Source organism: Bilophila wadsworthia ATCC 49260, from assembly GCF_000701705.1.
Classification (GTDB): Bacteria; Desulfobacterota; Desulfovibrionia; order Desulfovibrionales; family Desulfovibrionaceae; genus Bilophila; species Bilophila wadsworthia.
On the sequence record NZ_JNJP01000021.1, the window covers coordinates 1 to 54,306 of the forward strand.

Here is a 54,306-nt window from a genome sequence, read left to right on the forward strand (position 1 = left end):
GGGAAGGGGGTTCGGGGGAAGGGAGAAGGGGCCTTTCTCCAGAAAGGCCCCTTCTCCCTTCCCCCGATTCCTCCCGCTCCTCTCTTCTACAATCCATACTTGAAATACGCGGAACAGCTCCCTTCGGTGGACACCATGCAGGGCCCGACGGGATTGGCGGGCGTACAGACCTTGCCGAACAGGGGGCACTCGTTGGGCGGCATCTTGCCCTTGAGCACTTCACCGCAGCGACAGCCGGGCAAGGGCTTGGTTTCAGGCAGGGAGAGGCCGAGACGGGCGAGGGCGTCGAAACGCTGGTAGGCCGGAGCCAGCGCGAGGCCGCTGCCGGGGATGACGCCGAGGCCGCGCCAGAGGGCGTCGGCGGTGCGGAACACCTGCGACAGGATGGCCCGTGCCTTGGGGTTGCCGTCGTCGTTGACGGCGCGGGGGTAGGCGTTCTCGACCTTGAATTCGCCCTCGCGGTACTGGCGGGCCATGCGGCAGAGCGCGTCGAGGATGTCGGCGGGCTCGAACCCGGCGACGATGGCGGGGCGCTTCCAGTCTTCGGCCACGAAGCGGAACGGCGAAAGGCCGAGGACCGTGGACACATGCCCCGGCAACAGGAAAGCGTCGATGCCGTTGTCGGGATCGCCGAGCAGGGCGGCAAGCGCCGGAGGCACGAGCTTGTGGCAGGAGAAGACGGCGAAGTTGTCCCGCTTGCGCTGTTCGGCGGCGAGGACGGTCGCCGCGACCGCCGGGGCGGTGGTCTCGAAGCCGACGCCGAGGAAAACGACCGTGGCGTCGGGATTGTCGGCGGCGAGGGTCAGGGCGTCGAGCGGGGAGTAAATGACGGATACGCGGGCTCCGTCGGCCTGCGCGTGCTTGAGGGAACGCCCGTCCGGGCCGGGAACGCGCATCAGGTCGCCGAAGGTGGCGATGATGACGTTCGGCTGTTCGGCGAGCTTGAGGAAGGCGGCGACTTCGCGGTCGTGGGTCACGCAGACCGGGCAGCCCGGCCCCGTGAGGTGGGTGACCTGCTCGGGAAGGAGCGTGCGCAGGCCGCCTCTGAAGATGGATACGGTATGGGTTCCGCAGACTTCCATAAACCGCATGGGGCGGTCGAGGAGGTCTTCGAGGCGGCGGAGCAGGGCTTGGCAGAGTTCGGGATCATGCAGCGTTGGCGTGGGCATGGGTTTCTCCGGGGCAAAGCGGTTGGGGCCGGACGGGGCATCCGGGGGCGCCGGTGCGGGCATCACGATCGGCGTCCCGCCTGTTGTAGCCTGTTTCCGGTGTTCGATAAAGGCTTGATTTCCGCCTGAGTGAGGCAAAATCGAGTGCGCTTGATCTTGTTTGTGCCCTTGGCTATGGTCAAGTGAACCTACCAGAGCCCTATCATGTCCTATTCCATTGTCCGTCGCCGTCGCCGCCCCAACGCCTCCCTGCTTGCCGAAGCGGTCAGAACCATCGGCAAGCGCCGCTTCGAAATCCGCCAGCAGGTATCCTGCCCGCTGGAGGACAGGAAGCTGCACTACCTCGTGGAAACGTGGTTTTTCTTTCCGCAGAGCCTCCAGATCAACCGCTGGAGCTATACGGCGACCGATTATCAGCAAAGCCTCAAAAACTATATCCGGCTCGGCGTGCCCATCAGGCCGCTGGAGTCGCTGCTTGGCGGCGAACTGCCTCCGCCTCTGCGGAAACTGGAGGCCGAGGAGGGCGGCGGTGAGGAGATCATCGAGCTGACGCTGCCGGAACAGTTTCCGGATATTCTCGAGGACTGTTCCAGGCGGCTTGATGATCTGTTGTGGCAAAATACGCCGGAAACCCGCGAACGTTACGAGGACAGCCTCAAACTGTTTTGCATTGCGTTCCGGGTTTCCCTGCTGGCGCGGAAAAACGCGGTGCTGGCCATTGAGGACGGCAGCGAGCGGACCCGGGCCGCCTATGATCTGACCCGCCTGGCTGTGGCGTGCCTGAAGCGGTACCGCAAACTGCTCGGCAAGCGGGCAAAGGCGGCGCGCAACCTTTTGCGGGCCCCGGCGTTCCTGTATTGCGACGAGTACCTGTCCATCATCACGACGAGGACGCTTGGCGAGATCGTGCGCCGCCTCTCGCCCGTGCACAAGTGTTCCACGTATATCCTTGCTTGTTTCGGAGCGCAGCGCGCCTACCGTCGGTCCTGCTATCCCGAAAGTATGCCCTCGAAGACCGGGGACAACGAGCTGCCCGTGTTCCGCTGGAGCGTGCTCAAGAAGTACGTGGACATGCCGCTGTTCCTGAACGTGCAGCGCCATTCCGGAAACTCGCTGCTGGAGCACGTGCTGTACAGCCTCATCGCGGCGGTGGCCATGAGCCTCGCGCTGACCGTGACGCTCCTGTGGGAAGGGGCCGGGTCCCTCAGCGCGCCGATCTTTGTGATCGCCGTTTTCGCCTATATCTGCCGCGAGCGCATCAAGGATGTGCTCAAGCATAAACTGTTCAAGGTATTCGGCAAATGGATCCCCGATCGGGTGCTGCGCGTCTGCGACGGCTACGGCAGGCGTCTGGGGCATTGCGCCGAGCAGTTCCGGTTCGCGGATTGGGACAAGCTCCCCAAGGAAGTGCGCGTCCTGCGGAACAGGACGCATTTCGTGGACATCCTGAACGCGTTCCACAATGAAGATATTTTGTATTATTCAAAGAGGATCGACATCAAGGAGCTGCCAGATCCCTTCCATGAGGGCAAGAATCTGCTGCTGGACATTTCGCGCTTTGACATTTCGGACTTTCTGCGGCATGCCGATGAAGTTCTTGACGAACCTCAGGGCGGTATGGACGATGTGGTGGGGGGCGACAAGGTCTACCATGTGGACATGGTGCGCAAGATCACCCATCGCTGCGGCTCCGATCTGGAGCGGTTCCGTATCGTGCTGACCCACGCGGGCATCCGGCGCATCGACGAGATCAAGCCGCTGTTCATCACCACCGGCGACAACTATCATTAAGGACGACCATGAGCACAGCTTTTACCGACACCGAGCGCGCCATCCTGCGCATTGTCCAGTTCCAGCTCCCCGACACCCTGACCCCGTATGCGGACATCGCCCGCGAAGTGGGGACCGATGAGGAGACGGTGCTGAACCTTCTGCACCGCATGAAGGAAGACGGCTCCATCCGCCGTTTCGGAGCCAGCATCAAACACCAGAAGACCGGCTGGACGCACAACGCGATGGTCGCGTGGATCGTCGACGAGGCCGACAGCGACGCCATAGGCGAGGTGGCGGCCAAGAACCAGCGCATTTCCCACGTGTATTTCCGCCCGACTTCGGCCCCTGACTGGCCTTATACGCTGTATACGATGGTCCACGGGCGCAGCGAGGACGAATGCCTTCAGGTCATTGAGGAATTGCGGCGCGAGACGGCGCTTGACGAGTATGCCGTGCTTGACAGCCTTGAAGAATTGAAGAAAACGTCCATGACGTATTTTTAAGCCGGTTGGCCCGGCAAGGGCGGCGGCCTCTTTTTTGACGTGAAGACAGCGGCGCTTGCCGTTCAACCCAACGCTCTGAGGAGATTATGAAGACGACTCGTTCGGAAAAATTGTTTAAGGAAGCCTGTGAACTGATCCCCGGCGGCGTCAACAGCCCTGTGCGCGCCTGCCTCGGCGTGGGGGCCGATCCGCTGTTCATCGCTTCCGCCAAGGGGAGCCACGTGACCACCGTGGACGGCCAGGAGATGATCGATTTCGTGGAATCGTGGGGGCCGATGCTGCTCGGGCATTCCCATCCCGAGGTGACCAAGGCGGTCGTCGAAGCCGCCGGAAAGGGCACCAGCTACGGCGCTCCCTGTCCCGCCGAGGTCGAGCTTGCCCGCATGGTCGTGGACGCGTTCCCCGGCATGGATATGGTGCGCATGGTGAACTCGGGCACGGAGGCGACCATGTCCGCCCTGCGTCTGGCCCGTGGCGTGACCGGACGCACCAAGGTGTTGAAGTTCATCGGCTGTTATCATGGCCATGCCGATCCCTTCCTTGCCAGCGCGGGTTCCGGCGTGGCGACCCTTTCCATCCCCGGCACGCCGGGCGTGCCGGAAAGCACGGTCCGTGACACCCTGCTTGCCCCCTACAATGACGTGCGGGCCGTCGAGGACATTTTCCACCTGTACGGCAAGGACATCGCGGCGATCATCGTGGAGCCCATTGCCGGAAACATGGGCCTCGTGCTGCCGGAGGAAGGCTTCCTCAAGGCGCTGCGGGCCCTGTGCGACACGCACGGCGCGCTGCTCATCATGGATGAGGTGATCACCGGCTTCCGCGCCGAGTACGGCGGGGCGCAGACCCGTTTCGGCATCACGCCCGATCTGACCACCCTCGGCAAGATCATCGGCGGCGGCCTGCCCGTTGGGGCGTTCGGCGGCAAACGCGAGTACATGAGCCGTGTGGCTCCCGCCGGGGACGTGTATCAGGCCGGGACGCTTTCCGGGAATCCGCTCGCCATGGCCGCGGGCATCGCCACGCTCTCCGTGCTCAAGGCCAGCGATTACGCCGCGCTTGAGGCCCGCGTGGAAGCCTTCGCCGCCGAGCTGGAATCCATCCTGCGCGGCAAGGGCGTGCCCGTGACGGTCAACCGCCTTGCCTCCATGTATACGGTGTTCTTCTCCGACGGGCCGCTCCGCAACTTTGAGGATGTGAAGAATTCGGATACGGAGATGTACTCCCGTTTCTTCCGCGCCATGCGCGAGCGGAACATCTTCGTGGCTCCGTCCGCCTTTGAAGTGGCGATGGTTTCCTTCGCCCATACCGAAGAGGACTTTGCCAAGACGCTTGACGCCGTGCGCGGCATCAAGCTGTAGAAGGGCGTTCGCGGCGGCTGGCGAATCTCCGCGTGCGCTGCTCGTTCCGCGCTCACGGTTTCGCCGCCCTTTGGGCCGTATTCTCTCTTAATCCGCTCAAAACGAAACGGTTCCGTATCCGGTTTTTGCCGGACACGGAACCGTTTCGTTTTTGTGTCATCAGGTTTGCCCCGTTGCGCGGCTGTGGAGACGCCGAGGCCGGGGATCAGGGCGACGGGGGTGCCTGTTTGTCCCGTTGGGGCGCACCGTCCGTGCCCTGCGTCCATTCGGGAGGTGGTGCGGCGAGCAGCTTCAGCAGTTCCGCGGACGCGCCGGAACGCCGGGCGGCCTCTTCCGGGAACATACCGTTTTCGTCCGGGACGTCCGGCTTCGCCCCGGACGCCAGCATCATGCGGATCATGCGTTTTCCGGTTGCTTCGTCCACATGGCCGAGCATCGAGGCGACGCAGACGAGCGGTTCGCCCGCGTCCGGGCCCGCCTCGGTCCGTCGGGCCGCCCAGCAACGGATGGCGTCCGGTTTCCGCCAGAGGCCCTTGGGCACGATGCGGCCGCCTCCGCTCCAGGCTTGAATGATGAGTTTCATGTCCGTGGGGCTGTTCCAGTCGTCCACGGCCTTTTCGAGCAGTTTGTCCGTGGGCGTTTGTTCCTCCAGCCATGCCGCGGCGCACAGATGCCGCCCCGCCTTTCTCCAGCGCTCGCGGCCCAGCGCGGCCCGGATGTCGCACAGATCGGCCAGAGCGGGCGCGGCTTCCCTGACTTCCCGAGGCAAGGCGACGTCGTCCCGCAGGGCGGCGAGCAGCAGCCAGACGGAAAACATGGGCGTGCTGTTGCGGTGATACCACGGGTAGGAGGAAAGCCCCGAGGGGCTGAACCAGATGGTGGTGCCCGGCGGCCGTTTCCGCAGGTTTTCGTTGCCTTCCAGCAGTGCCGGGCCCAGAACGTCGCCCGGGATATCCCATGCCGACCATTCGGCGAGGAGTACCCCCGCAAGCTTGTCGGGATCGGCCCGGAAGCCCGGATCGGTCAGGACCCGCAGCATGAGCGGGGAAGCCTTCGGCCACAGGCATTTGAGCAGCGCGGCCCGGCGTCCCGACTCCGCGTCCCGGAACCCGCCGTTCCGCCAGTACCAGGGGGAAACGCGCCCGGAATCCCCGGGCAACGGGGAAAGGCCGATATGGTCCGGAATGTACGGCAGATCGGTATCGTTGTTTTGGATATTGTACCGCTCATCTTCGGGCAGGGAGGCCGCGGCGCCCTGAACGGCGGCGACATAGGCGAGCTCGCCCTCGTTCGTGGCAAGAGAGGCGTAGGAAAGGAACCCCTTCGCCTCCAGACGGTATTTCCTCCCCCGGATTTGCACGGTTTTGCTTTGCTGGAGGTTCACGACCATCCTGCCTTCCTGTTTCCCCCGGTTTTCCCAGAAAGGCAGGCGCGCGGCCATCTCGTCGGCGCCCAGTTCCTGAATGATGTCCAGCGCGAGCCTGCCTTCTCTGTCCGGCGTCGTGTCCCGCGCGCCCATGCAGTGCAGCAGGAGCAGGGCGGCGGGGTTGGCGCGGGCTGCGGCGATGTGCAGGGGGGGCCGCCCTTGGGCGTCCGTAAGCTGCACCATGCGGAGCAGGGGGGACGGCGGGCTCAGCGCTTCGCGCAGGACGGCCGGGTCCGCATCGCGCTCCAGCAGGACATGCAGGAGCGTCGTCTCTTCGTTGCGGAGCGCCCCTTCGTCCGAATGCAGCAAAGCCTCTTTCACGGCGGGGGCGTTCTTGGAATCGCACAGGGCGAGGAGTTGCGGCATGTCCGTATAGCGGGGCTTCCCGCTTTCGCGGGAAAACAACATGCGGATCCCTAAAACGACTCCTGCGAGCAGTAATAAAAGGATAAGGCCGAATTTCATCCCTTGCCTTGTCGTATTCCCCATACCTCCTCCTTTCGGCCCGTCCGCGTCGGAGTATTCGAAGATCCGCCCTTGCCGCTTCCCCGCCGCCGTCCCACCTTCGGCAGGCTGTTTCCTCAGGTGCGTTCCCGGCGGTTCCTTTCTTTTGCAGTGTCGGGAAGGGGACGGCAAGGTTCCGCCCGTAGCGCCGCCATGGCCGTCATTCCGTCCCGTTTACGAATAGCTTTGAAAGGAAAGGGGGAAGATGCGTGAGGGGCTTCTCCGGAACGTTCCCGCCTCCCCACAGTTCCTTTACCTCCAGATTTCCACTTCATGGACAACACGGGACCGGGCGTCTTCGGGGAGCTCGGCATACTCGACGGGGGTGAAGCGGAGGCATTCGGAGCCGTCGGGGCACCGTACGGAACCGAAAAATTCTTCTTTGGGGCGGGTAAAGAGGGAGTACTCGGAGGGGTACAGCGTGCGGTAAACGACAACGAGGGTATCGTCCCTGGTATCGAGGGCCTCCCCTACGATCTGATAATAACGGTTTTTGTAGTGGCGGAAGAAAGTCGTCATGAAGATCTCCTCTAATGGAAAAAAGGGGGGAGTATATGGGGGAGTACTCCCCCTAGAGAGATGCAGAAAGGGGGTTCTGCTCTCGCCCGTGACTGAGAGCGTTGAGTATAACCTATAATAAAATAAGATGATTTTTGAAAATTTCCCGCGGAGTACTCTAAGAAGGATAGGGGGGTATCCGAGGGCGTAACAGGGGGGGAGTACAGGCGTTTAGCATTGCTTTTGCATGAGACTACTCCCTCTCATGTAAGGTTTTTTGATATAAGTACTCCTATGATACTCCTTACGGAAAAGGGAGTTTTTTGCCAGAAGGGGGTTGCCGGAGGTGCTCCGGTTGAAAACGGTCACTGTCCGTAAAGCAACTTGCCACCAACTTTCAAACGTATGCTTTATGCAGGAGAAAACCATGTCGAACGATCTTATCACCACCGTTCATGATCTCGTTCTCGAAAGCCCTATCGGTGCTAAGGCTATCGCGCAGGCTGTCGGGAAGCCCTATTCGACCCTTCTGCGTGAAGTGAATCCCTATGACACCGGCGCGAAGCTCGGTGCCGAGACACTCATGCACATCATGAAGACTACCGGCAATGTGACGCCGCTGGAAAAGATGGCCCTGGAAATGGGTTATCGTCTGGAACCCGCGGAAGGCATGGGTTCCACGGTGCGCGCCTAACCCGGTTGGAAGAATACTTGATTTGTATTCAGCAGCGGGAGGGCGCCTTCGGGCGGCCCTCCCGAAAGATTCAAAGGGTCTTGAGCGATTCCTGAACGGCGTCGATAATGCTTCTGGGCGTTGAAGCCCCCGCCGTGAGGCCAATGAAGCCGTACGGCTTCAGCGCCTCAAGAGGCAGCTCTTCCGGTACTTCGATGTGCCACACCGCAATGCCGCAGCTTTCCGCCACATCGGCCAGACGGCGCGTGTTTCCGCTTGTTTTTCCCCCTACGACGATCATCGCCTCCGCCTGTTGCGAAATCATCAGCGCTTCCTGCTGACGCCTGCGCGTCGCGTCGCAGATGGTTTCGAGCACGGATAGGGAATGCCCTTCCGCGAGCGTTTTTTTGATGGCTTCGAATTCCTCGCGTTCCTGCGTGGTTTGAGCCGCCAGCACCACATTGTGGGTATCTTTGAACGTCTGTTTTTCTTTCAATTCCTTCAAGCTCCCAAACACGAGGCATGGGCCGTTGGCATAGGAGACGAGCCCCTGCACTTCCGGATGTTCGGCCTCGCCGAACAGGTAGAGAGAAGTCCCCTGCCGGGTGGCCTCGTCGATGGCGAGCTGCGCCTGCTTGACTTTAGGGCATGTCGCGTCAAGGACATGCGCCCCGAGGTCGAGCAGGCGCGCTTCGTCTTCGCGCGGTACGCCGTGTGCCCGGATGATGACGGTGTCCCCCGGCTGCACGGCGTCAAGCGAGTGCGCGAGGACGACCCCCTGCTGCATATACGTGTTCATGACTTGCGGGTTGTGGATGATGGGGCCGAGCATGACCAGCCTGCCGGAGCTGCGGGCCCTGTGTTCCTTGAGGGCCTGATCGAGCTTGCGCAGGGCAAGCCCCACCCCCATGCAAAACCCCGCCGTTTTGGCGCGCAATACTGTTGCCATACGTTCTCCTCAATGCTGTCGCTGGATTAAAGAGGCTTAGCTTCAAAAAAGTATAGAAATCTAGGGAAGGAAAATAGTTCTGAAAAAGCTTTTTTCCCTCGAGCCCGCCAGCGCGGAGCCCATCCTTTCTCGTCTTTCGTACGCAACGATTTTCTCCCCCGCAGCGTTTCCGGAATCGGAGCCTTTTGGCACGGAATACATTGCAAGGTAAACAGCCCTACTGTCGTCTTTTTCCGCCTTGAAGCCGCGGGCCGAGGAATCGGATGGTGTACGGGACGATGAGAATCTTGCCGGGGCCGTCGTCCGCAGGATCGGAAATAAGGCTCTCGCGGGAAAGCTGATGGAGGGCCCCGGGCTCAATACTGGAATCGAACAGCATGAGCGTATCGCCGACCACATCGTTGCAGCAGGTCCAATGCCGTATCACCGCTTCTGTAGGGTATAGGATCCGGACGAACTGGAGCAGTACGGCGTTGCGTTCGCCGCGCCGCAGCCAGTCGGCGATGGCGTCCCAGAGGACGGCGGGGGAAGGAGCGCTCGGGCCGGGAAAATGGGTCGGAAAGGGGCGGGCCGTCAGCAGCGAACCCTGTTTCTCCAGGCGCGACAACATGGCGTCCACCCAGTCCACATAGTCTGTCCGCTGCTCGAGAAGGGCACAGAACGATTCCTCATCGCGGGCGGCGTCGAGCAAGGCTTCGTGCAGGATAGCGCGGCAGGTGAGCAGCCGCGTGGCATTGATGTGCCGCATGGCGTTGATCACCGCATAGGCGGCGCAAAAAACATCGAGTTGTCCCTGATAGGCCGGATTCATGGCAAATTCCTCACGGGAGGGAAGTGTGCCGGGAGCGGCGAGGGAGGTCAACTGGATTTTGGGCCATAAAGGGCCGTATTGGACGATCCTCCGGGATGACGGCGGGTTCCGGCAGAGAAATCATGCCGCAGGTACTGGACAACGGGAAGGCGTCATGGTAAAAGACAACTGTATGTATATATCTGGATACCTTGATATGAATATGTGAGGATTCCGTATCCGGCATATCAAGATGGAATAAGGTCAATTTACAGGCGATGTCCGTTTCGTCGCCCGATTAAGGAGCTATACCATGCAGCCCGAAAAAGGCAGATATTTCTTTACGTCCGAGTCCGTGACCGAAGGTCATCCCGATAAGGTCGCCGACCAGATTTCCGACGCCATCCTTGATACATTGATTGAACAGGATCCCGGCTCCCGTGTGGCTTGCGAAACCCTCGTGACGACCGGCATGGCCGTCATCGCAGGTGAAATCAGCACCAAGGGCTATGCCGATCTGCCGAAGGTCGTCCGCGAAACCATCAAGGAAATCGGCTACAACAGCTCCGAAATGGGCTTTGACTGGCAGACGTGCGCCGTTATTTCCTCCATCGACCATCAGTCCGGCGACATTGCGCAGGGCGTGGACCGTGAGGACCCGGAAAACCAGGGTGCCGGCGATCAGGGCATGATGTTCGGGTTCGCGTGCAACGAGACTCCGACTCTCATGCCCGCTCCCATCTACTGGGCGCACCAGCTTTCGCAGCAGCTCACCAAGGCCCGCAAGGACGGTCTGGTGGACTTCTTCCGTCCCGACGGCAAAACGCAGGTTTCTTTTGAATACGTCGACGGCAAACCGATCCGCATCAACAACGTGGTCGTGTCCACGCAGCACGCCGCGTCCGCTTCCCAGGCCGATATCATCGAAGCCGTGAAGCGCACGGTCATCCGTCCCGTGCTGGAACCCACCGGCCTGTTCGACGAGAAGGATTGCGAGATCTTTATCAACACCACGGGCCGTTTCGTTGTCGGCGGCCCCATGGGTGACTGCGGCCTGACCGGGCGCAAGATCATTCAGGATACCTACGGCGGTTCCGGGCATCACGGCGGCGGCGCCTTCTCCGGGAAGGACCCCTCCAAGGTCGACCGTTCCGCCGCCTATATGGGCCGCTATGTGGCCAAGAACGTGGTCGCCGCCGGTTTGGCCCCGCGTTGCGAAGTGCAGATCGCGTATTGCATCGGCGTGGCCGAGCCCGTGTCCGTGCTGGTGTCCTCCCTCGGCACGAGCGATATCCCGGACGAAGTGCTCACCAAGGCCGTGCGTGAAGTGTTCGACCTGCGCCCCTACCACATTACGAAGCGCCTCGATCTGCTCCGCCCCATCTACAAGAAGACCTCCTGCTACGGCCACTTCGGCCGCGAACTCCCCGAATTCACGTGGGAACATACCGACGCAGCCGCCGATCTCCGTACCGCCGCGAAGGTTTGAGCGCGGTCCGTACAGTCATACTCTCTGAAAGGTCTTTTTTGAGCGTCAAGCTCAGCGTTTGAGACCTTTATGGGAACAGGAAAGACGCCTCTACGGGGGCGTCTTTTTTGCTGGCAAATCGTTCGCGTTAGAGATAATCCCGAGAGAGATTCTATGTATGCGGAGGGGCGGTATGGGTGCTGCCGCGGAGCTTGCCCGGCTTTCGTTCGGAGGAGGCAAACCGGAAAAAGCCCCTTTCTCGGCAAGCTATCAACCTTGGGTCCGGTACGCTCCCAATGGAAGCGGGTACGACTCGTTGGATAAATAGCGTATTCCACGCTTGACATCGGCTTTGTTTCCTTGAACTGTAGCCAATACGCGCTGCGGCGCGACATTCCCGTTTTTTCGACGGGGCCAAAACATACTACGAGAGTCAGGCCATGATAGTTGCAGACGTTCATAATCATACCAACGCGTCCCACGGCAAGGCGTCCGTTGGCGAGATGTATGCCGCCGCCAAGGATCGCGGCCTTGCCGTATACGGTTTTTCCGAGCATTCCCCCCGCCCCGAGGCCTATTCCTATCCTGTGGAATACCGGGAACACCTGCGCCAGAATTTCGTGCGTTACGCCAGCGAAGTCATGCAGCTCCGCGCCTTGTCGGGCTCGCCCAAGGTGCTGCTCGGCATGGAGCTGGATTGGTTCCCCTCCGAGCGGCCCTTCATGGAGGCCGCCGTCGCGGCGTATCCGTTCGACTACATCATCGGAGGCATCCATTTCCTTGGTTCGTGGGGGTTCGACTTCACCCAGGACGACTGGAAGATCAGCCCGCAGCAGTGCTACACGCGTTATGAAAACTATTTCCGTACGTTGGCGGACATGGCCCGCAGCGGGCTGGTGGACATAGCCGCGCATCCCGACATCATCAAGCTGTATTCCGTGGATGTATTCCATCAATGGCTCGCCATGCCGGAGAGCCTTGCCCTGATCAGCGAGGCTTTGACGGCTATCCGCGACAATGGGCTGGTAATGGAGATATCCTCCGCCGGGCTGCGCAAGCCGTGCAATGAGATTTATCCTCACCCGGCGATCATGAAGCTGGCTTCGGATCTGGGTGTGAAGATCAGCTTTGGGTCCGATGCGCATTGTCCGAACACGCCCGCCTACGCATTCGATCAGCTGGAAGCCTATGCCCGTTCCTACGGCTACACGTCCAGCGTCATTTTTGAGAACAGGAAGCCCCGCGAGATCGGTTTTTAGAAGATTGGGAGGGGAGAGGGCCCCTTTCTGGAGAAAGGGGCCCTCTCCCCTCCCAACCCCTCCCCTCTCCCTCCAAAGACTTTCGACTGGTGGGGAGGCCGCGCGGAGGGAGTCCTGTTTGGCGGAAAGGCGAAAAGGATGCAGGATATCCGTCATACTCTCTCAGTAGGACGATTGCCTTGCCGCGCTGGAAAGGTAAAAAGGCGGCGGGAAGGCCGTTGCTTTTTCGTGTGCCGTTTTCATGAAAGGGAATCGCAGGATTCTCTTTTTTCTTTGCAGACCTTTGGAGCGTATTGTGGAACCTTCGCGTCGCCCTCTCATTGAAATTGAGCATGTGTTTGTGACCTATCCGGGTACGGAACGGCATATCCTGAATGATTTTAACCTCACACTCTACGAGGGGGAACATGCCGTCATCCGCGGCGGCAACGGCGCGGGCAAGTCCACGTTGCTGCGGCTGTTGCGCGGCGAGCAGTGGCCGGATCAGATCGATCACCGGCGCGCGGGGCGGGTGCTCTGGCATGGGCCGGAAGGGGCGGATCCGTCGCCGCTCACGGGTCGTAAGGTGACTTCGTTGGTATCGGCCATGCAGCAGGAGCGGGTTGTCCATCAGGAGTGGCGGGTGGACGGCGAGCGTCTGGTCCTCGGCGGCTTTTCCGACGCGATCTACATTGCGCAGCAGCCCACGTCCGAAATGTGCGAGACGGCGTATCAGCTCGTGCGTCTCCTTGGCGGCGTGCATCTTTTGAAGAAGCCCGTAACCGCCATGTCCCAAGGGCAGCTCCGGCTGATGCTGGTGGCGCGCTCCCTTGTCCGCGAGCCGGAAGTGCTGCTGTTGGATGAAGTGACCGACGGTTTGGACGCACGGGCACGCAATACCCTTCTGGACGCGCTGGAACGCGCCTCCGAGCTGTCTACGCTGGTTATGACCACTCATCGCCCCGAAACGCTTCCCAGCTGGATTGGCCGCCAGATCGTGCTGGAAAACGGGAAGGCCGTGGACGGCCCCATGCTGGAAACGGCGGTGGAACCGGAAAAGGAACCGGCTCCGGTTGCCAGTGCTCCGGAGCTAAAGGGCATCCGGGGATGTTCGGCCCGTATCGCCATCAAGGACGCTTCGGTGTTTATCGATCGCGTGCCCGTGCTGTACAACATCAACTGGACCATCAATCCCGGTGAGAACTGGGCCGTGCTCGGCGGCAACGGCGCGGGCAAGTCCACGCTGCTGCGTCTGTTGGCGGGCGATGAGATTGTGGCCTACGGGGGCGAGATCGTGCGCGAACTGCCCCGGCAGGGCGGCGTTGTGGATCGGCTCGAAGTGCTGCGCAAAGGCGTCCGTCTGGTATCGGATCGCCAGCAGGCGACCTACACCTACGACATCACGGGCGAGGAGCTTGTCTTTTCGGGCATCGACAACTCCGTGGGCGTGTACCGTGAGCCCTCCGAGAAGGAACTGGCACAGGTAACGGATATCCTCGCGTCCCTGCATCTGGAATTTTTAGCGAAACGGACGATCCGTTCCTGTTCAACCGGGGAATTCCGCCGCTTGCTCCTTGCCCGAGCCCTTGCCGGGGAACCGGATCTCCTGCTGCTTGATGAGCCGTTCTCAGGCCTCGACGCCCCGTCGCGTAACGAGTTCTTTGCGCTGCTCAACCAGCTTGCGCGGCAGGGCGTGCAGATGATCCTCGTCACCCATCATAAGGCCGACATTTTCCCCGCCATTACCCACATGCTCCAGCTCGAAAACGGGCGTATCTCCGCGATTTGGGAGCAAGGGTAGAGGGGCGTTTGGAGGAGAAAACTCATTTCAGAAAGGTTCCCCCGCGTAGAAGGCCGAACACAATCGGCCTTCCTGCCCAACGAAAAGGTCCCCATACGGCAAAGCCGTATGGGGACCTTTTCGTTGGGCTCTGAGGGGGCCGGGGGAAATCATTTCCCCCGGACAGGGTCAAGGGGCGGTAGCCCCTTGCCGCCGGAGGCCCTTATTTCTTCTTTTTGCCGCCGGGGGTCGCGGGCGGGGTCGCCTTGGGGGTGGGCTTGGGCTCCTCGATGGGGGCTTCGGCCGGGGTTTCCACGGCGGCTACGACCTTGGGCGGGGGCGTTTCGGAATGCACTTCGCTTGGGGCGACCTTGGGCACGGAGGCCAGACGCGGCTTCGCCACGCGGGCGGTACCCTTGTGGTACACGACGAACTTGGTGGGGACCGGCGAGCGGTGGGTCGAGAGCATGAAGAGGCTCTTGGTCGGGCAGACTTCCACGCAGATGCCGCAATAGACGCAGGAGAAGGGATCATATCCCCAGAAAGCTTCCTTCGGGTCCGTGGAAATGCACTGCGCCGGGCACTTGGTCGAGCACATGCGGCAGAAGATGCAGGATTCCACGTTGTTGATGAGACGGCCCCGGTAGTTGGAGAAGGGGTCGCGTTTCACCATCGGGTACTTCCGCGTCGCGGGGCGCTTGAGGAAGTTGCGGAGTATGGTGTTGATCATGAGCATGACGAGTTCCTCCTACCGTTCGGTGCAGCTGATGCAGGGGTCGATGGAAAGCACGACGACGGGAACGTCGGCAAGCTGGATTCCCTTCACCATATGGAGCAGGGGCGGAATGTTGGCGAATGTGGGGGTGCGGATGCGTACGCGGTCGAGATACTTGGAACCGTTGCCCTTGACATAGTACATGCACTCGCCGCGGGGCTGTTCGACGCGGGAAATGACTTCGCCGGAGGGGTTGCCCTTGACCTTCACGTTGATTTCCGTGTCGGGCAGGTGGCTGATGGCCTGGCGGACGATTTCCATGGACTGGAGCACTTCGAGGAAGCGGACCTTGGTACGGGCCCAGCAGTCGCCGTCGAGGACGGACACGGGCGTGAACCCGAGTTCCGCGAAGGCTTCGTATTCCGTCTGGCGCACGTCCTGAGCCACGCCGCTGCCGCGCAGGGTCGGCCCGGCGGCGCCGAGCTGGATGGCTTCCTGAGCGGTCATCACGCCGATGCCCACCGTACGCTTTTTGACGGTGTAGTCTTCCATGGTCACCTTTTCGAGGCGGCGCATTTCGGCTTCAAGGGTATCCATTTCGTCGAGGATCCAGCGCTGGTGCTCACGGGAGAGATCCTTGCGCACGCCGCCGACGATGTTGGTGGAGATGATGACGCGGTTGCCCGCCGTGGCTTCGTTGATGTCCATGATGCGTTCGCGGATTTTCCAGAACTGCATGAACAGGCTTTCGAAGCCGAGGGCGTCCGCGAAAAGGCCGAGCCACAGCAGATGGCTGTGCATTCTGTGGAGTTCCGACCAGATGATGCGCAGGTAGGCGGCGCGGCGCGGCACTTCGACGTCCATGAGGTGTTCGATGGCGCGGCAGAAGCACAGGGCGTGGATGCAGGAGCAGATGCCGCAGACGCGTTCCACGATGTAGATCATCTGGTTGTAGTCGCGGAGCGTGGTGAGCGTTTCAAGTCCGCGGTGGACGTAGCCGAGCTTGGGCAGGGCTTCGACCACGGTTTCGTTGTCCATGACAAGCTGGAGATGGATCGGTTCCGGCAAAACCGGATGCTGCGGTCCGAAAGGAATGATCGTACGGGACATGACGCGCTCCCTACTTTTTGGTGACGGTGGAAAGGGTGCAGGAAGGGCCACGGAGAAGCGGCGGCGGCGTGTCCTTTTCCAGATAGAGGCTGCCCTGGAAATCGAGGATCAGCCCGTCCCACGTGATGCCGTACTGGTCGCGGCTTTCGTTTTCCACGAGCAGGGCGCAGAAATAGATGTCCGAAATGCTCGGCACCGCCTGTCCCAGCGGGACGGTGAGGCGGTAATGGCGCATGTTCAGGTTTTTGTCGTAGTGGTAAATGATATCGAGATTGCCGTCGCCGAGGTTGTGCACGGACAGGGTCACGAAACGGTACCCGGCGTCGAAATTGGCCTTGGCCACGGCGCGGACCGTTTCAAGCGTGATCGGCTCGGCTTCGAGGCGAGCAACTGATGGGGGCATATGTTCCTCCGGAGCGCGGCACGGGGCCGCGCGTCGTCGATTTATTCAAAAATGGTCGTCTGGGGCATGTCCCGCAGTCCGAGTTTGCCCTTGACCACTTCAAGAGCGAGCACAACGCCGTCGATGATGGCTTCGGGCTTGGCCGCGCAGCCGGGCACGTAGACGTCCACGGGGATCACATGGTCCACGCCGCCCACGACGTTGTAGCAGTCCTGAAACACGCCGCCCGTGCAGGCGCAGGCGCCGATGGCGATGACGGCCTTGGGTTCGGGCATCTGGTCGTAAAGGTTTTTGAGGACGTCCTTGTTGCGCTGGTTCACGGTGCCGGTGACGAGCAGCACGTCGGCGTGCTTGGGATCGCCGATGTTCACGATGCCGAAGCGTTCGACGTCGAAGACGGGCGTGAGGCAGGCCAGCACTTCAATGTCGCACCCGTTGCAGGAACCGCAGTCGTAATGGACTACCCAAGGGGACTTCAGACGTCCCTTGTTGATGTATTGATTCAGTTTTTCATGCAATGCCGAAAAATTCATGGGGTACCCCCGATAGTCTGGGCTTCGGTTCTAGCGGACGTAGAGCCAGAGGATGTTGAAGATGGCCAGGCCCAGCGTGATGCCGAAGGCATGCTTGAGCATCCAGCCCCACGTCATACGCGCGCAGACGTTGTCGACGACGATTTCGAGCGCGTAGGTCAGCACGAGCAGGACGACCATGCCCGTGATGCTGGTGTGCCAGAACAGGGAGCACAGGCCGAGCAGCAGGATGACGTCGAGCCAGTGGGAGATTTCGAGCAGCGCGAGCTGGGGGCCGGAATAGTCGGTCAGCACGCCGCGCACGATTTCCTGATGCCCGTGGTGACAGGAGGCGATGTCGAAGGGCGACTTGGCGAGCTTGATGGTCAGCGCGTAGCCGAGCGCGATGAACAGGAACGGCAGGTGCGGCAGCAGCGGCACGTCGAGCGCGTAGATGTCGGAGATCATGAAGCTGCCGGTGGCGGCGGACATGCCCACGAAGGTGAGGATGACCAGCGGCTCGTAGGCGAGCATCTGGAGCAGTTCGCGCTGCGCGCCCACGTTGCTGTAGGGCGAGTCGGCGGAAAGCGCGCCGGCCACCTTGAACACCGCGCCGACCGTCATGACGAAGAACAGCAGCAGCATGTCGCCCTGCATGAAGAACATGAGCAGGGCAATGGCCGAAGCCATGAGACAGACGTAGGACGAGAAGATGAGCCACGGGTTGGTCACGCAAGGGGCTTTCCCGAAAAGCTTCAGGACGTCGTAGAAGGGCTGGAGCAGCGGCGGCCCCTGCCTGGACTGGAGACGGGCCGTCAGGCGTCTGTCCACCCCGGCGAGAAGTCCGCCCGCGGGAACGGCTACAGCGACTGCGATGAGGGCGAAAATGAGCTTCAGCATTAGAGCAGACCTCCCAACATGACCACCATGAGGACAATGGCGATGGTGTTGATCCTGCCGGTGAGCGTCTGTTCACCGAACCAGGCTTCCATATAATAGTTGGACGACTTCGGTTCCACAAAGGTGTTCAGCGGGCCGTTGAAACCCACCTTGCCGTCCTGCACATACTGGATGCCGGAGAGGTAAGGCAGCGCGCAGGGTCCCCGTTCGGCCTTTTTGGACTGGCGCAGGGCATACCACATGCCGAGCGCGAGCAGGAAGAACATGGGATAGACGGCGAACAGCCCCCTGCCGTTGGTCAGGATTCCCCAGTCGGAAGCGAACATGCCCTCAACCCCGAACAGCGAGGCGATGCTCTGTTCGATGCCGCTGAAGATCCACGGCACGAAGAGGGAGAGGGCGATGGCGCCGTAGAGGAGCGTGCGCAGGGCGAAGCTCATGGTGCCGTCGAGGTGCTCGGGGACGGGGCGCTTGTCGCTCAGCGGGTCGCTGCCGAGGAGCAGGCCAGCCCAGCGGGCCCAGAACAGCACGGTGAGGGCGCTGCCGAAGGCGATGAGCACCACGAGCACGGGCATGAAGGCCGGGGCCGAGGCGGACGCTTCGATGGCGATCCACTTGGCGAGCAGCGCGCCGAAGGGCGGCAGCATCATGGTTACGATGCCGAACAGCGTGATGACCGCCACGCGGGGCATGATCTTGTACAAGCCGCGCATGGATTCGATGTCACGCGAGCCGATGTGCTGTTCGATGGTGCCCACGCAGAGGAAGAGGAGGCCCTTGGAAACCGCGTGGAAGATGATGAGCAGGATGGCGGCGGTGATGGCCGCCGGGGTCGCCATGCCGGCGCACGCGATGATGAGCCCGAGGTTGGCGATGGTGGAGTAGGCGAGGATCTTCTTGCCGTTGCTCTGGCCGCAGGCCAGGGCGGAAGCGGCCACGAAGGTGAAGGCGCCGGTCAGGGAAACGATGCCCGCGAGCATGGTCCCGGCGAAGGCCGGAGAGAGGCGCAGCACAAGGTAGACGCCGGCCTTGACCATCGTGGAGGAGTGCAGCAGGGCGGAAACGGGCGTAGGGGCGACCATGGCGCCGCACAGCCAGCTCTGGAAGGGAAGCTGCGCGGATTTGGTGAACGCGGCGAAGCAGAGGAAGGCGATGGGCAGCATGGCGGCCGTGGAATGCATGACCACGGACTGGGCCAGCATGGCCTGGATGGACAGGGTGCCGATGGCCTTCTGCATGAACAGCATGGCGGCGAGGAAGCCGATGCCGCCCACCATGTTCATCCACAAGGCGCGGGTCGCGTTGCGCTTGGCTTCGCGGGTGCCGTCATGGCTGATGAGGAAGAAGGAACACAGGGTGGTGATTTCCCAGAAGAAGAACACCCATGTGAGGCTGTCGCAGAGGACGAGGCCGTTCATCGCGCCAAGGAACAGCAGCAGGAAGAAGAAAAAGCGGGACTGCTTGGATTTGGCGAGGCGGAGATGATCCTCATGCTCCTGCATGTAGCCGAGGCCGAAAATGCACACGATCCCGCCGACGAGGGAGATCACGAGCACCATGACGAGGGCCAGCGGATCCGCAAGGAATGCGGTGGCCTGATGGCCTTCCAGCATGAAGAAATCGAGGTAGATCATACCGGCCAGCTGGCCGAGCGCGAGACCCATGGACAGCCTGTGGCGTATATTCACGGCCACGTACAGGATGAACACGAGCAAGGCGAGATCGAGCACGGTCATCAGGGGCTGGAGGGAACTGTCCGGCGATATGGGCAGCACGAAGCTGCCGTACAGGGCTAGGCCCAGTGCGGACAGTGCTGTGATCCCGGTGCCGGCATACACGATGCGGCGGCGCAGGGTTCCTTCTTTGTCCAGGGCTACAGCGACAGCCGCGATCAGCGGAAAAACGATGCAGCCGAAGAGGAGCAATTGCAACATGGACGCCTCACTTGACTTGCGGGGTTGACCCGAACGCGACCCCCCTCCGGGAGTCTTTGGTTTCCTGAGCGCTCAGGACCGTACAAAAGCGGGATCGGCCGGCGGGATTCGCGCCCCGGGCACGGTCGGACCCGAAAATACACGGATGTCGAGAAGGGAAAAAAGGTCAGCCGCAAACTCGCCAAAAGCGGTCCGGACATGAAAAAATCCCCCCTCCATCCGATTTATTTTCATGGCTCAAAAGCAATGGGGCGTCAAGGAAGAAATAGCACAACTGGTTGGTTAAACAGTTTATTAAGGAATGTTTTCACAGGTAGTTGGGAACATTTGAAGGTCACACCTTTTGAAGCATCGTGGCACGATTGCTTTTTCCGGACACCCCTTTCGTCTTTTCGCTTGACTTTTGAAGGCGCTTTCGGCTTGTTTTTCTCATGAATATGCTCTGGTGGATTTTTTGCGGCGCGGCGGGGCTCTGGATCGGTATGCCCAATCCCGTGGCGTCTTTTCCGGCTGCGGCGCTCCTGTATCCGGCCTCCCTGTTCCTGCTTGGGACAGGTTCCACAAGCTGGAAACACGCTTTCCGGCTCGGTTGGCTCTGCGGTCTGGCGGGGGCCTCGGCCTGCCTCTACTGGCTGGCCATCCCGGTTCACGACTTCGGGGGGCTGCCGTGGGCGCTCTCCGCACCCTGCCCGCTGCTCATGGGCGCGTATATCGGCCTGTACGGAAGCCTGTTCGCCGCGCTGGCCCATGCCCTGAGGGGGGAACCGGCATGGCGGAAGGGTGTGGCGCTCGGGCTCGGCTGGTATCTTATGGAATGCTTCCGGGGCTGGTTCTTCACCGGTTTCCCTTGGATTACGCTGGCCTCGGCCTTCACGCCGTGGACGCCCGTCATCCAGCTGGCCTCGGTGATCGGTGCGTATGGGCTCGGCGGCCTGCTGGCTGGCTTGTCCTGCCTTTGTGCGGAAGGGATTCTCCGTGTGCGGCACCCTCATGCGCTTCGGAAGCGCTGGCTTCCGGCCCTTGGCGGTTCCCTTGCAGGTATCTTTCTGGTTGTTGCCTTCGGCGTGTTTTCCCTCTCTTTTGCGCCTTCCGGCCAAGGAGGGCTGTGGGTATCCTTGGAGCAGGGCAACCTTGATCAGAACGTGAAGTGGGAGCCGGCCATGCAGCGGCTTACGGTCAGGCGTTATCTTTCCCTGAGCGCGGAATCCCTGTCCGTGCCGGAATCGGAGCGCCCCGAGCTATTGATCTGGCCTGAAACGGCCATGCCCTTCGATTATCAGACCGCGCCGGAACTTTCGGCGGCGATCCGCGCCTTTGCGAGGGATCGCCGCGTGGCCCTGCTGTTCGGCGCGCCGGGGTTCCGCAATCGCGGGGACGGGGTTGTCGACGCCTTCAACCGTGCTTACCTTATAGCGCCGAACGGGGTGGGCGAAGGATGGTACGACAAGGAACATCTTGTGCCCTTCGGGGAGTACGTGCCGCCGTTCCTCGATCTGCCGTTCCTGCGGCCATTGCTGCAGGGCGTGGGCGAGTTCCTGCCCGGCGAGTCCACCGGGCCGCTGGTCCTGCCCGCCACGCCGCAGCTTTCGCCGGATCGGGGGCCGCTTGTTCTGGGCGTGCTCATTTGTTATGAATCCATCTTTCCCGAGCTGGCCCGCAAGCAGGTCGCCCAAGGGGCCACGCTGCTGGTGAACATCAGCAACGATGCATGGTTCGGGCGGTCCTCCGCTCCCGAGCAGCATCTTTCCCTCGGCATCCTGCGGGCTGTGGAGCAGCGCCGCTGGATAGCCCGTTCCACGAACACCGGCATTTCCGCCTTCGTGGACCCGACGGGGGCCGTCGTGGCCCGCAGCGGCCTGTTCAAGGCCGAGAGCCTGTCGCACCCGGTCGTCCCGCTGATGGAGAAATCCGTCTTTTTCACTCTGGAACCGTGGCTGCCGTGGGCCGGGCTTGCTCTTTTTCTCACGTTTTTCGCGCCGGTCCTTTCGCGGTTCCGGCGTCACATCTAACCGAACGACAAGGATTTCCAATGCTTCAGCTTGCTGATTTGAAAAGCCGCATCGCGGCGTTGTCCTCGCAGTTCGAGACGCTCTGGGGGCGTCTTTGACCAGCCTTCCCTGTCCGCACGTCTCGCTGAAATAGAGAAAGAGCTCTCCGCGCCCGACGCGTGGAACGCCCCGGAAAAGCTGACCCCGGTGCTGCGCGAGAAGAGCCGTTTGGAAGCGGAACTGGACCGTCTTGATACGCTCAAGAACTGCCATGCCTCCATGCTCGACTGGCAGGAAATGGCGCAGGAGCTTTCCGGCGGCGCGGAAATCAAGGAAGGCGGAGATGCCGCCGAAGCGCTGGAGTCGTTGAGCGCGGAGATCGAGCGCCTCACCGAACTCCTCGAAGAAACGGAAACCAACCTGCTCCTTTCTTCCGAAGAGGATCACGCCGACGCCATTCTCGAAATCCACCCCGGCGCGGGCGGCACGGAGGCGCAGGACTGGGCGCAGATGCTCCAGCGCATGTACCTGCGTTGGGCGGACTCGCACGGTTTTTCCGTAGAGGAGCTGGACTTCCTGCCCGGCGACGAAGCCGGGATCAAGAGCGTGAGCCTGCGTATTTCCGGCGAGAACGTATATGGCTTCCTCAAAGGGGAGCGCGGCATCCACCGCCTCATCCGTATTTCTCCCTTTGACTCTTCGGGACGCCGCCACACTTCCTTTGCCTCGGTGGATGTGATCCCCGACGCGGGCGACGACATCGAAATCGAGATCAAGGAATCGGATCTGCGCGTGGACATCTTCTGCGCCAGCGGCCCCGGCGGGCAGGGCGTGAACACGACGTATTCCGCCGTGCGCATCACGCACATCCCCTCGGGCATCTCCGTCCAGTGCCAAAACGAGCGCTCGCAGCATCACAACAAGGATTCCGCCATGCGCATCCTGCGCGGGCGCCTCTACGATCTGGAATTGAGCAAGCGCGATGCCGCCCGTCAGGCCGAGTACGCGGGCAAGAATGCCATCAGCTTCGGCAGCCAGATCCGTACGTACACGCTGCAGCCGTACCGTTTGGTGAAGGACCATCGCAACAACTGCGAAATCGGCGACACCGACGCCGTGCTTGATGGACGCATCGACAAACTGCTCCGTGATTACCTGTTGTGGCAGCATGCAAACAGGCAGCAACAGCAGCAGTAAAGGGCAGCTCCCGGTGGGCTGGAGAAAACCGCTCTGCGTGCGGTACCCGCAAAAAACGACGTGAAGATATTGGGGATTGGGAGGAGACGTTTCCTAAAAAAATGTCTCCTCCCCTCCATTTTCCCCATTATTCCCTTCAGCCCGCGAACCGTTTGCCATTTTTGAAATATCGATGATTGTATAGTGAAACAAGGCTGGTGTTGTTCCGTAACCGGCGCAAACCGTTCTAAAAGCCTTGCGGGAGAAGGAACAGGCGACTCTCGGAAGGGGGCGAGTTGCTGTCGGGGGATTCACAACATGGTGAGAGTAAAAGTGATTTTCTGTTAGAAATCCTCTTGCCCATGCCGTGGGGCTTATGTATATTGCAGCAATACTGCACTTTTCACGGAGTTGTCATGAACAAAAGCGAGCTGGTCAAAGCCTTGGCTGATCAGGCCAACATTTCTCTGGATGAGGCGACCCTTGTGGTCAACACGTTTGTGGACAGCATGAAGGATTCCCTCCTTGAAGGCGGCCGTGTGGAGATCCGCGGGTTCGGCAGTTTTAAGGTGAAGGAATACGGCAGTTATGCTGGCCGCAATCCGCGCACCGGTGAAAAGGTTGCCGTGGAACCCAAGCGCCTTCCCTTCTTCCGCGCCGGGAAAGAACTCAAAGAATATCTCAACGCGTAAGTTGAGATGCGGGAATTCGTCTCTGTGAATACGGACGGCGTGAAAACATCCCGCAGATGTCCGGGGGAGTCCGCCTCCCCCGGCTTTCTTGTTTTGTGCCTGCTGCTGTTCTCTTTTATCGGGACAGCGGTGGCCTCTGAGCTTTTCCCCGAGGGGGAAGGGCTGCGGACAGCCCCTGAGCTTTCCGTTTCCGCCACGGCGCAGCCGATCCTGCGCATCCTGTATGCCGCCGATTCCCACGGCGTGCTTCATCCCTGCCCTTCCTGAGGACACACGCTGGTAGGCGGCGTGGCCCGGCGGGCCACCGTTCTCGAAGGCTATCGGCGCGAACCCGTGCCCACCCTGACGCTGGTGGGGGCGGACGAATTTTCTCCCGATACCGAACTCCCCGATCCCGCGAAAACGGGCGATGCCTCGCCGGAAGCAGTGCGCGCCGTGTACGACGCCCTGCATGTCGACTGCGGCATGTTGTCCGCCGGTGCCGCCGCATGGTTCGGTGCGTCGCGCCCCCGGAATTTCTTCGAAGTGGGCGATACGCCCGTAACGAAGCGGTTCCATGTCGGCGGGGTGCCCGTGGCGGTGATCCTGTTCCCGCCGCTGTCGGCGGGAGGCACGCCGGAAACGGAGGCGCCCACGCCGAAGCTCCTTGCGTCGGTGCTTGCCGCTGCCGATGCCGCTTCCGACGCCGCAATCCGCATCGGGATCAGCCCGTGGGGATTTGAGGGAGAGTTCGCCGTCCGCGAGGCGTTGGAACAGCGTTATCATCTTTTGCTCGGCGGCGGCCCCGGCGCGGCGTTCGCGGGCGAGGTCAACGCGCAGGCCCCCGGCCTCATCTGGTCGCGGGCCGACAAGGACGGGCGCAGCGTCATGGCTATCGACATCATGGCCCTGCCCGAGCCGGGCGTGCCCTTTGCGTGGGAATGGGGCCTCTCCATGCAGGCGCAGGAAGTGCGCCTCACCTCCGCCGTCCCGTCCGATCCGCATATGGAAGCGCTGGCGGCAGGGAAGGCAGCCCGCTGAAACAGCCAAGAGAGCTTATGCAAACGCGCCGTCCCTGTTGGGGCGGCGCGTTTCTTTTCGCAAAAAGTTTGGAACTCTTACTGCTGGAGGCCCTTGAGGAACGAGTCGTTGAGGAAACCGAACGCATTCAGGTTGGCGACATCTTCCTGAGAAAGTTCTCCGATCCTGCCGTAGAAGGCGGTGATGCCGCGGAGCCAGTTCCTGAGGTTGCCGGATTCGGGATGGAAAAGCGTGATCTGCTCTCCCAGCGAGAACACGGGATGAGCCCGGAGGTCTTCCACGGCTTCCTCGCGCGTCATCAGCTTTTCGTTCCATGTCTTATTGAAGCGGATATATTCCTGCACGAACGCATCGAAGCCTTCGCTGTGCATGGCGTCGACGACGCGGAGGTAGACGCGCAGGAAAGCCCGCACCTGTTCGGGGTTCTTGTCGGCGAACTCGCGGTCGGCCAGCAGAAGAATAGGCTGGCGGATGCCGCAGTCCGGGGAGCTGGCGGCAATCTGATAGCCCTTTTGAGCCGCCGTGTAGGTGGCGGGAGCCCATATGGAAACGGCGTCTCCGAATCCCTTGGAAAACATGTCCACAGCCGGGCCGGGCAGGACGTTCTGGATTTTCACGTCCTCGTCCTTGAGCCCGAGGATATGCAGCCAGGTGCTGAGCAGATAGTGCGCGGAGGTTTTTTCCGGGCACAGGATGAGCTTGCCGCGCACGGTGTCCGCACTGCCGTAGACGTCGGGATAACGGGGATTGGCTCCCTTGGCCTTCAGGATCGGGCTGTCGGGACGGACATAGATGGCGTTGAGATCGGATTCGTCGTTGCCGATGCCGACGACGTAGAATTGCCCCTTGGAGGCGGCCATGAGCGTTGGGACGGCTCCGCATCCGGCGATTTTCCATTGATAGTCGCCCTGCCGGGAAACGATTTTGTCGCCGGAGCCGAAGCGGAGCATACGGATATCAAGGCCCGCGTCCTTGTCCCATCCTTTCTGTTTGGCATACCAGACGAGGAACGCCTCATGCTCGCCGATCCAGGCCGTTTGCAGTTGCTCGGCGGCTTTTGCGTGAGAAGGGAGCAGACACAGGACGAAAGCCAGAAGGCTCATCAAAACGCGGAATCTCATAGATCACCTCTGCCGGGGAGGGAGGGGTCCCGCCCGATCGGAATGTTGTCCGGCCGCGACGTGGCGGCCGTAACGAGCATAGAGTGGGTACGGGGCACTGTCAAAACATGCGCCGCCAAAAAGGTGTGCCGGGCGGCGGTATGGAAAAAGGCGGGAGCGCAAGCACCCCCGCCTTTCCGGTTATCCGAGGAGTGCCTTTAAAAGCGCGCCCACTTCGCTCGGGCGCTTGGCGACCTTGCCGCCGGCCTTGACGATGGCTTCGGTCTTGCCCTTCACGGTGCCGCGCCCGCCGGTGACGATGGCGCCTGCGTGGCCCATGCGCTTGCCTTCGGGTGCCGTGCGTCCGCCCATGAAGGCCACGAGCGGCTTGGTGAAGGCCTTGGCTTCCATGGCTTCGGCCACTTCCTCTTCCATCGTGCCGCCGAGTTCGCCGATGATGACGACGGCGTGGGTGTCCGGGTCGGCTTCGTACAGCGGGAGGAGTTCCGCGAAACGGGTTCCGGGGACCGGGTCGCCGCCCACGCCGATCAGGGTCGTAACGCCGAACCCGCCCTTGACGATTTCGGCGGTGACTTCGTTGGTCAGGGAGCCGCTGCGGGTCATGACCCCGACGTGGCCCTTCTTGTATACGCGGTCAATCCAGTAGGGGATGGTGCCGAGCATGGCTTCGCCCACGGAGATGATGCCCGAGGTGTTGCCGCCCACGACCATCGCGCCGCAGGAAAGCGCGGCCCGGCGGATCTGGATGGCTTCGTGCAGCGGGATGCCGTCGGCGATGGTGCAGATCTTTTTGATGCCCGCGTCGAGGGCCTCAAACACGGCGTCCTTGGTGAACTTGGGAGGCACGAACAGCATGGCGACGTCGGCGGGGTGGTCCTTTATGCCCCGGCGGACGGAATGGTACACCGGGATGCCGTCCACGTCCTGCCCTTCCTTGCCGGGGGTGACGCCGAAGACGACCTGCGTGCCCATGTCTTTCATGTGCTTCGCCCAGAAAGCGCCTTCCTTGCCGGTGACGCCCTGCACAACCACGCGCGAATCCTTATGGATGAAAATGCTCATTACGCCCTCCCGGCAGCGATATCCACAGCCCGCTGCACGGCTTCTTCAGTGTTGGTCAGGGGTTCCAGTCCGGCGTCGCGCAGGATGGCAAAGGCTTCCTCTTCATTGGTGCCGCGGATGCAGGTGACGATGGGCTGCTTGGGCTGGTGGGCCTTGATCGCTTCCACGAGGCCCTGCGCCATGACGTCCGCTCGGGCGATGGTCCCGAAGGTGACCACGAGGATAACCTTGCTCGGGGTCTTGAGGCAGAGTTCCATGGTGCGGACGGCCTTGGTGTAGTTGGCCCCGCCGAATTCCACGTAGGTCGCCGGGTGTCCGCCCGCGTCGTTGATAAGGTCGAATACGGTGGTGGTCAGGCCCGCGCCCGCGCACATCAGGGCGATGTCGCCGTTGAACTGGAGGTACGGGATGCCTTCCTGCGCGGCTTCGAATTCGACTTCGGAGTCGAAGTAGTCGCGGGTAAGGGGGTAGCTGGGCTGGCGCCACACGGAGTTGTCGTCGATGATGAGCTTGCCGTCGCCCGCGATGGCCTTGCCGTCCTTGGTGATGAACAGCGGGTTGATTTCGGCGAGCTGCGCGTCATAGGCGCGGAAGGTCTTGTACAGGCCGCGCACGACCGCGCCGACTTGCTTGCCGAGGTCCCCGGACAGCCCCATGCCGTAGGTGAGGTTGTTGACGTGGTAGCCGCCGAGCCCTTCGGCGATGTCCACGCGCACGGTAACGATCTTGTCGGGATCGGTGGCGGCGAGCTTTTCGATTTCCACGCCGCCTTCGGCGCAGCCGATAAGCATGATTTTGGATTCCACCGGGTCCACGGTGATGGAGAGGTAGATTTCGCGGTCGATGTCCACGGCCTCTTCAACGAGGAGCATACGGACGTTGTGTTCGGATTCGAACAGGGTCTTGGCGGTGGCCTTGGCGCTTTCGGCGTCCTTCACGACCTTGATGAGCCCGGCCTTGCCGCGCCCGCCGCTCAGCACCTGCGACTTGAGTACGCACGGAAATCCTACCTCCGCAAATGCGCCGTCCAGTTCGTCCATGCCGCGTACCAGTACGCCCTTCGGGGTCGGCAGGCCTTTTTCGCGGAAGGCTTCCTTCGCCTGATATTCAAACAGCTTCATGGCAGTTCCTTTTGGAAGAGGATGCCTCCGGCGGCAAGGGGGCTCGGCCCCCTTGACCCCCGCCGGGGGCATGGTGCCCCCCGGGCCCCTGCGTTGCCGCGGCGCTCCTGTTGGCGGAGGGTGCGGGCTTTTGAGGGAGCCGGGCGTTCCTCTTTGTGTTTGTTGTGTCTTTGGGAAAAAGCCGCTGTGCGTCTTTTTCTTTTTCCGTAATTTGGAAAACCTGCGGACAGGGATTCGATATCCTCTTATTTGCCGTACTTCTTCCAGAAATCGCCCCACATGTCTTCGTCGGTGAAGGTCCACGGGGCTACGGGCTCGTTGACCCACGTGACGTTGATGAAGTGGCGCCAGTGGACGTTTTCCGTGGTGCTGTTGCCGCCCCAGGTGCCGCAACCGAGGGTGGCGGTGGAGGGCATACGGTTGAAGGGGTGCCCGCCGTTGCCCGCGCTCATGGACTGGCGCACGGTGATGCGGGAGGACTTCATGTGCTCGCCGAGGAACTCGATGTACTCGTGCTTGTAGGTATGGATGCCGCAGGAGTGGCCGCGCCCGACGAGGTTGGTCAATTCGACGAGGATACGGTAGGCGTCCTTGAAATCCTTGGCCTTGTAGACGGTGAGGACGGGGGAGATCTTCTCGTCGTGGAACTTGTCGCCGAGGATGGGTTCCATGCCTTCGACAAGGAGGATGTCCGTGCCTTCGGGGATGCTGATGCCCGCGCCGTCCGCGATGACCTGCGCCGACTTGGCGATGATGTCGGGGTTGAGCGCGATCTTGCCCTTGGCGTTGGGCTTCCACATGTGGTTCTTCAGCTTTTCGCGGTCTTCGCCGGTGACGAGGTAGCAGCCGTTTTTCTTCATTTCGGCCATGAACTGGTCGTAGACGGCTTCAACCGGGATGACCGCGTTTTCGGACGAGCAGGATGTGGCGTAGTCGAACAGCTTGCTGCCGCAGATCATCTTGGCGGCTTCGGCGACGTCGGCGTCTTCGGCTACGATGGCGCAGGCGTTGCCCTGCCCGACGCCGTAGGCCGGGGTGCCGCTGGAGTAGGCGGCCCGCACGACCTGCCCGCTGCCGGTGGCGACGATGAGATCGGAGACCTTCATGAGTTCGGTGATGGCTTCGCGGCTCGGATCTTCAAGCACCTGAATGAGGTCTTCGGGGGCTCCGACCTTGCGCAGGCCGGCGCGCATCATGTTGATGGCCTCGGTGGTGCTTTTCAGCGCGCGGGAACTGGGCTTGAAGATGACGGCGTTGCGGCCTTTGAGGATGCCTACGGCCTTGCCGCCGCACGTGGCGGTGGGGTTCGTCGCCGGGAGGATGGCGCAGACCACGCCCACGGGCTTGGCGTATTTGGAGATGCCGGTCTCTTCATTGCGTTCGATGAGGCCCACGCTCTTGGCGCCCTTGATGTCGTGCAGCACGCCGCCGACCTTGCGCTTGTGCTTGATGATCTTGCTCTGGACGTTGCCGTAGCCGGTTTCTTCCACAGCCATCTTGGCGAGCTTGGCGATGTTTTCGTCTTCGTAGACTTCCCAGCCGATGGCGAGGCATATCTCGTCGATCTGTTCCTGCGTGTAGTCGTTGACGATTGCTTGTGCCTTGCGGGCCAGTTCCATCTGTTCGCTGACGGTCTTCATGAAATCCTCCGTTGTATGCCGAGTGGCGTTTGTTGCTATGGTAGGTGGCAATATGCCGTAGTTGCGTAGAAAGTTACCAGATGTTCATGTTGGCGAATCTTCCGAAGATGGCTACTGATGCGGTCACGGCGAGGATGCCGATGATGGTCATGACGACACCTGACTTGGCGAATTCCGAGATGCGGAAGTACCCGGAAGAGTAAGGTATGACGTTGGTGGGGCTGGACGTGACCATGATGAAGGCCATGCTGGTGGCGATGCCTGCGGGACCGGCGAGGATCCAGGGGTTCATGCCGATGTCCATGGCGAGGGCGATGATGAGGGGCATGACCACGGCCCCGGTGACGCTGTTGGAGGAGAAGAAAATCTTGAGCAGTTCGACCATGCCGATGACGGCGAGGACGCGCAGGACGGGGTGCAGTTCGCCGACGCCGGAGAGCATTCCCCAAGCCAGCCAGCGGGCCGCGCCGGTGCTGGCGAGCATCATGCCCGCGGAAATGCCGCCCGCGATGAGGACCAGCCCGCCCCAGTCGATGCTCTTGGCCGCTACCTTCCAGTCGTCGAAGACGCGCAGGCCGGGGACGAAGAGGAGCACGAAGCCGAGCAGGGCCACGAAACCTTCAGGAGCCTTGAAGCCGATGTAGGGTTCGAGATTGGAGCCGCCGAGCCACAGGGTAACCATGGTGAGGAACACGACGAGAGTACGGATTTCCTTGGTGTTCAGGCCGCCGAGGGCGTTGAGTTCGGCGCGGATGCTTTCGAGGGACGTGGGGATTTCACGGAATTCCGGCGGGAACAGCTTCATGAGGCAGAACCAGCCGAGGGGGACCATGATCATGGCGCCGGGGACGCCCACCGCCATCCACTGGGCAAAGGAAACATCCATATGAGCCATGTCGCGGACGTACTGCATGGCGAGCACGTTGGGGCCGCAGCCGGCGGGCGTGGCCGTGCCGCCGATAAGGGCGCCCCAGACGATGCCGATCATGAGGGCGCGTCCGAAATTGCTCTGGAGGGGCTTGCAGCCGCTGCTTTCCAGGATGCTTACGCCCAGCGGGAGGAGCATGGCGGCAACGGCCATGTCCGTGACCCACATGGAGGTCATGGTCCCGATGGCTATGAAGGCCAGCACGATGCGGTCGGTGCGGCGCCCCACCTTGGTGAGCATCCACAGCATGAAACGCCGGGCGAGGCCCGAAGACGTCATGGCCGCGGAAAGGCCCATGGCACCCATGAGGAACAGCAGTACGTTGTTGCCGAAGCCCAATGTAACGAGCTTGTCGAAGCTCGCCACGCCCAAGATATGCAGGAACACGATCAGGCAAAGGGACGTAGCGGGAAAGGGGATGGCTTCGGTCATCCACTGGATGACCGCGAAGCAAAGGACGGCCATAACGATCTTGGCATTCGCTGTAAGCGGAATGGCTTCCTCGCCCTTATAGAAGGGTGAGGGAGACGGGAGCGCGATGACAATCAGCATGACGGCAATGCCCAACAGGAAGAAGAATGTCTTCCGTGCGGTTTCAATGGGCAGTTTGTCGCCAACGATGGCGGTAAGGCAATTGTCCAAGCGACTCATTGTAGTGTCTCCGCTGAGAGATACAGGTTTCAGAATATTCCCGGGTTGTGCGACTTTGTTCTTTTTATAGCAATGACAGTGCCATGTTGTGATTTTTTGTACGACGTTGTAGAATGAAAAGGAATGAGAGTATGTTATGACGTTGAATAAGAACTGAGAAAAAGTGCGACGAAAGAATACTGTCTGAGAATCAAGACATGTTTGTTCGCTTGTCTGGTTTTATGGACAGTTTCAGGGGGCAATCCCATACAAAAAACGCCAGCCTTCCGGAGAGGGCTGGCGTTCGGTTTTGCGGGGAGTGTGGGCTATTGGGCGAGTTTCTTCAAATAGACATCGGTGACGTCGCTGAGGCGGTTCTTGCCACCGGCGAACGAGGCCAGTTCCTGAAGCCATGTATGCAGCTTCTTCTGGGCGGGATCAAAGAGCGTGAGCTGCCCCTTCAATCCGTAGACGGGGTGTTTCGCCAGTTCCCACGCGGCATCCTGCGGAGGCAGATCCCGGCCCGTCCAGGCATGATAGAACGCCCGGTAGTCCTGTATGAGCTGTTCGCGCGGCGTTTCCTGAAGGGCTGTGATGCCGCGGAAATACATCTTGAGAAACGCGGTTACGAGAGCGGGGTGCTCCTTGGCGAACGCCTTGTTGGCGAGGAGCAGCGTGGGCTGGCTGGCGTCGCACTGGCTGGACAGCGTGACCGGCATGAGCCCGTGCTGTTCGGCCTCAAGGGTATACGGCGACCACAGGGCCACGGCGTCGCCTTCGCCGCTCAAGAACGCCTTCAAGGCTTCTTCGGACGGCATATCTTTGATGGTGACTTCTTTCTCAGTCAGGCTGAGGGCTTCCAGCCACTTGTGCACGGTATAGTGCGCGGAGGAGCCTGCGGTGCACAGGATGGTTTTCCCGCGTACCGTGCCGCCCGTGCCCGCCATTTCGGGATAAAGGGCGTTGTAGCCGGTATGCCCGAGGATGGGGCTGTCCTTGCGTGCATAGATGCCGGTGGCCAGGGATTCGTCATTGCCGATGGCGATGATCTCGGCCTGGTTGTCCAGCGATGCGGTCAGCGCGGGAATGGCCCCGCAGGCGGCGATTTCCCAATGCGCCGTGTTCATGCCCGCCATAAGCTGTTTTCCGGAATCGTACGAGAGCATTTCCAGACGGAATCCTTCCTCCAGATCCCAGCCTTTTTGTTTGGCATACCAAGCCGCGAAGGCTTCATGTTCTCCGAGCCATGCCGTTTTCAACGGAACGGGCTCGGCGGTGTGCCCGATCTGGGGCAAGCCGGCCAGAAACAACAGGGCCGCACACAGCCCTCCAAGCAGTTTATGCATGTGAAACCTCCGATAACCGATTGTTTTGCAATAAAAAGAACAAGCAATTCATATGCCATGTCCAGGTATGCCCGAAAGGGTCCGTAACTGCCTGTGATGCTGCATCTCTCTCTTTCGGGAGGGTGCTTGCGCAGATCATCGGGCGGAAGCTGTGTATGGAAAACCGGACAGTATGGGCAGACATGCGTGGAAAAGTGCACACCCGCAAAAAATGCGGTCCGGAAAGCATGATTGCAGACGCTGGCCGGGCTGGAGATTACCGCTTTTGGGCTGGACGCGACAGGGGGAGGATATGCCGATTCCCTGTATCCGGCAAAACGTATGTGGAAAGCGTCGGCTGCCGCGTGATGTTCCTATGTCCGGGCTGTGGCCGCCGTATGGGGGCGGGGAAAACGGAAAACGCCGGAGGAACGTTCCTCCGGCGTTTCGTGGCGATGGAATCGAGAAACGAGGGGGCCTAATTGCGGAGATCGGAGAGAAGCGCCTTCAGCGTTTCCTGCTTCTTCTGGAACATTTCCAGGACCTGAGCGCGATCCATGATCAGCATGGGGCTGCCGCTGTCCTTCATGCGCTTGACGACTTCGGGATCGTGAAACATGACGGGCACGATCTTGGCGGCCTTGTCCACGATGGAGGGATCGACGCCCTTGGGCAGGGCATACCCGCGGAAGTTCACGCTGGCGTCGTCCACGTTGTAGCCGAGTTCCTGAAGGGTGGGCACGTCTGGCAGATATTCATGGCGCTTCACGTCGGCGATGGCGAGGATGGTAAGGCGATCCTGTGAGCGGTACACGTCGGCAAGGTTATTGAAACCGGCCATGACCTTGCCGCCCAGCACGTTCTGGATGGCTTCGGTACCGCCCTTTTCCGGGATGTAGCTCATCTTTACGCCGGTGGCCTTTTGAAGCTGAAGCGTGGCGATATGGTGGCCCACATAGAGCCCGGCGCCGTTGATCGTGACCTTTCCGGGGTTTTCCTTGGCGAATGCCACGAGGTCGGCGACGTTCTTGAACTTGCTGTCCTTGGGAACGATGAGGACGGCCGGGTCCGCGCCCCAATTGCCGAGCGGTTCAAAGGTATCCACGCTGAACTTCGTCTTGTTCACGATGGATTGGGCGATGAAGTGGGGCATGTTGTAGGCGGTCATGGTCAGGCCGTCCTTGCTGCCGCGTTCCATGATCCAGTTCCAGCCGGTCATGCCGCCCGCGCCGGGCTTGTTGAGGATGACGATGGGCTGGCCGAAGTATTTCGGATCTTGGGCCACAAGGGCGGAAAGGCGGGCCTGCAGATCGGTCGCGCCGCCCGGGGTATAGCAGACCACGAGGCTGATGGGGCCGGAGGGGTAGGCGTCGGCGGGGCTTGCGGCCTGTGCCGACGTGGCGCCGAACAGCATGGCTGCACAGAACAGGGTGGCGAGAAGGCGTTTCATGGGTCCTCCTGAGGTAAAAAGGGTGTCCGTGAATGGAGGTCAGATTCCAAAGATCCCCTTAGGGATCTGAACGGCCAGCAGTACGGTGAACAGGCAATACAAGAAGGCGATGCAGACGAAGCAGACGGCGGCACGCTTGGCGGCAAGCTTCGGCGTGATCTTCATGGGCTGGGCGATGAGCGAGGCGGCGATGAAATAGAGGAGTGCGCCGATGTAAAAGCCCAGGGTTTTCAGGAAGAGCAGATACAGGACGGTGAGGACGAAGAGCACGGCCACGCGACGGAGCGGGTAGCCCCTCATGGTCATCTTCACGTCGATTTTGGCCGCGTAGCGCAGCCCGGCGAGGATGTACTGCCCCACGTTGAAGATCCCCATGCATATCAGCAGCAGGAGCGGGACAACCTGCGATTCCCCCGAGAGCTGGGTCATGGGGATAGCGAAAGCGGTTATAATACCGGTCATCACCAGCGCGCTTATGAATTCCTTATATAACATGGGCGGCTCCTGCTAATTGGCGGCTGCGGCCTTTCTGGAGTGATTACGCATGTACTTGACTTCGCTATAGATGCCCCAGATCAGGGAGAGCAGGCACAGGGCGATGAGCGCGAGGTTGAGCCCGCCGGTGAAGAAGTAGCTGAACACGCCCACGTCGGTGTCGGCGATCATCTTGCCGCGCAGGAAATTCTCCTCGGCAATGGGCCCGAGGATGATGCCGAGCACGATGGGCGCGCTCGGGAACCCGAACTTGGCGAGCACGAACATGAGGACCCCGAGGATGAACATGAGGATCACGTCTTCATAGCTGTTCTGCACGCAATATGAGCCGAACACGCACAGGATCATGACGGCGGCGAACATCATGTAGTTCGGCGCATTGGCCACGAGATGCGAGTAACGGGAGGCCAGCAGCCCGAAGAAGCACATGAAGAACTGTGCAAGGAGCAGGCCGCTGATGAACGTGTATGTGATGTCGGCCTTTTCCGTGAACAGGTCGGGGCCGGGGAAAAGGCCGTGGATGAGCAGGCCGCCGAGGAGTACCGCCGCGGTGGGGCTGCCGGGGATGCTCAGCGTAAGCAGCGGGATCATGGCGGGGGCGACTGTGGCGTTGTTCGCGCTTTCCGCAGCGCAGACGCCTTCCGGATCGCCGGTTCCGAACCGATCGGGATTCTTGTCGAACTTCTTGGTCTGGTCATAGGACATGAGCCCGGCGACTTGCCCGCCCGCTCCGGGGATGACGCCGATGATGGTGCCGATGAGGCTGCCGATGCCCAGCGTGCGCAGGTAGCGCCGATGTGCCTTGATCACCTGCCTCAGCATACCCTTTTGTGGCTTGAAGGTCAGTTTTTCGAGGAGGACATGCGAATCCGCCATCAGATCGATGATCTGGGGGACGGCAAACAGGCCGATGAGCGCGGGCACGAGGGCAATGCCGCCGTTAAGCGCTTCATGGATGACGAAACGGGGTTCCCCGGTCAGGGTGCTGTATCCTACAGTCGACAGCAACATGCCGAGCGCGCCGCCGAACAGCCCCTTGAGCATGGCCCCGGAGGAGAGCCCCGTGATGACGGTGATGCCGAAGATGGCTGTCCAGAACAGTTCCGAGGGCCCGAAGCGCATGGCGAATTCAGCCATCGGGGGGGAGAACAGGATCATGACCAGCACGCCGAATACGCCGCCGATAAGGGAGCTTACAAAAACGGTGTAGAGGGCTTCCTGGGCCCGTCCCTGCTTGGCCATCGGATACCCGTCGAACAGCGTGGCGATGCTTGAAGGCGCTCCGGGAATGCTCAGCAGGATGGCCGAGATGGAGCCGCCCGCCACAGCGCTGGTGTACACGGCGCCAAGAAGGATCAGGCTGGTGTCCGCAGGCAGATAAAAGGTGAAGGGAACCAGCAGCGCGACGGCCATAGTGGGGCTCAGCCCCGGCATGGCTCCGAAAAACAACCCCCCGGCTGAACCCAGTATGAGTACGGCGAGGTTGCCCCATGAGAAGGCTGAGGGGAAGTAGGTAAGAAATTGTTCCACATGAGTCTCCTTTTCGCATGGCGCGCATCGTCGGTTGTCGATTGTACTTTTTTTAGCAAATAACATACCATAATGTGCATAAAAGAACTTGCTGAGGGGTAGCTGGCTTTTTCCGTATGCATTCTAATAAGATGCTCTTTGACATCTTTCATACCTCTTTTAGAATGGACTGTATAAGTGTTTATATATCCGGACATGTCTGGATAGCTGTCTGGATAGATAAACAGCAAAAGGCGCATCGTTTGGGATGCGCCTTTTGCTGTTTAGTTAATAATTATACTATATTAAGATGATAAAAAGAGATCCTGTCGCAATGTCGACCGTTCAAATTGTTCCTTTTGGAACGATATTCCGTTTGAAATGTTACTTTCATTCAATAAAAGCATATGGTTATGCAGATGCCAAGGGCGGTGTGGGGAAAGGCCCGTAGGTCGTTTCATAGGCGGTGCCCGCATCCAAAAGGAGGCGTTCGCTCAGGGCCGGGCCGACAAGCTGTATGCCCAACGGCATCCCGCCCGCCGTCAGCTCTCCGGGGACCACGAGGGTAGGGACTCCGGCGACGCTGAACAGATTGACCAGCGCCCGGCCCGCTGTGAAGGCCTCTTGCGGGGCGTCTATGGACGGGGCGGTGGAGAAGGCCACCGGCAGCAGCAGGAAATCCACTTGGAGCGAGGCGAAGAAGGCGTCGACCTGCCTAGAAAGAGCCTGCTTGTGGAGCAGGGCGGCGTGGTAGGCTTCGGGCGTCGCCTGTTGGCCATTCTTGTAGTCGGCCAACGGCACGGGGTGCATTTTGCCCGCGAAGGGGTTGCCTTCGATATCCTTCCGGATGTCGCGGGCGAACTCGTAGCTGCGGATGGTCCCTACCGAATCCACCACGGCGGGATCGTCCAGCAGCGGCAGGCCGACGGGGATGCACTCCCCGAACTCTTCCCAGCGGCCCACGGCCTCCGCATAGGCCTCGATGACTTCCGGAGAGCCCTTCGCGCGGACGAGCTCGGGGAAAACGCCGATGCGGAGGTACCGGATGGGGGCGGACGCCCGCAATGTGTCGCGCAGGGGAGGATCGGCGAGGATCTGGAGCAGAAGGTCTATGTCCCGGGCGGAACGGGCCATTGCCCCCACGGTATCGAGGCTTGCGGCTCGGGGGTAGATCCCGGAGATATCGCTTTGCCCCTGGGTGGAGCGGATGCCGTACAGGCCGCACCAGCCCGCCGGGAGCCGGATGGAGCCGCCGGTGTCCGTGCCGAGCCCTCCGGGGCAGTAACCGGCTGCGACGGCCGCTGCGGTCCCGCTTGAGGAGCCGCCGGGACTGAGACGGCGCTCGGGATGCCACGGGTTGACCGTTGGGCCGAAGCAGGACGTCCTGCCGCTGACATGGGCGGCGAGTTCGTCCAGATTGGTCTTGCCGAAGATGACGGCCCCGGCGGCGCGCAGGCGGGCCACGGCGACCGCGTCGGCCTTTGCCGGAGCCGCGTGGGTGAACAGGGGGCTCGCCACTGTGGTGGGCAAGCCGCGCACGTCGATATTGTCCTTGATCACAAGGGGGATGCCGTGGAGCGGCCCCCGGAAGGAACCCTGAGCCGCTTCCGCGTCGCAGCGCTCCGCTTCCTCAAGCGCCGAAGCGGAGACGTGCAGCATGGCGTTGAGGGTGCCGTCATGGAGGCGGACAGCCTCAAGGGCGTGCCTGACGAGCGCCGCCGAGGTCAATTCCCCCGCGCGCAACGCGGCTGCGGCCTGTGTGATGGTGATGGAATACAGCGTATCGAACATGGAAGAACCTGCCTTGTCGGCGTCCCGGCCCCAAGGGGAAGGTGCCGGGGCGCATGGGTTACTTTTGGGGTGCCGCGGACGTGTCCTCGACGCTGCGCCGGGCGGTTTCCTGCCCCCAGATCCACAGGGCGATGATGGCGATGGCGAAAGCCACGGCCATGAAGGTGAACACGCCCTTGACGCCGCCGACGGAGAGGAAGAACGCCAGATAATAGGTGGCGAGCACGCCGCCGACCACGCGGGACACGGCCTCGCCGAAGCCGGTGCCGACGCCGCGCAGTTCGGTCGGATACTGTTCGGCGATGTAGACCTTGCAGACGGGCATGATGCCCGTGCCGAAGAAGGCCACGAACGAGCCGATGAACAGCAGCATGGGGATGGAATCCGTGGACGTGAGCAGGAACAGGCTGATGATGGTGATGATGACGTAGAGGCTCCAGATGGGCTTGCGACCGTGCTTGTCGGCCAGCGGGCCGATGACGACGGAGCCCGCGCCGCCGATGACCATCATGCAGCCGGTCAGGATGACTGAGTTGGAAAGCTGGAACCCGTAGGTGGTAAGGATGGTGGGCACATAGACCATCACGACGTACCATGTGATCAGCCCGGCGGAGTACATGCTCCACGAAACGAGGGAGCGGGAGAGGTAGGGGGCGCGGAACAGGGCCTTCCACGAAGCGCCGGTGCGGGTGCGTTCGGTAGCGGCGGCCTGTTCAAGGCTGCGGAGCACGTCGGGGTTGATGAAGGTGTCGTCGTGCTCGATGCCCGCGCTCTTTTCGAGGCGTTCCACGAGTTGGCGCACTTCGTCATGGCGTCCGCGCCGCATCAGCCAGCGCGGGGATTCGGGGAGCCAGCGGTGCAGGAAATAAATCGTGACGATGGGGAGCCCGCCCACGATGAACGGCACGCGCCACGCGACGTCCAGCGAAAAATTGTTGATGGCCCACGAGCCGCAGAGCGTCGGAAGCAGATAGGAGGCCGTCAGAATGGCGTTGCAGATGCAGACGAGGATGCCGCGGTGCTTGGCCGGGGCGATTTCGGAAAGCATCAGGTAGGGGAGAGGGAAGACGGCCCCGGCCCCGAGCCCGCCGATGAAGCGCATGGTGACGATCCACGCGAGGTTTTCGTAGAGGCTGCCGATCAATGTAAAGAACGTGAAGATGAAGACGCCCCAGAGCAGGATGCGCTTGCGCCCGAAACGGTCGGTCAGGAAGCCCGCCGAAGCCGTACCTATGACGACCCCCGCCGTGGAACAGGAACCGAGCAGGCCGAGCGTGCTGGCGTCGAGGTCCCATATTTTCTTGAGGACGGCCACAACCTGGCCGATCATGCCGAGATCGAAGGCTTCCATGACCCAGCACCACGAAAGTAGCCCGACAAGTGTCAGGAGGGCCTTGTTGAGCGGCATACGTTCCATCCGGGAAATCAGATTCGCTTCCTGTTGCAGGTTCGACGCTTGCATACAGTCTCCTTTCCAAAGGCATGTGCGGATTGAGAGGTGGGGAAATACACTCCATTTGACGCGAGGGCCCTTAAGATTGTTCTTTTTATATCAATAGGTGTGCCATATGTTTTTCTGCACGCATTGAATAAAAATAACCATATTCTCAATATGGTTAGAATATGAACGCACGGCAAATGGAAATGGATTTTTGATAAAAGAATGTCCTGTTTTTTCAGGCATGTAAAGCTAACATGCCTGAAAAACAGGACATTTATAGAAAAATAAATATTTTATTCACAAAAAACTTTAAAACCCGTTCGGCGGCCTCTTGATGCTGAATTTACGCATCTTTTCATACATGCTGGCCCGGGAGATGCCCAGGGCGCGGGCCGTCTTGGCGACGTTCCAGTGGTGATCGCCGAGGGCGAGGAGGATGGTTTGCGCTTCGCTGTTCTTGACGACGGACTGGAGTTTCCCGTCCGTGCCCGCCGATTCCGCGACGGCCTGCTGGCGAAGTTCGGAGGGCAGATCCGTCAGCGTGATCTGATTGTCCTGGCACAGGCTCAGGGCCCGGATGAGCACGTTGCGCAGCTCACGGATGTTGCCGGGCCACGGATAGCGCATGAGCGCGTTCATGGCGCTTTCCGTACACCGGACTCCCTCGCCCCCCATGCGGTTGAGGACATCGCGCACGATCAGGGGGATGTCCTCGACGCGCTCGCTCAGGGGCGGAAGGTTGAGGGTCATGGGGTTGATGCGGTAGTACAGGTCTTCGCGGAACGTCCCCGCCGCGATCATTTTTTTGAGGTCGCGGTTGGTCGCGGCGACAAGCCGGAAATCCACGGCCCGGGGCTGCGACGATCCGAGCCGGGAGAGGGTTTTCTCCTCCAGCACCCGGAGCAGCTTGACCTGCGCGTGCAGGGGAAGATCCCCCACTTCGTCGAGGAACAGGGTGCCCTGATCGGCCAGTTCGATCTGCCCGATTTTGCCGTCCTTGTGCGCGCCGGAGAAGGCCCCGGGCACGTAGCCGAAGACTTCCGACTCGAACAGCTCCTTCGGGATGGCCGCGCAGTTGATGCTGACGAAGGGGCCGTCGGGCCGGTTGCTCGCCATGTGGATTGCGCTGGCCGCCAGTTCTTTGCCGGTTCCGGTCGCGCCGAGGATGAGGACCGGCGATTCGGTCCGCGCGTAGCGCAGCAGGTAGGACTTGAACGCCGTGATGGCGGGGCTGTTGCCGAGGATGGAATTGATGGTATGGCTTGCCCGGAGGGCGCTCTTGATGCGCCGGGCGTAGGAATTGACCTTCTTGTCGAGGAAATCCACGCGCTGGAGCAGTGCCTGCATCTGTTCCGGGGTATCGAACAGGGTCAGGGAGAACGCGCCGATGACGTGCCCGTCCTGGTCGCGGAGCGGGATGCGGTTGACGAGGATCTTCCTTTCGCTGCCCTGTATGCTCCGCCATGCGCCGAGTTCCGGCTCGCCGGAAGCGATGACCGCCGGGATGCCGGAATCGGGGATGAAATCCGTAATGTGGCGGCCCATGGCATCTTCCGGGCGGACGCGCAGGTAATTGGCGTAGGCGTCGTTGATGAACCGGATGATGCCGTCCCTGTCGCAGATGAACAGCCCCGTGGGCAGGCTGCTCATGGCCAGTTCGAGGAGGTTGCGCTGTGAGATGTCCATTCAGAATCCTTGGCATGGCGTGGATGGAATGCGGTTGACATGTTACAACCGGAACAAGGGGAGACGCAAGCTTCTTTCACGGGCATCGGTTCCCGGCGCATCCCGTCGCCGCTGAGAAGACTTGCTTGTTTTTTCCGTAACCTGTACTTCTCTGTCTTTCTTTGCGTAGCCAATATGCCGCCGCTGCGGCGCGCCGTCCACATGGGGGCGGCATCAGCCTTCGGTGTCATTTTTTGCCCGTTATGGCGGGCGACGGACAGCTTTTTTTGGGGTTCCTTATGGATTTGACGAGGCCGTTTCTCAAATGGGCCGGGGGCAAATACCGCCTTCTGGACCGCCTTTTGCCGAGCATCCCTGCGGGGGCGCGCCTTGTGGAGCCCTTTGTGGGGTCCGGGGCCGTGTTCCTGAACGCGGGGTTCGCGTGCTACCTGCTGTGCGATCTCAATGCGGATCTCATAGGGCTGTACCGGACGCTGCGGCGGGACGGGGAACGGTTCATCGCGGAGGCGCGGGCCCTGTTCACGCCGGGCAACAATACGCAGGAAGCGTTCCTGCGCCTGCGGGAAACCTTCAACGCCTCTTCGGACGCCGAAGAACGGAGCGTCCTTTTCCTGTACCTCAACCGCCATTCCTATAACGGGCTTGTCCGCTACAACAGCAAAGGTATTTATAACGTGCCGTTCGGGAAGTACAAAGCCCCGTATTTCCCCGAGCGGGAATTGACGGCCTTTCTGGACAAGCTTCGCGGGTGCGACGTGACGTTCGCCGTGCAGGATTTCCGGTCCACGTTCGCCGCGCTGCGTCCGGGGGATGTGGTGTACTGCGACCCGCCCTATGCGCCGGTTTCCGCCACGGCGAATTTTACCAGCTACACCGGCGGCGGGTTCGGCGTTCAGGAGCAGATCGAGCTGGCCTCCGAGGCGTCCGCCGCGGCGAAGCGGGGCGTGCCCGTGGTCCTGAGCAACCACGATGTGCCGCTTATCCGCGAGCTTTATGCCGATGCCCGGCTGGAATCGTTCCCGGTGCAGCGGTTCATCAGTTGCAACGGCGCACGGCGCGGGGCCGCGCGCGAACTTCTGGCGGTGTTCCCATGACTTCGGAGCAGGGCGGCGCTATTGCCAACAGGCAGGGCAATATCCTTGAGCAGCAGGTGCGGCAGGCATTCGCCTCGCACGGCTTCCGCGAAGTGGCTTTTGCCGAGTACGAAAAGCTCGCCTCAGGGAGCACGCTGCCCGGCGTCCCCGTGCCCGATCTGCTGGTGCGGCGGGTGCCTTACCAGTCCATTTACGGGCACCGGGGGGTGACGGAGTTCCTGGCCGTCTCGGCCTCCCGCGGGCTCGCCATCCGCATTGAGTGCAAATGGCAGCAGTCACAGGGCAGCGTGGACGAAAAATTCCCCTATCTGTATCTGAATTGCATACAGGCCATGCCCGAACGCGAGATCATCCTGCTCATCGACGGCAACGGGTACAAACCCGGCGCGCTGGCATGGCTCAAGCAGGCTGTTGCTTCGCAGGACGCCAAGCTGATTCATGTGTTCAACCTCGTGGAGTTCCTCGTCTGGGCGAACCGGAGGTTGAGGCAAAAATAAAATGTGCCGTTTCCCTCCTGCCCGCCTCCCAACCAGTGGATTGCAAGGCGGGCAAGGGCGTGGGGGAGGAGCGGCTTTTCCGGAAAGGCTCTCGCCTCCGCTTTTTTCAAGCTAAGGAGTCGGTTCGTGCAGGTCCGTAATGAGGTCAAGGAACTCCGTCTGCTGTTCGAGGTCTTGCAGATTTTGGACAGCGCTTCCGACTTGTCCGACAATCTCGAAACCGTGCTTGAGGTCATGGCCGAACATACCGGCATGATGCGCGGCGTGATCACGCTTCTCGACGAGGCGCACGGCGAGATCGCCATTGAAGCCGCCTACGGCATGTCGGCGGAGGCGCAGAGCAAGGGCCGCTACAAGCTCGGCGAGGGCATCACCGGCAAGGTCATCGAAAGCGGCAAGCCGCTGGTCATCCCCAATGTGCTCGTGGAGCCGCTGTTCCTGAACCGGACCGGAAGCCGCAGCCGCAAAGAGGCGGTTTCCTTCATCTGCGTGCCCGTCAAGATGGAAGGCCGGGTCATCGGTGCGCTGTCCGCCGACAGGCTGTTCGCGGCCTCCGAAGCGCTCGAAGAGGACATGCGCCTTTTGAGCGTGCTGGCTTCGCTGATTTCCAAGGCCGTGAAGAACCGGCAGGAGCGCCACCGGATGCTGGAGGAAAACCGGCGCCTGCTGGACGTCTTGCGGGAACGGTCCCGCCCGGAAATGTTCGTGGGGCGCTCGCCGGGGCTGCGGGCCGTCCTGACGCAGCTTGCACAGGTGGCCCCGACCAGCGCCACGGTCCTGCTGCTCGGCGAGAGCGGCACGGGCAAAGAGCTTGCCGCCAACACCATCCATGCGGGCAGCCCGCGTGCCGGGCATCCCTTCATCAAGATCAATTGTGCGGCCTTGCCGGAAGGGCTTATCGAGAGCGAGCTTTTCGGGCACGAAAAAGGGGCGTTTACCGGGGCCGTCGGTATGCGCAAAGGCCGTTTCGAGGCAGCGGACGGCGGCACGCTGTTCCTTGACGAGATCGGCGAGCTTGCCGTTTCCACGCAGGTCAAGCTGCTGCGCGTGTTGCAGGAGCAGGAATTCGAGCGGCTCGGCGGCATGGAAACCCGCAAGGTGGACGTGCGCGTCGTGGCGGCCACGAGCCGGAATCTCGAGCAGATGGTCAAGGACGGGCTGTTCCGCAGGGACCTGTATTATCGGCTGAACGTGTTTCCCGTCTCGATGCCTCCACTGCGGGAACGGCAGGGGGACATTCCTCTGCTCGTCGAGAACTTCCTTGAAAAGTATGGCCATAAGATAGGCAAACGGGGGCTCCGGGTTGCGCCCGAGGCTGAGGCGCTGCTGCTGGCCCACTCGTGGCCCGGCAACATCCGGGAGCTGGAAAACGTCATCGAGCGGGCCGTCATCCTGACCACGGACGGCCTGATCCGCCCGGATCTCCTTCCGCCCGCCATGCAGGCCCCCTGCGCGCTGTGCTCGTTGCGGGGGACGCTGCCCGATGCGCTTGAGCAGTTGGAGCGGCAGCTTATTACCGAGGCCCTCCAGGAACATCGCGGCAACATGGGACATGCCGCGCAGGCGCTCGGCATCAGTGAACGGGTCATGGGCTTGAGGATGCGGAAATTCGGCCTCGGCTACAAGGCATTCCGCAGGGGGGCTCCCTGATCCGCTTAGAGTGGACGGAAATCATGGACGAAGCCTGTCTTACTGGTGTTTCATAAATACCATGCGATGACACAGCGCGAGGTTTGCTGCATGTTTTTTCCGATTCCGGCTTTTCGGTCGTTTCGCCAGTGGATGGACACCTCTTCGGCGTTTGTCCGGGCATGGGTACGTTCACCGCGGAGTGTTGGCATGGTATGCCCGAGCGGCATGCCCCTTGCCCGGAGCATGGCCGCCTTCGCTCCCCGCAAGGGTGACGGGCTGGTGGTTGAACTCGGGGCGGGCACGGGGACAGTGACCCGGCAGTTGCTTGATGCGGGCATTGCTCCCCGGCGTCTGGTTGTGGTGGAGCAGTCCCCGGTTATGGTGAGCCTATTGCGGGAGCGTTTCCCGCAACTGGCGATTCTTGAGGCGGACGCCCGCTGGCTTGCGGACTGTCTCCCCAGAGATCGGCAGGTGGACTGCATCGTTTCCTCCCTGCCCCTTCTTTCCCTGAATGAGCGCGTCCGTAACCAGATCATCAGCGCCATGTTTGAAGTGCTGCACGAAGGCGGCCTGCTCATCCAGTACACCTACTCGTGGCGCAAGGCGAACGCCTTTCTCAAGGACGGCTTCCGGTGCATCGGTTCCAGCCAGGTATGGCACAACGTACCGCCCGCCCGCATTTTCCGGTTTCGCCGGGAGGCGGGGGCGCGTGTTCGGTGAAGATGCGAAGATTGGGGAGGGGAGGGACACGTCCTTTTGGGGACACATGTTCAGTTGTGGAATGTTTTTTATTTGTAAAAACAATATAATAGATAGACATATGTGTTCTGGAAAGCTGCGGACAGGGATTCGATAAGGTCGAAAGTCTTGGGAGGGGAAGGGGGAGGTTTGGAGGGGGAGGGGGAACCTTTCTTCAGAAAGGTTCCCCCTCCCCCTCCAATCTTTCAATACAAAGAGCCCGTGCCGAGGAGGAGCAATCGGCACGGGCTCTTTGCGAGGGGTATGGAAGGAAGCGCCTTCGGAGGGGATGAAGGCGCTCCGGGGAGAGGGCTTATTCGGCGTCGACGAAGCCGCGGCTCGGAATTTCGGGAGAGTCGCTGCCCGCGATCTTGGAGAGATAGGTATTCCCAAGCGTTTCGATGTGGTTGGCCATGTTGCAGAAATAATTGTCGTGGACCTGTTCTTCATCCAGGATGCGTTCGAACAGGCGGGCGCTCACGCTGTCGCCGTTGGTGCGACAGATTTCCAGCAGCTTGTTGTAGGTCTCGATGGTGTCGTCTTCCACCTTCACGTTGAAGGGAAATACGTCCATAACCTTCTGCCCTTTCGTGATCTTGGAAGACAGCTCGCTGTTCGGCTCGCCGCCCAATTCCTTGATGCGCTCGGCAAACTGTTCGGCATGGCGCATTTCGTCGATGGCGATCAATTTGATCTTGCTGGCGAATTCGCCATAGTCCAGGTCATCCAGATTGTAGTGCTGGTTCATGTACTGATGCACGGCATACAGTTCCATGCTCCGAGCCTTGTTCAACACTTCAATAACCTTGGCCACGCGTTCTTTTTTGGCGGCTTCCTGTGTCATTCCTTGTATCCTCACTGAAGGGTGTTATGCTCCTGAACTGGTTTCAGTGTGCGGCAGGCAGATGTTGTCTTCAATGATTATAATGAATTAGCGTTGAAAACTCTCATACGCTCCCGTAACCGGGCGGAACAATGCAAAAAGCCCGCCGGTTGTTCCGACGGGCTTTGGCGTTTGGGCTGCGGGAGGGTCAGCGGGGATTGTTCGCGTCGTAGTCTCTGAGCGCCATGCTGACGATCTTGGAAAGCCCGATGAGGGCGATGAGGTTGGGAAGGACCATAAGGCCGTTGAACATGTCGGCCAGCTCCCACACGAGGTCCACTTGCAGCACGGAACCAAGCACGATGAAGCCCATGACGATGAGGCGATACGGCGTCGTGCCCTTGGTGCCGAAAAGGTACTTGATGTTCTGCTCGCCGAAGAAATACCAGCCGATGATGGTCGAGAAAGCGAAGAAGAACAGGCAGATTGCCACAAAGGTGATGCCAAAGGACCCGAGGCCGCTTTCAAAAGCCTTCTGGGTCAGGGCGATGCCGGTGGTGGAGCCGTCGATGGAGTTGGTCACGAAGATGACGAAGGCGGTCATATTCAGCACGATAAAGGTATCCACGAAAACGCCGACGATGGCGACAAAGCCCTGTTGGGCGGGATACTTCACCTTGGCGACGGCATGGGCGTGCGGGGTGGAGCCCATGCCCGCCTCGTTGGAGAACAGGCCGCGGGCCACGCCGTAGCGCATGGCTTCCTTGACGCCCGCGCCGATGATGCCGCCCGTGGCGGCGGCGGGATCGAACGCGCCCACGAAGACCATCTTCAAAGCCGGGATGATGTGGGAGGCGTTGGCTAACAGGACGATAAGCCCGCCGAGCAGGTAGAGGGCCGCCATGATGGGCACGACCTTTTCGGTAAAGGCGGCGATGCGCCCCATGCCGCCGAAGAACACGAACGCGGCGAGCGCGGAGATGATTACGCCGATGAGCAGCGGAGGCAGGGAAAAGGCGGTCTGGAAGGCATCGGCGATGGAGTTGGACTGGACCATGTTGCCGATGAACCCGAGCGCGATGATGATGGAGATGGAGAAAAAGGCCGCCAGTTTTTTACTGCCGAGGCCCTTTGAGATGTAGTAGGCTGGGCCGCCGGTGACATGGCCTTGATCGTCCGTGGTCTTGTAGGTCTGGGCGAGCACGGCTTCGGCGAAGATGGTGGCCATGCCGAAGAAGGCCGCGATCCACATCCAGAAGATGGCTCCGGGGCCGCCCATGGCGATGGCGGTCGCAGCGCCCGCGAGGTTTCCTGTGCCCACCTGTGCGGCGATGGCGGTGGCGAGGGACTGAAAAGAACTCATGCCTTGCTTTCCGGCCCGTTCGCCGTGCAGGGTCAGTCCGCCGAATGTCGACTTAACGGCAAGGCCGAAACGGCGGATCTGGATGAAATCCAGTTTCAGGGTAAAGTAAATGCCCACGCCGCACAACAGCGGAATCAGGCAGTACATTCCCCACAGAAATCCATTGATTTCGGACACGATTTTGGTCAACTGTTCCATCACGGGACACATTCTCCTGCAAATCGAAGGTTACGGCGTCGTGACCGTACCCGCCCTCCTCCGGCGAGCGCGGCTTCCCGGACGGAAAAGACGCTTTTGCTATTCTAAACCGTCTAAGCCTTTGTTGAGTATAAGTAAACAGACGATTTTTTTAGAACGGGGAGAAAAAACTGTGCAAAACGAAAGTGTATTTTTTAATATATTGATATAGTTATATAAAAAGAAGTTTGAATTGTGAGGGAGGCTATGAGGGGAGAATGGCTTTATCTTTTTTGTCGACAGAGGGTTGGCTCCAGTTTCCTTTTTTACGCAATCGATTGCGGGAAAGGTCCAAAGTGGGAACGGAAAAGGGGAACCCGTTTGTGCGGGGGACACGCTCCTGCCCGTGGAGATTATCATCTTGACGTCCGTTGCTCCCGAATTCATTATGCCGTCATGCTCGTATCCGTACTTTGTCCATGGTGCCGCAAGGCTGTCCGTTCTGTTTTCCGGAATGGGGCGATCCGTGCGTATGCAATGGGATTCGCCCTGTGCCTGCTGTTGTCCGGCTGCATTTTCGGTTCGGGGAACAAGCAGGATACGCTGCAGCCCATGACCGATGAGGCTCCCAATCCCGCCAAAAAGACGATACGCTACAGCGTAAAGCTCCAGTCCGACCCGCAGAACGGCGATCTTGTTTCGGAACTTCGGGAGAACAGCCAGCTTGTCTGGCTACATGACGATCTCCCCGACAGCCGCGTGGGGCTTGAGCGCCGGGCCCTCGAAGATGTGGAAACGGCCCGCAAGATTTTGCATTCGCAGGGGTACTATGACGGTACGGTGCGCCACCACATCAATTGGGAGGCGCAGCCCCCGGAAGCCTCCATCACGCTGAGGCCCGGCGAGCGGTATGTGATGGGGCCGACGAAGCTGCGTTACGAGCGCACCGGGCCAGCGGGCGAACCTGTGGACAAGGATTTGCCCGAGTCCGTCCGTGGCATCGATTTTATGGAAAACGCTCCTGACACGCTGGAGGCGTTCGGGCTCGCCAAAGGAAGCCCCGCCGAGGCGCAGACCGTGCTCAACGCCGTTACCTCGGTGGTGACGGCCATGCGCAAGGCGGGCTATCCGCTCGCGGAACAGGGCAAGGCCCGGTACGTCATCGATCGTTCCACGCATACCCTTGAAGCGGACGTGCTCATCAAAACCGGTCCGCTCCTGCGCATGGGGCCGGTGCTGATCAAGGAAGAGAACGTCAGGCCGGCCGACAACCCCGACGCGCCCGGCGCTCCGGCGGTCAACGAGGATTATCTCAACAAGCTGAGCCCGTGGATTGAAGGGCAGTACTGGAACGACGACCTGTTGAAGGAATACAGGACCACGTTGCAGGAAACCGGCCTGTTCAGCGCCATTGATATGAAACCCGCCCGCCTTTCCCCCAAACAGGCGAAGGCGGCGGGGTGGACGGACAGATCGCTTGCCGAGGCCGGTTTTTCGGAGCTGCCTCTGGGGGATTCTCCCGATGCACCTTCCCCGGCTCCTCCGGCAGACCCTCCGGCGGGGGGAACCGGGAAGAAGGCGGCTGGCTCTGACATGCCGATCTGGATGACGAGCGACGGGACCACCCCGGTAAGCCTTACCGTGCGCGATGCGCCGCCGCGTACCGTGAGCGGCGGCTTGCAGTATTCGACGGATACGGGTTTCGGCGTGCGCGGGGCGTGGGAGAACCGCAACCTGTTCGGCGGCGGGGAACAGCTCCGCGTGACCGCCCCCATTTCTGAAGACTCGCAGTCGCTGAACGCCTCGTTCCGCAAACCGGCCTTCGGCATCCGGGATCAGGCATTGGTGGGCGAGGCGTGGGCCATCAACGAGACGACCGACGCCTACGACCAGAGTGCCTTGTCTTTCGCGGCGGGCCTTGAGCGGCGCTTCCGCAAGGACTGGCGCAACTGGTGGGCCAGCGCGCGCGTTTCGGTGGAAGCGGGGAGCCTCAAGGACAACTACCGGGGCAGGCGGACGTACAGCCTGCTCGGTTTTCCCCTGTCCGTGCGCCGGGATACGACCAACAGCCTGCTGAACCCGACCACCGGGACGCGGGTGACCCTCGAGGTGACGCCGTATACGGGCACGTTCAACGGCCCTCTGACTACCGTGCGCACCCGGCTGGACGCCAGCGGCTACTGGTCTCCGGGGTGGGATCGGCTTGTGCTCGCCGGACGCGCCGCCGCGGGAAGCCTCACTGGCGAAAATGTCCGGAATATTCCGGCCTCGTTGCGTTTTTACAGCGGTGGGGGCGGCTCGGTGCGCGGCTACAAGTACCAGTCGCTCGGCCCGCATGACAGGAACGGCGATCCGCTCGGCGGGCTCTCCTTTACGGACGTGAGCCTTGAGGCCCGGTTCAGGATCACCGAGTCGTTCGGCATCGTGCCGTTCGTGGATGGCGGCATGGTCTATGAGACCACCATGCCCGACTGGGGCCGCGATCTTTCGTGGGGCGTGGGCCTTGGTTTCCGGTATTATACGCTGATCGGCCCCATCCGGCTCGACATAGCCACGCCGTTGCAGGACCGCGACAACAACAAGGCGTTCCAGATTTACCTCAGCATAGGGCAGGCGTTCTGATGACCGTACCTCCCTCCCTTCGGCGCGCCGGGCGCATCCTTGGCTGGAGCCTGCTCGGGCTTGTCCTTGTCCTGTTTTTTGCCCTTGCCGGGGGCATGGCGTTTCTGCGCACCCAGCCCGGAGAGCGCTGGATCGCGGATACGGCTGTTTCCGTTCTGAAAAATGTGGGTATTGAAGCTCAGCTCGGCTCGCTGGAAGGCCCGCTGCCGTTTTCTCTGCATCTGCGGGATGTGCGGCTTGCGGACGGGCAGGGCGTTTGGCTGGACGTGCCCGAAGCCACGCTGCGCATCGGTGCCGGTGCGTTGCTGCGAGGGCATCTGCTGGTGGAGGAATTGAGAGTCCTCAATGCCAGTATGTCGCGCGTGCCTGAGTTCCCGCCAGCCGATCCGCCGCCTCCGCCGTCCGATCCCTTGGAGCTGCTGCGGCCCTCCTTCCTGCAGCCGTTGGCTTCGGACATTGCGGGGTATTTGAAGCTGGCGACGGTCGGAGAACTGCGCATCGAGCGGTTCCGGCTCGGGCAGGCCGTGGCGGGGATCCCCATTGAGGCGACGCTGGAAGGCTCCGGTCCGCTGACGGATTTCCGGAGTGAGCTGGAGTCCACGCTGTACCGTCCGCAAATTGAGAAGGCTGGGGGGGCGGCTGAGCCGTTGCTGGCCCTCTCCGGCGCCCTGAACCTCGGCAACGAGGGAAACTGGCTGTCGGACGGCGTAAAGCGCCCGCAGCCCGAAGAGCGGCCCGACGCGGGGGTGGGGCTGGATCTGCGGCTTGCCGTCCCTCGCGCTGCCGGAAATGGCGGAGACGAGGCGCAGGGGGCGCAGGATGCCCCGGAACAGGGCTCGCTGCGGTTGTTGCTGACGCTGGCGGGCGCTCGGTTTTCCGTGCCCGAGCTGATGGCGGAGGTGCCGGGCGGGCTGGTTACCGGGCACGGGCTCTTTTTCGATGATGCGAAGGTCGGCGGCGATCTGTCCGTTTTGTTGAGCGATCCCGATGTGTTGATGCGGCTTGTCGCCGCGTTGACGGGTGAGGCGCAGGCCGGGCTGCCGCTGGCTTCGGCGAATCTTGAGGCCGCGCTGTCCGGAACGCTGGATGCGCCCGGGCTGGTGTTGAAAGCCTCGGTGCCGGGAATCGTGTTGGATGCGGCGCAGCCGGATGCCCGTCTGGACGTGGCGTCTTCGTGGACGCTTGCCGTGCGGTCCCTGCTTTCCGAGCCTTCCGTAACGGCCGATGCGACCGTGAACCTCGGCGGCCCGTTTGTCCGGAAGGCCATGTCCGCCAATCAGGCCGCAAAAAACGGCAAAGACGGCGAACGCTCCGGCGAAGTGCCGATCAGGTTGCATGTTGAAGCCTCCGAAACGGCGGAAACGCTTAGGGTGAAGGCGTTGCGCGTGGAGTCTGAATGGCTCGCTCTGGCTGGCGACGCTTCGCTGGAAACGGCGACGGGCAAACTTGCGGCGGCGCTCCGGCTGGATATGCCTTCGCTGCGCAGGCTGGCGCAGTTCCCGCCCGTGGCGGCGTTGCTGACGGATTCGCCGTTCCGCGAACTGGCGGGCACGGTAGGCTTGAAAGCCGACGTGCGCCGCGACGATGCGTCATCGCCGTTTGCCGGGACTTTGAGCCTCAAGCTCGCGGATATGCGCTGGGGGCTTGCCCCGCTTCAGGATACGGTGGGCGAGACGGCTTCGCTTGGAGCATCGTTCAGCGCGCAGCCGGAATCCGGCTCCGCTTCCGTCAGCGATCTGACGCTCAAAGCCGGTCAGATCAGCGGCAAGGGGAATGCTTCCACCGACGGCAAGAAACTCGATGCGGCCTTGTCCCTCGCGCTGTCTTCGTTGAAGGGGATAGCTCCCTCCCTGTCCGGCCCGCTTGAGCTCAAGCTCCGCGCTTCCGGGCCGCTGCTCTCGCCCGGCGGCGAACTGACGCTTGCCAGCCCGCATCTGGGCGTGGAGACGGCCACGCTGGAGGGCTTGCGCGTGCGCCTCAACACGCCGTCCGTCGGCGCTGCGGGCGGCAAGGGTACGCTCGATGTTTCCGCCACGCTGAGGGATGCGTCCATCAAGGCGCTGCAGGCTGGCGCGCCGTTGCGCTTTTCCACGGAATGGCAGTTCGCGGCTGACCGTTTCAGCCTGCACAAGACCAAGCTCGACGCCCCCGGCATAGCGCTCTCCGGCACGCTGGACGCCCTGCCCGCCAAACGGCGGCTGGACGGCGGGTTCCGGCTGGCGGTCACGGACTGGGCGGCGCTGTCCTCGCTTACCGGCGTGCCCCTGGATGGTTCCGCAGCGGTTGCCAACGTGTCTTTTTCGCAGGCCAAAACGCAGCAGCTTGCCGCGGATTGGTCGTTCGGCGCGCTCAGTGCCGGTTCGTTTTTTTCCATGCGCACCTTCAAGGGCAATCTTCGGCTGGATGACCTGTTCGGCAAGCAGGGGATCGGCCTGTCCGCCTCCCTTGGGAACGGCTCCGCGTCCGATTTCCGCTGGCGGAGCGGCAAGATCGACGTGTCCGGATCTCTGAAAAGGCTTCAGGCGTCCGTGGCCCTCCAGGGCAAGACGTCCGCCGACATCGGATTGGCGCTCGACATTGCCGGGCAGAAGGCGCAGGTGGAACGCCTCACGTTCACGGACAGGCGGAAACGGACGCTTGTGGGCGTGCGTTTGAATCGGCCCGTCAACATTGCCTTCGGCAACGGGCTGTCCGTGGACAACCTCGATCTGTCCGTGCTGCCGCAGGGCACGCTGACGGCCCTGGGGAGCCTTGACGGGCGCAAGCTCGCCCTTGAGGCCCGGTTGCGCGACGTGGCCATCAATATGGCCCGGCTGTTTACGGACGTGCCCGTGCCCGACGGCCTGCTCAACGCCGCCATCGCCCTGTCCGGCACGCCGTCGCAGCCGAGGGGCACGCTGGACGTGTCCCTCAGGAACATCGCCTTCCCGGAGAGCGACATGCCCCCCGCCGCCGTGGATATCAACGGCACGCTCCGGTCTTCCGCCCTTGTCCTCAATGTGAAGACGGACGGCATGGGGACCTCTCCGGCCACAGGGACGCTTTCCCTGCCCTTGAGTTTTTCCGCGTCCGGCGTGCCGTCCCCGGCGCTGGACAAGCCGTGTTCCGGCAACGTCAACTGGGAGGGCTCGCTGGCGTCGCTGTGGCGGTTCGTGCCGCTCGCCAACTCCAGCCTCACCGGGCAAGGCTCCCTCAATGCCACGCTGTCCGGCTCGCTGTCCGCTCCCGAGCTTTCCGCGTCGCTCAAGATCGAAAAGGCCGCCTTCGAAGAGATCCTTCTCGGCCTCGCCCTGTCCGACATCAACCTTGATGCGTCTCTCCAGTCCGGAGGGATGTCCCGTTTGTCCCTTTCCGCTACGGACGGGCAGGGCGGCGCGATCAACGTCAACGGAACCGTCGGTCCGCTGGCGTCCGGCCTGCCCCTTTCGCTGCATGGGACGATCAAGGAGCTTGCCCCGCTGCACCGCAACGATCTTTCCGTCACCCTTTCGGGCACGGCGGACATCGTCGGGCCGGCGACGTCGCCCGATGTGCGCGCGGCCATCACCGTCAATAAGGGGCAGTTCCAGATCGTCAGCTCATTCGGCACCAGCATCCCGACGCTGAACGTCGTGGAGGCCGGGCAGGAGGAGAGCACCGCTTCCTCCTCCGGATCCGGGCCGAAACTTGACGTCAATGTGCTCATCCCGAACCGTTTCTTTGTGCGCGGCAAGGGGCTTGAGAGCGAATGGAAGGGCAACCTTCAGGTTTCCGGACCCGCGACGAATCCCGTGGTCACGGGGTCCATCAATTCCATCCGGGGGCAGTTCAGCCTGCTTGGCAAGCAGTTTACCCTGAGCCGGGGCGACGTCGAGTTCAGCGGGGCCACGCCGCCCGATCCGCTGCTCAACGTGCTCGTCACCTACGCGGCGGCGAATATCACCGCCGAAGCGACCGTAAGCGGCCCGGCCTCGTCTCCGACGCTGACCTTGTCCAGCCAGCCTCCGTTGCCGCAGGACGAAGTGGTGGCGCAGGTGCTGTTCGGGCAGAGCGCATCCAGCCTCGGGCGCATGGAGGCGATCCAGCTTGCCGCCGAACTCGCGTCGCTGTCGGGGTTCGGTTCCGGCGGCATGGGGGTTCTCGGCGAAGTGCGCGACACGCTCGGTTTCGACGTGCTCCGGTTCGGGAGTATGCAGAACGGGCCGAAGCAGCAGACGAGCCGCAATGCCGGCCTGTTGCAGCCTCCGGGACAGAACAGCGGGGCCAGCGCACAGGAGGACTCCATCCCATCCCTTGAGGTGGGCAAGTATGTCATGGACAACGTCTATGTCGGCCTAGAGCAGGGGATGAACGGTGATGCCAGCGGCGTCCGCGTTGAAATCGAGCTTGCCCCCAACCTTAACCTCGAAGGCGTTTCCACGCCCCAGGGCTCCGAAGTGGGGCTGAACTGGAAGAAGGATTATTGAGGACGGAAAAAGAAGAGTGCTTCATCTTTTAACATATTGAAAACTCTGAACAGGGATTCGATAAACACAAAAGTCTTTGAAGAGGAGAGGGTGGGGTTTGGGGAGGGGGAGGAGAGACTTTCTTCAGAAAGTTT

At 61.5% G+C, this 54,306-nt stretch carries 42 protein-coding genes; 17 read left to right on the top strand and 25 right to left on the bottom strand.

Annotated features, from left to right (window positions below):
• Window positions 1-86: 86 nt before the first annotated feature.
• Window positions 87-1,169, bottom strand: coding sequence for a hydrogenase formation protein HypD (gene hypD / locus T370_RS0109210; RefSeq protein ID WP_029435554.1), 1,083 nt, complete (start codon window positions 1,167-1,169; stop codon window positions 87-89).
• A gap of 204 nt (window positions 1,170-1,373) precedes the next feature.
• On the opposite strand from hypD, the gene T370_RS0109215 reads away from it, so the two are divergent.
• The 3 genes from T370_RS0109215 to hemL all read left to right on the top strand — a co-directional run bounded on the left by T370_RS0109215 (window position 1,374) and on the right by hemL (window position 4,806).
• Entirely contained in the window at window positions 1,374-2,960 is a 1,587-nt protein-coding gene (locus T370_RS0109215; RefSeq protein ID WP_005028407.1) for a hypothetical protein, read from the top strand.
• Window positions 2,961-2,968: 8 nt separating this feature from the next.
• The gene (gene ahbB / locus T370_RS0109220; RefSeq protein WP_029435555.1) at window positions 2,969-3,445 is read left to right on the top strand and encodes a siroheme decarboxylase subunit beta; all 477 of its coding nucleotides are present in this window, start codon (window positions 2,969-2,971) and stop codon (window positions 3,443-3,445) included.
• An 86-nt stretch (window positions 3,446-3,531) separates the two neighbouring features.
• Window positions 3,532-4,806, top strand: coding sequence for a glutamate-1-semialdehyde 2,1-aminomutase (hemL, locus tag T370_RS0109225; RefSeq protein WP_005028414.1), 1,275 nt, complete (start codon window positions 3,532-3,534; stop codon window positions 4,804-4,806).
• A gap of 205 nt (window positions 4,807-5,011) precedes the next feature.
• Here hemL and T370_RS0109230 read toward each other — a convergent pair whose 3' ends face one another.
• Together T370_RS0109230 and T370_RS0109235 are read right to left on the bottom strand one after the other, a co-directional pair.
• Window positions 5,012-6,640 (bottom strand): hypothetical protein, encoded by a 1,629-nt coding sequence (locus tag T370_RS0109230; RefSeq protein ID WP_156034391.1) that lies wholly within the window; start codon window positions 6,638-6,640, stop codon window positions 5,012-5,014.
• A 348-nt stretch (window positions 6,641-6,988) separates the two neighbouring features.
• Window positions 6,989-7,255, bottom strand: a complete 267-nt coding sequence (locus tag T370_RS0109235; protein ID WP_029435557.1) for a DUF1653 domain-containing protein — start codon at window positions 7,253-7,255, stop codon at window positions 6,989-6,991.
• Between the two features lie 406 nt (window positions 7,256-7,661).
• Here T370_RS0109235 and T370_RS0109240 point away from each other — a divergent pair, with 406 nt between their 5' ends.
• Window positions 7,662-7,928, top strand: coding sequence for a phage regulatory CII family protein (locus T370_RS0109240; protein ID WP_005028417.1), 267 nt, complete (start codon window positions 7,662-7,664; stop codon window positions 7,926-7,928).
• Between the two features lie 70 nt (window positions 7,929-7,998).
• Here T370_RS0109240 and ispH read toward each other — a convergent pair whose 3' ends face one another.
• On the bottom strand, window positions 7,999-8,856 hold the full coding sequence (gene ispH / locus T370_RS0109245; protein WP_005028422.1) for a 4-hydroxy-3-methylbut-2-enyl diphosphate reductase: 858 nt from the start codon (window positions 8,854-8,856) through the stop codon (window positions 7,999-8,001).
• Between the two features lie 217 nt (window positions 8,857-9,073).
• Window positions 9,074-9,667 (bottom strand): hypothetical protein, encoded by a 594-nt coding sequence (locus T370_RS0109250; protein ID WP_005028423.1) that lies wholly within the window; start codon window positions 9,665-9,667, stop codon window positions 9,074-9,076.
• A 292-nt stretch (window positions 9,668-9,959) separates the two neighbouring features.
• Between T370_RS0109250 and metK the strand changes: the two genes are divergently transcribed.
• The 3 genes from metK (at window position 9,960) to T370_RS0109265 (ending at window position 14,153) form a co-directional block, all read left to right on the top strand.
• The gene (metK, locus tag T370_RS0109255; RefSeq protein WP_005028425.1) at window positions 9,960-11,135 is read left to right on the top strand and encodes a methionine adenosyltransferase; all 1,176 of its coding nucleotides are present in this window, start codon (window positions 9,960-9,962) and stop codon (window positions 11,133-11,135) included.
• 419 nt (window positions 11,136-11,554) lie between these two features.
• Window positions 11,555-12,373: a histidinol-phosphatase gene (locus tag T370_RS0109260; RefSeq protein WP_005028428.1), complete on the top strand. Its 819-nt coding sequence runs from the start codon at window positions 11,555-11,557 to the stop codon at window positions 12,371-12,373.
• Between the two features lie 295 nt (window positions 12,374-12,668).
• Window positions 12,669-14,153, top strand: coding sequence for an ATP-binding cassette domain-containing protein (locus T370_RS0109265; protein WP_029435558.1), 1,485 nt, complete (start codon window positions 12,669-12,671; stop codon window positions 14,151-14,153).
• Between the two features lie 202 nt (window positions 14,154-14,355).
• On the opposite strand, the gene T370_RS0109270 is transcribed toward T370_RS0109265, so the two are convergent.
• Genes T370_RS0109270 through T370_RS0109295 form a run of 6 tightly spaced genes read right to left on the bottom strand, consistent with a single transcriptional unit; the run spans window position 14,356 to window position 19,706 of the window.
• Window positions 14,356-14,868 carry a 4Fe-4S binding protein gene (locus T370_RS0109270; protein WP_005028433.1) on the bottom strand — a complete coding sequence of 171 codons (513 nt, stop codon included), beginning with the start codon at window positions 14,866-14,868 and terminating at the stop codon, window positions 14,356-14,358.
• Window positions 14,869-14,880: 12 nt separating this feature from the next.
• Window positions 14,881-15,957, bottom strand: a complete 1,077-nt coding sequence (locus T370_RS0109275; protein WP_005028437.1) for a hydrogenase large subunit — start codon at window positions 15,955-15,957, stop codon at window positions 14,881-14,883.
• 10 nt (window positions 15,958-15,967) lie between these two features.
• Entirely contained in the window at window positions 15,968-16,360 is a 393-nt protein-coding gene (locus T370_RS0109280) for an NADH-quinone oxidoreductase subunit C (RefSeq protein WP_005028439.1), read from the bottom strand.
• Window positions 16,361-16,401: 41 nt separating this feature from the next.
• The gene (locus tag T370_RS0109285; protein ID WP_005028441.1) at window positions 16,402-16,893 is read right to left on the bottom strand and encodes an NADH-quinone oxidoreductase subunit B family protein; all 492 of its coding nucleotides are present in this window, start codon (window positions 16,891-16,893) and stop codon (window positions 16,402-16,404) included.
• 30 nt (window positions 16,894-16,923) lie between these two features.
• Complete coding sequence (locus tag T370_RS0109290; protein ID WP_005028443.1) at window positions 16,924-17,772, bottom strand: respiratory chain complex I subunit 1 family protein; 849 nt, start codon at window positions 17,770-17,772, stop codon at window positions 16,924-16,926.
• The gene (locus T370_RS0109295; RefSeq protein WP_005028444.1) at window positions 17,772-19,706 is read right to left on the bottom strand and encodes an NADH-quinone oxidoreductase subunit 5 family protein; all 1,935 of its coding nucleotides are present in this window, start codon (window positions 19,704-19,706) and stop codon (window positions 17,772-17,774) included. Before T370_RS0109295 ends, T370_RS0109290 begins: the two co-directional genes overlap by 1 nt.
• 431 nt (window positions 19,707-20,137) lie before the next feature.
• Here T370_RS0109295 and lnt point away from each other — a divergent pair, with 431 nt between their 5' ends.
• From lnt to T370_RS0109320, 4 genes are all read left to right on the top strand, one after another.
• The gene (gene lnt, locus T370_RS0109300; protein WP_029435560.1) at window positions 20,138-21,715 is read left to right on the top strand and encodes an apolipoprotein N-acyltransferase; all 1,578 of its coding nucleotides are present in this window, start codon (window positions 20,138-20,140) and stop codon (window positions 21,713-21,715) included.
• Window positions 21,716-21,735: 20 nt separating this feature from the next.
• A protein-coding gene (gene prfB / locus T370_RS0109305; protein WP_156034392.1) for a peptide chain release factor 2 occupies window positions 21,736-22,891 on the top strand; the annotation gives its coding sequence in 2 pieces (ribosomal slippage) (window positions 21,736-21,810 and window positions 21,812-22,891; 1,155 coding nt in all).
• A 395-nt stretch (window positions 22,892-23,286) separates the two neighbouring features.
• Window positions 23,287-23,562 (top strand): HU family DNA-binding protein, encoded by a 276-nt coding sequence (locus tag T370_RS0109310; protein ID WP_005028452.1) that lies wholly within the window; start codon window positions 23,287-23,289, stop codon window positions 23,560-23,562.
• A 6-nt stretch (window positions 23,563-23,568) separates the two neighbouring features.
• Window positions 23,569-24,582: a UshA-like (seleno)protein family 2 gene (locus T370_RS0109320; protein WP_428829479.1), complete on the top strand. Its 1,014-nt coding sequence runs from the start codon at window positions 23,569-23,571 to the stop codon at window positions 24,580-24,582.
• Window positions 24,583-24,659: 77 nt separating this feature from the next.
• Here the strand turns inward: T370_RS0109320 and T370_RS0109325 are convergent, their stop codons facing one another.
• The 12 genes from T370_RS0109325 to T370_RS0109380 form a co-directional block, all read right to left on the bottom strand.
• A complete protein-coding gene (locus tag T370_RS0109325; protein ID WP_016360694.1) occupies window positions 24,660-25,703 on the bottom strand; it encodes an ABC transporter substrate-binding protein in 1,044 nt (347 codons plus the stop codon).
• A 180-nt stretch (window positions 25,704-25,883) separates the two neighbouring features.
• Window positions 25,884-26,765, bottom strand: coding sequence for a succinate--CoA ligase subunit alpha (locus tag T370_RS0109330; protein ID WP_005028461.1), 882 nt, complete (start codon window positions 26,763-26,765; stop codon window positions 25,884-25,886).
• Complete coding sequence (locus T370_RS0109335) at window positions 26,765-27,886, bottom strand: ATP-grasp domain-containing protein (RefSeq protein ID WP_005028462.1); 1,122 nt, start codon at window positions 27,884-27,886, stop codon at window positions 26,765-26,767. The genes T370_RS0109330 and T370_RS0109335 overlap by 1 nt, the downstream gene beginning before the upstream one ends.
• A gap of 245 nt (window positions 27,887-28,131) precedes the next feature.
• A complete protein-coding gene (locus T370_RS0109340; protein WP_005028464.1) occupies window positions 28,132-29,526 on the bottom strand; it encodes an aldehyde dehydrogenase family protein in 1,395 nt (464 codons plus the stop codon).
• A gap of 73 nt (window positions 29,527-29,599) precedes the next feature.
• Window positions 29,600-31,105, bottom strand: a complete 1,506-nt coding sequence (locus tag T370_RS0109345; RefSeq protein ID WP_016360695.1) for an SLC13 family permease — start codon at window positions 31,103-31,105, stop codon at window positions 29,600-29,602.
• Between the two features lie 305 nt (window positions 31,106-31,410).
• Window positions 31,411-32,430, bottom strand: a complete 1,020-nt coding sequence (locus T370_RS0109350) for an ABC transporter substrate-binding protein (protein ID WP_029435564.1) — start codon at window positions 32,428-32,430, stop codon at window positions 31,411-31,413.
• Window positions 32,431-32,887: 457 nt separating this feature from the next.
• A complete protein-coding gene (locus T370_RS0109355; protein ID WP_029435565.1) occupies window positions 32,888-33,859 on the bottom strand; it encodes a tripartite tricarboxylate transporter substrate binding protein in 972 nt (323 codons plus the stop codon).
• A gap of 39 nt (window positions 33,860-33,898) precedes the next feature.
• On the bottom strand, window positions 33,899-34,354 hold the full coding sequence (locus T370_RS0109360) for a tripartite tricarboxylate transporter TctB family protein (protein WP_029435566.1): 456 nt from the start codon (window positions 34,352-34,354) through the stop codon (window positions 33,899-33,901).
• 12 nt (window positions 34,355-34,366) lie between these two features.
• Window positions 34,367-35,884 (bottom strand): tripartite tricarboxylate transporter permease, encoded by a 1,518-nt coding sequence (locus T370_RS0109365; RefSeq protein ID WP_005028472.1) that lies wholly within the window; start codon window positions 35,882-35,884, stop codon window positions 34,367-34,369.
• A gap of 390 nt (window positions 35,885-36,274) precedes the next feature.
• A complete protein-coding gene (locus tag T370_RS0109370; protein ID WP_029435567.1) occupies window positions 36,275-37,654 on the bottom strand; it encodes an amidase in 1,380 nt (459 codons plus the stop codon).
• A 58-nt stretch (window positions 37,655-37,712) separates the two neighbouring features.
• A complete protein-coding gene (locus T370_RS0109375; RefSeq protein WP_029435568.1) occupies window positions 37,713-39,116 on the bottom strand; it encodes an MFS transporter in 1,404 nt (467 codons plus the stop codon).
• Window positions 39,117-39,404: 288 nt separating this feature from the next.
• Entirely contained in the window at window positions 39,405-40,781 is a 1,377-nt protein-coding gene (locus tag T370_RS0109380) for a sigma-54 interaction domain-containing protein (protein ID WP_005028477.1), read from the bottom strand.
• A gap of 278 nt (window positions 40,782-41,059) precedes the next feature.
• Here T370_RS0109380 and T370_RS0109385 point away from each other — a divergent pair, with 278 nt between their 5' ends.
• The 4 genes from T370_RS0109385 to T370_RS0109400 all read left to right on the top strand — a co-directional run bounded on the left by T370_RS0109385 (window position 41,060) and on the right by T370_RS0109400 (window position 44,724).
• Complete coding sequence (locus tag T370_RS0109385; protein ID WP_029435569.1) at window positions 41,060-41,875, top strand: Dam family site-specific DNA-(adenine-N6)-methyltransferase; 816 nt, start codon at window positions 41,060-41,062, stop codon at window positions 41,873-41,875.
• Window positions 41,872-42,372 (top strand): PD-(D/E)XK nuclease superfamily protein, encoded by a 501-nt coding sequence (locus T370_RS0109390; protein ID WP_029435570.1) that lies wholly within the window; start codon window positions 41,872-41,874, stop codon window positions 42,370-42,372. Before T370_RS0109385 ends, T370_RS0109390 begins: the two co-directional genes overlap by 4 nt.
• Before the next feature lie 126 nt (window positions 42,373-42,498).
• On the top strand, window positions 42,499-44,022 hold the full coding sequence (locus T370_RS0109395; protein ID WP_009733307.1) for a sigma-54 interaction domain-containing protein: 1,524 nt from the start codon (window positions 42,499-42,501) through the stop codon (window positions 44,020-44,022).
• A gap of 189 nt (window positions 44,023-44,211) precedes the next feature.
• Window positions 44,212-44,724 (top strand): class I SAM-dependent methyltransferase, encoded by a 513-nt coding sequence (locus T370_RS0109400; protein ID WP_009733308.1) that lies wholly within the window; start codon window positions 44,212-44,214, stop codon window positions 44,722-44,724.
• Between the two features lie 331 nt (window positions 44,725-45,055).
• Here T370_RS0109400 and T370_RS0109405 read toward each other — a convergent pair whose 3' ends face one another.
• Window positions 45,056-45,586, bottom strand: coding sequence for a ferritin-like domain-containing protein (locus tag T370_RS0109405; protein ID WP_005028491.1), 531 nt, complete (start codon window positions 45,584-45,586; stop codon window positions 45,056-45,058).
• A 187-nt stretch (window positions 45,587-45,773) separates the two neighbouring features.
• Entirely contained in the window at window positions 45,774-47,126 is a 1,353-nt protein-coding gene (locus T370_RS0109410) for an alanine/glycine:cation symporter family protein (protein ID WP_029435572.1), read from the bottom strand.
• Window positions 47,127-47,642: 516 nt separating this feature from the next.
• On the opposite strand from T370_RS0109410, the gene T370_RS0109415 reads away from it, so the two are divergent.
• Both T370_RS0109415 and T370_RS0109420 read left to right on the top strand, forming a co-directional pair.
• Entirely contained in the window at window positions 47,643-49,727 is a 2,085-nt protein-coding gene (locus T370_RS0109415; protein WP_237912507.1) for an autotransporter assembly complex protein TamA, read from the top strand.
• A complete protein-coding gene (locus tag T370_RS0109420; protein WP_029435574.1) occupies window positions 49,727-54,172 on the top strand; it encodes a translocation/assembly module TamB domain-containing protein in 4,446 nt (1,481 codons plus the stop codon). The genes T370_RS0109415 and T370_RS0109420 overlap by 1 nt, the downstream gene beginning before the upstream one ends.
• Window positions 54,173-54,306: the final 134 nt, after the last annotated feature.

Excerpts from the sequence above, each read along its gene's own strand:
- hypD (WP_029435554.1), bottom strand. The coding sequence starts at position 1,169 with ATGCCCACGCCAACGCTGCATGATCCCGAACTCTGCCAAGCCCTGCTC.
- T370_RS0109215 (WP_005028407.1), top strand. The coding sequence starts at position 1,374 with ATGTCCTATTCCATTGTCCGTCGCCGTCGCCGCCCCAACGCCTCCCTG.
- ahbB (WP_029435555.1), top strand. The coding sequence starts at position 2,969 with ATGAGCACAGCTTTTACCGACACCGAGCGCGCCATCCTGCGCATTGTC.
- hemL (WP_005028414.1), top strand. The coding sequence starts at position 3,532 with ATGAAGACGACTCGTTCGGAAAAATTGTTTAAGGAAGCCTGTGAACTG.
- T370_RS0109230 (WP_156034391.1), bottom strand. The coding sequence starts at position 6,640 with ATGTTGTTTTCCCGCGAAAGCGGGAAGCCCCGCTATACGGACATGCCG.
- T370_RS0109235 (WP_029435557.1), bottom strand. The coding sequence starts at position 7,255 with ATGACGACTTTCTTCCGCCACTACAAAAACCGTTATTATCAGATCGTA.
- T370_RS0109240 (WP_005028417.1), top strand. The coding sequence starts at position 7,662 with ATGTCGAACGATCTTATCACCACCGTTCATGATCTCGTTCTCGAAAGC.
- ispH (WP_005028422.1), bottom strand. The coding sequence starts at position 8,856 with ATGGCAACAGTATTGCGCGCCAAAACGGCGGGGTTTTGCATGGGGGTG.
- T370_RS0109250 (WP_005028423.1), bottom strand. The coding sequence starts at position 9,667 with ATGAATCCGGCCTATCAGGGACAACTCGATGTTTTTTGCGCCGCCTAT.
- metK (WP_005028425.1), top strand. The coding sequence starts at position 9,960 with ATGCAGCCCGAAAAAGGCAGATATTTCTTTACGTCCGAGTCCGTGACC.
- T370_RS0109260 (WP_005028428.1), top strand. The coding sequence starts at position 11,555 with ATGATAGTTGCAGACGTTCATAATCATACCAACGCGTCCCACGGCAAG.
- T370_RS0109270 (WP_005028433.1), bottom strand. The coding sequence starts at position 14,868 with ATGCTCATGATCAACACCATACTCCGCAACTTCCTCAAGCGCCCCGCG.
- T370_RS0109275 (WP_005028437.1), bottom strand. The coding sequence starts at position 15,957 with ATGTCCCGTACGATCATTCCTTTCGGACCGCAGCATCCGGTTTTGCCG.
- T370_RS0109280 (WP_005028439.1), bottom strand. The coding sequence starts at position 16,360 with ATGCCCCCATCAGTTGCTCGCCTCGAAGCCGAGCCGATCACGCTTGAA.
- T370_RS0109285 (WP_005028441.1), bottom strand. The coding sequence starts at position 16,893 with ATGAATTTTTCGGCATTGCATGAAAAACTGAATCAATACATCAACAAG.
- T370_RS0109290 (WP_005028443.1), bottom strand. The coding sequence starts at position 17,772 with ATGCTGAAGCTCATTTTCGCCCTCATCGCAGTCGCTGTAGCCGTTCCC.
- T370_RS0109295 (WP_005028444.1), bottom strand. The coding sequence starts at position 19,706 with ATGTTGCAATTGCTCCTCTTCGGCTGCATCGTTTTTCCGCTGATCGCG.
- lnt (WP_029435560.1), top strand. The coding sequence starts at position 20,138 with ATGAATATGCTCTGGTGGATTTTTTGCGGCGCGGCGGGGCTCTGGATC.
- T370_RS0109310 (WP_005028452.1), top strand. The coding sequence starts at position 23,287 with ATGAACAAAAGCGAGCTGGTCAAAGCCTTGGCTGATCAGGCCAACATT.
- T370_RS0109325 (WP_016360694.1), bottom strand. The coding sequence starts at position 25,703 with ATGAGATTCCGCGTTTTGATGAGCCTTCTGGCTTTCGTCCTGTGTCTG.
- T370_RS0109330 (WP_005028461.1), bottom strand. The coding sequence starts at position 26,765 with ATGAGCATTTTCATCCATAAGGATTCGCGCGTGGTTGTGCAGGGCGTC.
- T370_RS0109335 (WP_005028462.1), bottom strand. The coding sequence starts at position 27,886 with ATGAAGCTGTTTGAATATCAGGCGAAGGAAGCCTTCCGCGAAAAAGGC.
- T370_RS0109340 (WP_005028464.1), bottom strand. The coding sequence starts at position 29,526 with ATGAAGACCGTCAGCGAACAGATGGAACTGGCCCGCAAGGCACAAGCA.
- T370_RS0109345 (WP_016360695.1), bottom strand. The coding sequence starts at position 31,105 with ATGAGTCGCTTGGACAATTGCCTTACCGCCATCGTTGGCGACAAACTG.
- T370_RS0109350 (WP_029435564.1), bottom strand. The coding sequence starts at position 32,430 with ATGCATAAACTGCTTGGAGGGCTGTGTGCGGCCCTGTTGTTTCTGGCC.
- T370_RS0109355 (WP_029435565.1), bottom strand. The coding sequence starts at position 33,859 with ATGAAACGCCTTCTCGCCACCCTGTTCTGTGCAGCCATGCTGTTCGGC.
- T370_RS0109360 (WP_029435566.1), bottom strand. The coding sequence starts at position 34,354 with ATGTTATATAAGGAATTCATAAGCGCGCTGGTGATGACCGGTATTATA.
- T370_RS0109370 (WP_029435567.1), bottom strand. The coding sequence starts at position 37,654 with ATGTTCGATACGCTGTATTCCATCACCATCACACAGGCCGCAGCCGCG.
- T370_RS0109375 (WP_029435568.1), bottom strand. The coding sequence starts at position 39,116 with ATGCAAGCGTCGAACCTGCAACAGGAAGCGAATCTGATTTCCCGGATG.
- T370_RS0109380 (WP_005028477.1), bottom strand. The coding sequence starts at position 40,781 with ATGGACATCTCACAGCGCAACCTCCTCGAACTGGCCATGAGCAGCCTG.
- T370_RS0109385 (WP_029435569.1), top strand. The coding sequence starts at position 41,060 with ATGGATTTGACGAGGCCGTTTCTCAAATGGGCCGGGGGCAAATACCGC.
- T370_RS0109390 (WP_029435570.1), top strand. The coding sequence starts at position 41,872 with ATGACTTCGGAGCAGGGCGGCGCTATTGCCAACAGGCAGGGCAATATC.
- T370_RS0109400 (WP_009733308.1), top strand. The coding sequence starts at position 44,212 with ATGGTATGCCCGAGCGGCATGCCCCTTGCCCGGAGCATGGCCGCCTTC.
- T370_RS0109405 (WP_005028491.1), bottom strand. The coding sequence starts at position 45,586 with ATGACACAGGAAGCCGCCAAAAAAGAACGCGTGGCCAAGGTTATTGAA.
- T370_RS0109410 (WP_029435572.1), bottom strand. The coding sequence starts at position 47,126 with ATGGAACAGTTGACCAAAATCGTGTCCGAAATCAATGGATTTCTGTGG.
- T370_RS0109415 (WP_237912507.1), top strand. The coding sequence starts at position 47,643 with ATGGGATTCGCCCTGTGCCTGCTGTTGTCCGGCTGCATTTTCGGTTCG.
- T370_RS0109420 (WP_029435574.1), top strand. The coding sequence starts at position 49,727 with ATGACCGTACCTCCCTCCCTTCGGCGCGCCGGGCGCATCCTTGGCTGG.